Raw genomic sequence first — 57671 nt, 5'->3', positions numbered from 1 at the left:
AATATCTGCTTGAACGGTTCCCCTTACAACAGCAATCGTCTCTTCCTTTATCTGTTGATATTCTGCTTCAGTTGGCTCTCTTTCCTGTTCCTGCTTAAATTTTTCCACCTGTTGGTCAATTGCAGTATTAAAATACATTGCCAAAATGATCGGGGCAGGTCCATTAATGGTCATGGAAACAGAGGCTAATGGACTTGATAAATCAAACCCCGCATACAGCTTTTTCATATCATCCAATGTACAAATATTCACTCCACTTTCTCCTACTTTCCCATAAATATCAGGGCGATGTGCAGGGTCTTCACCATAAAGGGTAACCGAGTCAAAAGCTGTCGAAAGTCGCTTTGCTTCCTCATTTTTCGATAAATAATGAAACCTTCTATTTGTCCGTTCTGGTGTTCCCTCACCAGCAAATTGCCTTGTCGGATCTTCTCCCTTTCTCTTAAACGGAAAAACGCCTGCTGTAAATGGGAAAGACCCAGGAACGTTTTCCTTCATGAGCCAATACAGCCGCTCCCCCCAGTCCTGAAATTTTGGGAAAGCCACTTTTGGTATTTGTAATCCTGACAGGGATTCGGAGACAATATCCATTTCTATTTCTTTATCTCTTACCTTAAAGCTCATCTTTTCTTGACTATAATCCGTCTTCATTTCTTCCCAGGAGTCAAGTAGGCGCTGTGACCTATTATCCAGTTGGCTTTCATAGTGGTCGATTAACTGTTGCAAGCTTGCTTTAGCAGACTCTTCCTCCACCATTTCAATGGCTGCTTGTAATTGATACACCTTCCTCGCGGCATCACTTTGCTTTTCTGCATGTTGATGATAGTGGCGAACATGTGAAACAATTTCTCTTAAATAATGCCTGCGTTCATTTGTAATAATCATGTTTTGTTTTTCTGCAATGACATGACGATTAAAGTCAGCCTTGTCTCCCCAGTCATATTTCTCGTTTAGCGTGTCAATAAGGGAGGCGAATAAAGCATTGGTTCCAGCATCATTAAACTGGCTGGCGATTGTCCCATAGACAGGGAACTTTGTTTTATCTTCATGAAAAAGCATATGACTACGCTCATACTGTTTGCGAACCTGGTTAAGTGCATCTTCAGAGCCTTTTTGTTCAAACTTATTGATGACAATAAAGTCAGCAAAATCAATCATATCTATTTTTTCTAACTGAGTAGGTGCACCGAATTCTGCGGTCATGACATACATGGAAAGGTCTGTCACATCGGTGATGGCAGCATCCCCCTGTCCAATTCCGCTTGTCTCCACAATAATAAAGTCATACCCTGAGGCACGTACTACATCGATGACATCCTGAATTGATTTCGACAATTCACTATGAGAATCACGTGTTGCCAATGAACGCATATAAACTCGATTTGAGAAAATAGCATTCATGCGAATTCGATCACCAAGCAAGGCACCACCTGTTTTTCTTTTCGTTGGATCAATCGAGATAATGGCAATTTTCTTATCCGGAATTTCATGGATAAATCGACGGATTAGTTCATCGGTCAACGAGCTTTTCCCCGCACCACCAGTACCTGTAATACCTAAGACCGGGGTATTCGATCTGCTCTTTTCCCTTAGTGATTGTAAAACTGCCTGCTTCTCCTCTGCATTTACATCCACGTTTTCCATATAAGTAATAAACCTGGCAATTGCTTGTCGCTCACCACTCACCAGTGCATCTTGGTCCTTCACTGTGTCGATTGGTGGTAGGGAATCACACTCTTTCAGCATTAAATTAATCATGCCCTGTAGACCTAGTTCACGACCATCCTCTGGAGAAAATACACGTGCCACTCCATAAGCATGTAGTTCTTTTATTTCACGAGGAATGATTACCCCACCGCCACCACCATAAACCTTTATATGCGCTGCACCGAGCTCTTTCAATAAATCCACCATATATTTGAAGTATTCTACATGCCCACCCTGATAGGAAGAAATCGCAATCCCTTGAACATCTTCCTGAATGGCTGCATGTACCACTTCTTCTACTGATCGGTTGTGTCCAAGGTGGATGACTTCAGCCCCACTCGCCTGGAGGATCCGACGCATTATGTTTATGGATGCATCATGACCATCAAATAAACTGGACGCGGTTACAAAACGAATTGAATTTGATGGCTTATAAATGGTTTGTTCCATATAGCTACTCCTCTCCTTTTCTAGGTGCTCCTATCGACAAGGAGCGTAATATAAATGCAGTCTGACGCTCAATATACTCTTCCATCGTAAATTGTCGATGTAACATCCAGCGACGAAAGCTCCACATTTGCCCCTGAATAAAAATGTTATTTGCCATAAGCATCGCATCTTTAGACGTAATACTATCGTCTGGCATACACGTTATAATCACCTTTTCTAACATTTGAACCATCTCTCGTTCCTTTTGTAACACATACTCCTTGGTGTTCTTTTTCAAAGATTTCACTTCTTGATACATTATGACGATCTCTTCCTGCATTTCATCCATTAAATAAAAGTATGCCTTAATCACTGACACAAGCTTTTCAAGTGGAGAACCGTCCACATTAACAACCTTCTCTAGTCGTACTTGAACTTGGTCATAAATCGAATCACAGACTAGAAACAGAACATCTTCCTTTGTTCGGATATATTCATAAAGCGTACCGATACTAAATCCTGATTCTTTGGCAATTTCACGGGTTGTGGTACGGTGGAACCCTTTTTCTTTAAAAAGAGTAAGGGCACCACGAATCATTTGCTTTCGTCTTTTTTCCACTAACCCTTTATCCTTTATCGCTGAAAAAACCTGTTCCTCCGCCACCCGAGCATTCCCCCTTCAGTTTTCCAAAAAAGATATTAATCTTTTGTCAGCATACGCCCGATAACAAGTCGCTGTATTTCATTCGTTCCCTCATAAATTTGGGTGATCTTAGCATCTCGCATATATCTTTCCACAGGATAATCTTTCGTGTAACCATATCCACCAAATACTTGGACAGCCTCTACCGTGATTCGCATCGCCGCATCTCCTGCAAATAGCTTCGACATGGCGGATGCTTTACCGTACGGAAGTCCCTGTGACTCTAACCAAGCAGCCTGATAGGTTAATAGTCTGGAAGCTTCGACCTCTGTCGCCATATCTGCCAGCTTGAAGGAGATTCCCTGATTCGTTGCTATTGGCTTACCAAACTGCTCTCTTTCCTTTGCATAGCCAACAGCGGCATCTAGTGCTCCCTGCGCAATACCAAGAGCTTGTGCCGCAATTCCATTTCGCCCGCCATCCAGCGTTGTCATGGCAATCTTAAAGCCATCTCCTTCAGCACCTAGCATGTTCTCTTTTGGAATACGACAATTTTCAAAAATAAGCTCTGTAGTCGGTGAGGATCGGATCCCCAGCTTTTTCTCTTTCTTTCCAAAGGTGAAACCATCCGTTCCTTTTTCTACGATGAAAGCACTGATTCCCTTATGCTTTGCATCATTGTCAGTTTTGGCAAAAACAATATAAATATCTGCCACACCGCCATTTGTAATCCATACCTTGCTGCCATTTAGAACATAAGCATCTCCATCTTCCTTAGCTGTTGTTTTCATGGAAACAACGTCACTTCCTGCACCAGGCTCAGACAATGCATAAGCTCCTAGCGCTTCCCCTGTAGCAAGACGTGTTAGAAAGTTTGTTTTCTGCTCTTCATTGCCGTATGTAAAAATTGGCCAGCTTGCTAAAGAGAGATGAGCAGAAAGTGTTACCCCAGTGGACGCACATACTCGTGATAATTCCTCTACCGCAATACAATAGCTGACATAATCCGCACCAATCCCACCATATTCCTCAGGCCATGGGATACCCGTAAGGCCTAACTCTGCCATTTTGTTAAATATCTCTCTGTCAAACCGTTCCTCTTCATCTCGTTGGGCAGCGGTTGGTTCTACCTCTTTTTCCGCAAAATTTCGAACCATTTTTCTTAGCATTTCTTGTTCTTCTGTTAATTGAAAATTCATTGTTATTTCCCCCAATCATTTCCTTAAAAGTTCTTTGGCTATAACCATGTGTTGAATTTCATTTGTTCCCTCATAAATTTCGGTTACTTTCGCATCCCGAAAAAGCCGCTCAGCAGGGTAATCCTCTGTATACCCATATCCACCAAGCACCTGCACAGCCTCAATCGCATTGTTCACAGCTGTTTTCGAGGCAAACATCTTCGCCATGGAAACTTGCTTTGAGCAAGATATGCCTTGCTGCACCAAAGAAGCAGCTTGGTAGGTTAAGAGATTAGCCGCTTCTGCAGCTGTTGCCATATCCGCTAGTTTAAATGAGATACCTTGATTTGCTGCAATCGGCTTATTAAACTGCTGACGCTCTTTCGCATAACCTGTCGCAAGTTCGACCGCTGCTTCTGCAACCCCTAATGCTTGGGCTGCAATTCCAATCCGACCAACATGAAGGTTTTTCATGGCAATTTTATAGCCATCCCCTTCATTTCCTAACATTTGTGTCTTGGATACCCGACACTGGTCTAATGTTAGTGGTACTGTACTGGATCCATTAAGTCCCATTTTCTTTTCTTCCTTGCCAATGTCGAGGCCTGGCGTATTCCGTTCTAAAATAAAGGCACTTAACCCTTTAGAGCCTTCACCTGTTCGAACAAAAGTAATAAAGGTATCTGCATGGCCACCATTTGTAATAAACACTTTAGAACCATTTAAAATATAATGATCGCCATCTCTCTCAGCCCTTGTTTTTATACTAGAAGCATCTGAACCAGCACCAGGCTCTGTTAGTGCAAAGGCACCTAGGAGCTTTCCGCTAGCCAACTTCGGCAAATAATATTGCTTCTGCTCATCAGTCCCAAAATAAAGGATGGGGTTCGTTCCAACAGATGTATGGACAGAAAGAATCACGCCTAAGGAAGCGCTTACTTTTGAAAGCTCATGAATTGTTCTAACATAGGAAATAAAGTCCATGCCACTTCCACCATATTCTTCTGGAATTGGTATGCCCATTAGTCCAAGCTCTGCCATCTCACCAATGAGTTCCTTAGGAAAACGATGCTCTCTTTCCATTCGCTCCACTTCTGGCGCAACGCGTTCTTTTGCAAAATCCCGAACCATTTTTTGTAGCATATTTTGCTCTTCCGTAAAATGAAAGTCCATGTTTACTCCCCCAGTCTATGCTGTTGTTTATTCATATTGATAAAAGCCACGTCCAGACTTTTTACCGAGCCAGCCAGCTTGGACGTACTGCTTTAAAAGAGGACAAGGTCTGTATTTGCTATCCGCAAACCCTTCATGTAACACTTCCATAATGTATAGACATGTGTCCAGACCAATGAAGTCTGCCAATGTTAGAGGTCCCATTGGGTGATTCATCCCCAGCTTCATCGATGTATCGACATCCTCTACAGTTGCTACTCCTTCATAGACCGTAAAAATAGCCTCATTAATCATGGGCATTAAGATTCGATTGGAAACAAAGCCTGGATAATCTTCAGCCGACACTGGTACTTTTCCGAGCTTTTTAGTAAGCTCTTCAATTTGGTTATAGGTTTCATCATTTGTTTGCAGGCCACGTATTATTTCTACCAATTTCATTACAGGAACCGGATTCATGAAATGCATTCCGATTACTTGGTTTGGACGATTTGTCGCTGCTGCAATTTCTGTTATGGCTAGAGAAGAGGTGTTTGTAGCAAGAATAGTATGCTTTGGGGTGATCGCATCCAATTCTCGGAATACCGCTTTTTTGACTTCCATTTTTTCTACGACTGCTTCTATAACGAGATCACAGTTTTCTGCGTCCTGTAAAGAAATTGAAGGTGCCAGTCGGTCTTGAATGGATATTTTCTCCTCCTTAGATACTCGTCCCTTTTCTATTGCTCGGCTAAGTAGCTTTTCAATGGACTGAAGTCCTTTTTGTACGGCTTCTTCTCTTTGGTCATGTAATAAAACAGACAATCCTGTCTGGGCACAAACCTGGGCAATTCCAGCTCCCATTTGCCCTGCCCCTACTACAAGTACTTTTTTAATCATGCCGTTCCTCCTCTTTCTATATCGAAAATTGGGAAAACTCACTTTAAAGAAAAGAGCGACGACGTTGCCCCAGGACGGGGCGTTCTTAGTCGGCCTTCCTTATTACGTGTGCTCTCCGCTTTTGTTTATTATTTTGGTACTTCGATTAGTACTGCGTCTCCTTGGCCGCCGCCACTGCAAATTGCAGCAATGCCTAAACCGCCGCCACGACGTTTTAATTCATGAATTAATGTTAGAATAATTCTGGCACCACTAGCACCAATTGGATGTCCTAGTGCTACTGCACCACCATTCACATTCACCTTTTCTGGGTCAATTCCGGCAATTTTTCCGCTTGCTAAGGATACAGCAGCGAAAGCCTCATTAATTTCATATAAATTGATATCGTCTTGAGAGAAGCCCGTTTTCTCTAAAAGCTTATTAATGACAAGTCCTGGTGTTTCAGGAAAGTCCTTTGCTTCAACTGCTACTTCTGCATGGCCAAGCACATAAGCCATTGGGTCTTTCCCGGTATCTAATGCCTTTTCCTCAGACATAACAACAAACGCACATGCACCATCATTAACACCTGGTGCATTACCAGCTGTGATTGTACCGTCTTTATCAAAAGCTGGGCGTAAGCCTGCAAGCTTTTCAACGGTTGTATCCCTTCTAGGTGCTTCATCTGTATCGACGACTACAGGTTCACCCTTCCGTTGTGGTACCTCTACGCTAACAATTTCCTCAGCAAACTTTCCATTATCGATTGCTTCGGTAGCACGCTGATGACTGCGGTAAGACCACTCATCCTGAGCTTCACGGGTCAATTCATGCTTTGTAGCTGTAGAATTACCGTAATTCCCCATATGTACCCCTTCAAATGAGCAGGATAGTCCGTCATGTATCATCATATCCTTCACTTGCTTATCTCCCATTCTATTTCCCCAACGGGCGTCTGGAAGAAAGTATGGTGCATTACTCATGCTCTCCATCCCACCAGCAACGATGACTTCTTCATCGCCCAGCCGAATGAGTTGATCAGCAAGTGTCACACTGCGTAAACCTGAAGCACACACCTTATTTATCGTTTCGGTTTTCACATCCCATGGTATGCCAGCTTCTCTTGCTGCCTGGCGTGACGGAATCTGTCCTTGACCACCTTGGAGCACTGTGCCCATAATTACTTCGTCAATCTCTGAACCTTTCATTCCTGCTCGTTCTAATGCAGCGTGGATAGCCTTTCCACCTAGTTGAGATGCGGTAAATCCTTTTAGTGCACCACCAAACTTCCCAAATGGTGTTCTTGCGCCAGATACAATAACAGATTTTCTCATTTTTCTCCCACCTTTTTCTATATTTAAAATCGATATCATTACTACTGTCCTTCACTGGAAAACCAGTGAAAATGATTGAACGCTCGCTCAGATTTTGTGCCTAAAAGAAGAAGGACACTATTCCTTCTTCTTTTCTGTCATTTTATCATAGTTCTACCTAACATTATGCTGTTTTACTTTCCGTCTCTGTAAATACGGACAGTGCCAAAATTTCTGCCACATCCATTGTGCTGATATCCTCCTCAACATCCTTCGCTTTTGTACCATCACTAAGCATTGTTAAGCAATACGGACAAGCACTGGAGATCATCGTTGGTTTCACGGCAATTGCTTGCTCGGTTCTAGCTACATTGATTCGGTTTCCAGTCGTTTCCTCTGTCCACATCAGTCCACCACCAGCACCACAGCACATACCATTTTCTTTACTGCGTGCCATCTCGACTAGTTCAAGACCTGGTATAGATTTTAAAATCTCTCTCGGTGGATCATACACCCCATTATACCTTCCAAGGTAGCAGGAGTCATGATAGGTAAGCCTCTGATTTATTTCCCCGTTTGGTGCTAGCTTCCCTTCCATTACCAAATCATAAAGCATTTGTGTATGGTGATAAACCTCTGCTTCAAAACCAAAGTCAGGGTACTCATTTTTAAAAATATTGTATGCATGTGGGTCAATGGTTACGATTTTAGTGACCCCATTTTTCTCAAACTCTTTTATATTTTTTTCAGCGATTTCCTGGAATAAAAATTCATTTCCAATTCGTCTTGCCGTATCGCCAGAGTTCGCCTCTTTGTTACCTAAAATCGCAAACCGAATTCCCGCCTTGTTCATAAGTTTGGCAAATGCAACTGCAATTTTTTGACTGCGGCTATCATAGGCACCCATTGAGCTAACCCAGAACAAATAATCGAATTCCTTTTCTTCCTTTTTTAATTCTTTAATGGTAGGAATGTATGCACTCTCATCAAGTTCACGCCATTTTACTCGATCTTTTTTCGATAGGCCCCACGGATTCCCTTGACGCTCAATATTCATCACAGCACGCTGTACATCCTGATCCATTTTTCCTTCTGTCATCACTAGATAACGTCGTAAATCTATAATCGTCCCAACATGCTCATTATTTACAGGGCAGGCATCCTCACAGTTACGACAGGTCGTACAGCCAGATAGCTCTTCTTCTGTAATGATATCTCCAATGAGACTGGCATGCTGCACCGTAGCTGCTGCCTCTTGATTAGATGTCGCTTGATTTCCCTGTGTTCCTGCAAATGCATATGCTGGAACCCACGGAGATTTCCCTGTAATAGCAGCACCTTTTTCTGTTAGGTGGTCCCTTAGCTTAATCATAATATCCATCGGAGACAGCATTTTCCCTGTACCAGAGGCAGGGCATACATCTGTACAACGCCCACACTCTACACACGCATAAAAATCTAGCATTTGATGCTGTTGAAAGTCTTCTACCTTTCCAACACCAAATGATATTTCTTCTTCGCTCTCCTCTGCGTCCTCATCCATTTCAAAATCTATTTTCTCCAGCTTACCTGGAACTCTTTTACTTATAAAAACATTAATTGGTGCAGCGATTAGATGAGCATGCTTGGATTGTGGTACGTAAACAAGAAAGGCTAGTAATGTAACAGTGTGAATCCACCAAGCAATAAAGAATACAATCATTGCGGCAGTTGGGGAGATCCAACTAAATGCGCCACCTATTAAACTGGCAATTGGCTCTGTCCATGTCATCTCATGTCCATGCCAGATTAACGCCATCCCGTTTCCTACTAGAACGGAAACCATTAACGTTCCAATGAAAATAAGAACTAGTCCTGCTTTAAACCCACGCTTTAAGCGGACAAGCTTTTCCATATAACGACGGTAAAAAGCCCATACCACCGCTACAAGAATCATTAGGGTTACAAGCTCCTGGAAAAATACAAAACCAGGATAGAAAATACCAAACGGCAAATGATTATCAGGTGATATTCCTCTTACTATGAAATCTATTGCTCCAAACTGCACGAGAATAAAACCATAAAACATCATCACATGGATGATACCTGACTTCTTATCTTTTAATAACTTGGACTGACCAAATACAATTTTCCCTACTCTGCGAAACCTCTCTTTAAATTGTTTGTCAAACTCTGACTTCTTTCCTAGTCGAATGTACGCTATCCTGGTCGCTACTACTTTAGCGAATAAATACAGGCCATATACTGTGATGGCTGCAAAGGCTATTCCGTTTACTAGCAAAAATGTCTCCATTATCCGCTCCCCCTCTGTCATTTCCTGCATGTCTTCTATCCGTATTTTTTGTTAGCGATTTCATTTTTACGAATAGTTGAAAATAAACAACATCTACCTCTACTTTAAACGATGAATGATCATTCAGTCAACTTAAATCCAGAAAATATTAAGCTACGGACAAAGGAAATGTTTCAGCACTTTGTGGCAATTCTGCTGTACCAGTCACTGCTATCCAAGCGGATAACACACCTTCTGAAAATCCTACCTTAAATATAAGCGCTATATTCACATATGTCTTGTCTTTTTCGAAAATGTTCTGGATATTTATGTTAAAATATATAAATTATGAACTCGTGAATTAAGGCGTTTTTATTAAGGGGGGGAATTGGTGAAGAGATTGTTTCGTTATACATGTCTTGCTTGTATAATTTTCTTATTCGGATGTAGCGACAATAGTTTATCAGATTATGATAACGACGATATAGTAGCGATTGTACGTGGAGAGGAAATAACAGTTGGAGATTTACGTTTTCTATACCCCGATGACAAAGCACTTGAAAATCTCCCTGGTACGGTTAAAGCAAAATTAGCCGAGCAGGAAGTAAAGAGAATGAACCTTGATATCTCACATGAGCTGCAAGAGATTCAGGATACAAAAAAGGTAATGGGTAACTATCCTCCAGAAGAAGACGATTCAGAAATTGCAAATGGAACGCGTGAATTTGCAGATGCCCAGTCTGCCAAATTTGGAATGACCCCTGAAGAATACTATGAGAAATACTTCGAGAAAAGTCAGGAAATGAGTATTTATGTAATAGCATTTATAGAAGAAATACTAGGTGAGCCAGATGGGAGCGGGGAAGAATATACTAAAAAAGCTAATGCGTTATTAGATGATCTAGTAGATGATAATGAAGATGAAATTCGAATACTTATCAAATAGGTAATGAAAACAAACAAAAAATCTCAGTCCAGTGAACTGAGATTTTTTAGATAAGAAGCAGTTACTTTACATTTTTTCTGGAGCGGTAACCGCGATTAGCTTCAATGCATTTTGTAATACAGTTTTCACTGCTTCCATAAGTGCAATACGCGCGTGTGTTAGTTCTTTATTGGATTCATCTAGAACTTTTTCAGCGTTATAAAAGCTGTGCAACAATGTTGCTAGGTCATACACATACTGTGTAACTTTATGCGGTGTTTGCTTTTCGGCAGCATCTGCAACAGTCTTCGGAAATTCACCGAGTTTTTTCAGTAAATCGACTTCCTTCTCTGCAGTTAACAAGCTCGCATCATAGCTAGCTTCAACTTCAAATCCTTTACTCTCAGCTTGCTTCAGCATCGTACAAATCCGTGCATGAGCGTACTGTACATAGAATACTGGATTATCATTGGATTGGGAACGGGCCAAATCCATATCAAAGTCAAGCTGTGAATCATTTGAACGCGTCACAAAATAATAACGAACAGCGTCTACCCCAACTTCTTCCATTAATTCTCTTAGAGCAACAGCTTTTCCTGTACGCTTACTCATGCGAAGCTTTTCTCCGTTTTCAAACAGGTTTACCATTTGAATAATTTCTACATCAAATTTTTCTACCGGATAGCCCAATGCCTGAATAGCTGCACGCATTCTCGGAATATAGCCATGATGGTCTGCACCCCATACGTTAATAATCTTATTAAAGCCCCGGTCTAATTTATTTTTATGGTAGGCAATATCCGGTGTCAGATACGTGTAGCTGCCATCCTGTTTTTTTAGTACACGGTCTTTATCATCACCGAAGTCTGTGGTACGGAACCACGTGGCGCCATCCTTCTCATACACATGATCGCCATTTTTCAATACTTCGAGTGCTTCGGTAATTTTATCATCCTGGTACAAAGAACGTTCAGAGAACCAGTTATCGAAATGCACACGGAACTCAGCTAAATCTTCTTCAATTTTACCAAGCTCATATTTCAAACCATATTCCTTAAAGAAAGCTAGACGCTCAGACTGATCCTTCTCAGCCCAACTATCGCCATGCTCTTCTACCAGTTTTTCGCCGATTTTAATAATATCTTCCCCGTGGTACCCATCTTCAGGCATGGCAACATCCTTGCCTAGCGCCTGGAAATAGCGTGCATCAACTGACAATGCTAGGTTATCAATTTGGTTTCCTGCATCGTTGATATAATATTCACGTTCTACTAGGTAGCCTGCAGCATCTAGCACATTACAAAGCACGTCGCCAAATGCAGCGCCACGAGCATGACCTAAATGGAGATCACCAGTCGGGTTAACAGATACAAATTCTACTTGAACCTTTTCCCCTTGGCCGGCATTCGTACGCCCGTATGATGCTTGGTCATTTAAAATAGTGGGAATGATTTCACCGAGAAAATCATTTTTCATGAAAAAGTTAATAAATCCAGGTCCAGCAATTTCCACCTTTTCTATGGAACCTTTGGTTTTATCAAGGTTAGCAGTAATGTCTTCCGCTATTTGTCTAGGAGCCTTTTTGGCAATTCTAGCAAGTTGCATCGCAATATTTGTTGCGAAATCACCATGGGCTTTATCTTTTGGTTTCTCTAAAACAATGGAAGGAAGCTCCTCTTCTGTCGCTAGTTCTGCCTGTATAACAGCTGCTGCAATTGCTTGTTTTAATGTTTCTTCCGTTTGGGCCAACACGTTCATTTGGCACCCTCCTCTATAATTGTAAGTTTGATCTCATGGCTGCGTTCATCCTGGCCATTTAGTTTAACCGTGTACTCTATCGTTAAGCACCCTTCAGACTTGATTGTAGGTGCATCGTAGCTAATTGTTTGGGTAGATGTTTCCATATGCATGCTGCCATAAGGATGCTTGAGCATATTTTCCGTTATCTGCCCCTGCTGAAATTGCTGGTTCATACTAACATTGCCAGTTCGCTTAATACTTACTTTTTCTGGCTGTATCGTGATCAGGTTTTTTGTAGAGAAGCCATCCTCCCCCTGCTCTTCATAGCGTAGTACATCCAGTTTTCCTTTTTGGAAAAATTCACCTGAATGCTGCATGTGGCTCTTTTCAACAGTTCCATTATCCTCAATAGAACTCGAAAGCTCAATCATGACTGGTCGTCCTTGTTTTGTCATCAAATCTCCTCAATCGTAAAAAATCATATAATGACCTATTATATCGTTAATCAGGGGGGAAATGCCAGAACTACCTTTAAAATTCCTGAATTTGCATCCTGCTATGAACTGCAAATGGTGTACATTTCTCATCAAACTGACGTTCATACACAAGCATTATAAAAAGCCTCCACCAAAGGGAGAGGCTTTACAATCATTTCACCCAACCAAGCAGCATTTCACGAACGAATTTGCTTGCTGCAATAGCTGTCTTTTCTGAATGGTCATAGGCTGGGGCAACTTCTACGAGGTCTGCTCCGATAACCTCCACCTTAGACTCGGCAATGAGCTGAATTGCTTTTAGCAATTCTTTGGATGTGATTCCACCAGCTTCAGCTGTACCAGTACCTGGTGCGAATGCTGGATCTAATACATCAATATCGATGGTGACATATACCTTTCTTCCTGCAAGCTCTGGCAATGCTTTTTCTAACGGTGCAGCTACATCATATTTCGTCATATGCATGCCGCTTTCCTTAGCAAACTGAAATTCTTCTCGCATCCCAGAACGAATACCAAATGAATAGACGTTCTCTGCACCAAGCAAGTCACAAATTTTTCGAACAGGTGTCGAATGGGATAATGCCTCACCTTCATATTCTTCACGCAAATCAGCATGGGCATCAATGTGAATAAGCGCCATATCAGGATATACCTCGTGCATTGCCTGAATGACCGGCCATGTAACTAAATGCTCTCCACCCAAACCAAGTGGAAACTTTCCATCTGCGGCAAGCTTTGTTACATAGTTGCGAATCTCGTCCAAACTGCGCTGGGGATTGCCAAATGGTAGAGGAATATCTCCTGCATCAAAATAGGAAATCTCCTCTAAATGCTTGTCCATGTATGGACTGTACTCTTCCAGCCCGATTGAGGCTTCGCGAATACGGCCAGGGCCAAAACGTGAACCAGGACGAAAACTTACTGTCCAGTCCATTGGCATACCATAAATGACAGCCTGTGCTTTTTCGTAATCATTTCCTGACATGATAAACACTTTTCCTGAGTACGCCTCATCAAATCGCATGGAGACCCTCCTCTATTTCAATAAATCTGACACAAACCTCGGCAACGCAAAGGAAGCTGAATGCAGTTCTGGTGTGTAATATTTTGTTTCGATTTCATGAAAACGTTCTGGCTTCACTTTTAACGGATCATGTATTTTACTACCCATTGTAAATGTCCATAGCCCACTTGGGTAGGTAGGGATATTAGCAGTATATAGTTTTGTAACAGGAAAAATTTTCTTTACATCATGATACACCTGGTGAATGAGGTCCGCTTTAAACCATGGGTTGTCCGTCTGTGCAACGAAGATACCATCATCTTTTAAGGCATCTTTTATCCCGCTGTAAAACCCTTCTGTAAAGAGGTTAACTGCTGGACCTACAGGCTCTGTGGAATCCACCATGATAACATCGAATTCACGTTTGCTGTTTGCAATGTAAAGAAACCCATCATCGACTTTTACTTCTACTCGCGGGTCATCCAATGTTCCCGCAATCGACGGTAGAAATTTTTTCGAGTACTCAATTACCTGTCCATCGATTTCGACAAGAACCGCCTTTTCGACAGATGGATGTTTAAGCACTTCTCGAATAACTCCACCATCTCCTCCACCCACAACTAGAACATGTTTCGGTTTAGGATGGGTAAATAACGGAACATGTGCAACCATCTCATGGTAGACAAATTCGTCTCTCTCTGTTGTCATAACCATATCATCTAGAACGAGCATATTTCCCCATTCTTCTGTTTCTATCATTTGTAGCTCCTGGAAGTCAGTTTTCACAGTAGCTAGTGTTTGTTTTATTTTTGCAGTAATGCCAAAATTGGCTGTTTGATTTTCAGTAAACCACATGCTCATTTTCTTCACTCCTTCATCTATCAAGACAATAAAATTATAGAGAATTTCCACAAAAAGACAAGCTTTTTTCCACAATTTGTTTAGATCTTTTTATCTTTTCCCATACTGATAGAAATGCACACATACTGGAGATACGAATCATGGGAAAAGGAAAGTATAACTTGGGGTCAAAACTCCTATTAAAATTAATCGTGTGGCTGGTGGCAGTTGTCCTACTTGGAGCGGGTTCCATTTACCTTACTAGTTTCCTGCTTGGTCCACCAGATTTGCAAATGGATCAGAATACCACGCTTTATAGTAGCAATGAAGAAGTGATTGGAGAAGAACGTGGGCCGGAATATCGTCAATGGGTTGAACTTAGCGATATGTCTGAGGAAATCATTGCGGCCACTCTACTTACCGAAGATCAGAACTTTCACAATCACCATGGCTTTGACCTGAAACGTATCATGGGAGCAATTGTGAAGGATATTCAAACATGGTCCCTCAAAGAAGGTGCCAGCACATTAACCCAGCAATATGCAAGGAATCTTTATTTAACCCATGAAAAAAGCCTCACCCGGAAGATCAAAGAAGCATTTTATACAGTTCGGCTTGAAATGTTTTACTCCAAAGAAGACATTCTCGAAGGCTACTTAAATACTATTTACTACGGTCATGGAGCATATGGAATTGAAGCTGCAAGTAACTATTTTTATAATAAATCAGCTACAGATTTAACGATTGCTGAAGCAGCGATGCTAGCGGGCATTCCTAAGGGACCAACTTATTACTCGCCTCTTAACGATGAAGAAAGGGCGCAAAATCGTCAAAAACAAATATTGACCAACTTACATAATGAAGGGTACATCGATCAAAAATCATTTGATTCGGCATTGCGACAGGAATTAATCTATGCAGAAAACAGTCCGAATAACCAGGAGAAAATCGCCCACCATTTTCAAGATACAGTCATCAAGGAAGCCGCTGAGCTACTGGATAGGAAACAGAAAGAAGTCCGGGCAGGCGGTTATTCTATCTATACAACACTTAACACCACACAGCAAAAGCTACTTGAGCAACAAGTAGAGAAGACAGTGCAGCCTGAAACAGAACTGGAGATAGGTGCTTTAGCAGTTGATCCTAGAACAGGTGGTATTACTGCCATGCTTGGTGGAAGAGACTATAAACAGAGTCCATTTAACCGGACCACATCGGCAAAGCGAATGCCTGGTTCTTCGTTTAAGCCTTTTCTATATTATGCTGCACTTGAAAATGGGTATACGCCCAATACTATGTTGATGAGCAAGCCAACTAGCTTCGAGTTAGCAGATGGTAACGTATACCAGCCAAGTAATTTTAACGGCTATTATGCAAATAAGCCCATTACACTAGCACAAGCTATTGCTTTGTCTGACAACATATATGCTGTAAAAACAAATATGTATCTTGGGCCAGAGAGGCTTGTAGATGCTGCAAGGGAGTTTGGCATAACAAGTAAGCTTCCTGCCGTACCTTCCCTAGCACTCGGGACAGCAACTGTAAATGTAAAAGAAATGGTCACAGCCTATGGCATGCTTGCAAATGGGGGGCATGAACTTCAAGGTCATACCATCGAAAAAATTGTCGACCGTAATGGTAAAACCGTTTATGAACATAATACGAAAAAAGGAAAGCAGAAACTCGACTCAAAGACAGCTTTTCTCCTTACCCATCTCTTAACTGGCATATTTGACAGGGAATTGGATGGCTACATGTCTGTAACAGGATCATCAATCTCAGACCAACTCTCCAGAATCTATGCCGGAAAGTCCGGTACAACCAATTCCGACAGTTGGATGATAGGTTATAGTCCATCACTTGTGACAGGGGTTTGGGCTGGCTATGATGATAATCGACCAATGGAGAAGGTCGCAGAATCTGCTTATACCAAGCAAATCTGGGCAGGGTTTATGGAAGCTGCACATGAAGAGCTTCCAGTAGAAAATTTTACTGCACCAAGCGGTCTTGTGGGCATCCCTATCGATCCTATAACAGGACTGCGAGCAACACCATATTGCGATTCAAGTCGTGTCATGTATTTTGAAAAAGGAACAGAGCCTGAAGGGCATTGCACCGAACATTACCAACAAGAGGATAAAGACAAGGAAAAAAGCATGGTAGAACAATTATTTGATTTGTTTCGGTAAAAGATTTCGTAACTGTAGTCTTGTTAAAGCCAAATTGATAAAAAAAGACAAAAAGAAGCTGATTCCTCCTATCCAGTTGGAATCAGCTTCTTTTCGTCCTAGTAATACATGAGTTACCCATGTATACACATTTTACAAATTTATAATCAAAAGAGCAAGCGCCCGCATTATAGAGCGCTGACTAGGATAGACCTGCGCCGGGTCAACGTTCACTTAACCCGAATCCCCTTCATCCAATTACAAGTTGTACGCAATTTTTTTATAATGTGTCACAAAATAGTCACTTTTTCCGTTACTATTCTGGGAGTACTTCTTTTAACTCGTCTGAAGAATTTGCCCACATATCTGCATCAAATTCTACTAGAAAATCCTTTAAAAGCTTTTTGGACTCCTCATCCATGTGCTCTAAAATTATTTTTCCTTTTAGGGATTTATCCATATGGGTTACGTGCTCTGGCATAGATTTATATGCTCGTTTAATTGGACGGTCCACCCTCACTTCACTACCAGCCACACCAGCATAATAAGTTCCGTTTTCGTTGCGTTCCACGTTTACCCAGACGATCCAATACAGCAAACCGTTCGGGACTTCATCCTTGTTCGGCAGGAATTTCACACGACGCTCGATATCACTACGCCCGTGCATGGCACCCATGTCCACATAGGCTCTTTTCTCATTTGGGTCTACAATAACTGGTGACATGTTTTCCAAACTGATCGTACCGGCTCCATAACCACCATGTCCGTCTGTTGAATCATCTTTTATAATTGTAAATGCATTTGTTGTTTTCTTCTTATTTGAAGAGTTATCAGAACTCATTTCTGGAATCCTCCTTCATTACTGTTGAACCCCATTTTAGCACAGCACAAGTCTTGTTTCATCTTAACTGTTTTCTTTACTTACAGCTGCGATGAACGAAATAGCCTCTTGTATCTCATCATCAGTATATTTTTGCTTCGGTTTTACGGCATGCACTTTTTGAATATTTTCTTCCAGTGGCAAGTCATCAAAATAAAGCATTGTTGCAACAAGCTCTAAGAAGCGTGAACTTTTACCTTTTAGCATTTCTACCTTCGTTCCCAAATCAGGCATATCCATGGCAAATTGATCCAAAAAGGACTGGCCATCTTCTGTTATGGAATAACGATATTGGTGATAATTGCTCTTATCTTCTTTTTCCTCATTGATAAAATGCAGATTACATAACTCTTCCACACGTAATGTTAGTTCTTCAGAATATGGACCATAAAAATGAAATTGGAATTTCTCTTCGAATGGCAGCTTACTCTTCTGCAGGATGTAAATCATTTTCTGAAGTTTTTTACGTCCAGTTACCTCGTTTGCCACAGAGAAAAACTGCATTAATTTAGCGTGATTCGTTAGCATCTATTAACTCCCCTTGCCCATATAAAATTTCCTTAATCCGTGCTTTCTTCTTCCCGTTAGGAAGGCTTTCCAGTAAATCCTTCGGGAAATACAATTTATGATCGGTTCTTTTTTTACCTGAAATGGATTCCACAATATCTGAATGTCTCGACAGTTCCTTCAAATCACCATTTGGCATGAGTAAATGGATAGGCAGTCGTTCTTCCTCTTCGCCTGGACGGTAGAAATCATATGGTAAATCAGATGAAGAATCAACAACAAGATAGTATTCTGGATCAATTCCCGCATCAGAAAATAGCCTGTAGAGCTCCATCCATTCGGCCATTTGTAGGTTCGGGTTGAACTCAACATACTTAAATAATCTTCTGTTCATAAATCGCTCACAAAGGTCACGTAATATCTCGTCATCTTCTTCCTGCCAAAGCTGGAAATAATAAGAAACAATACCCTCATCAAGCCTTAGGTACTCATCTAATTTCACGTCCCCAGTGAAAAAGGAAATAAAGTGAGTCGGCTTCAGTTTGAATTCAAATTCCTTTGTTTCATAAAGATATTTGGCACGGTGAAGAATCTTCGTCAGGATTACCTCAGCACTTCTCGTCACAGGATGGAAGTAAACCTGCCAGTACATTTGGTATCTGCTCATAATGTAATCTTCTACCGCATGCATTCCTGTAGCTTTAATTACAACCTGATCTTCAATCGGCCTCATTACTCTTAAAATACGTTCCATATCAAAGTGACCATAACTTACACCCGTGAAATAGGCATCCCGCTGCAAATAATCCATTCTGTCTGCATCAATCTGACTTGAGATTAGGCTAACGACAAGTTTATTTTGATACGTTTTAGCAATGACATCTGCCACTTTCTGAGCAAAGCCTTCCTCGGCCTGTTCAAGAATTTCATGAACCTTTGTTTCTCCCAGAATGATCTTTTGTGTATATTCCTCATGATCAAGCTTGAATACTTTTTCAAAGGAATGAGAAAATGGACCGTGTCCTAAATCATGAAGTAAGGCTGCACACAGACAAAGTAATCGCTCGTCGTTATTCCAATGCTCTCTCCCTTGGAAGTTATAAATAATTCTCCGTACAATCTCATAAACACCAAGAGAATGATTGAAGCGACTGTGTTCAGCGCCATGAAAAGTATAATTTGTTGTTCCGAGTTGCTTGATCCTTCGCAGTCTTTGAAACTCAGGTGCTGCAATCAAGTCCCAAATCACCCGGTCCTTCACATGGACATATCTATGTACAGGGTCTTTAAACACTTTTTCTTCTACTAATTGTTCATCTTTATAAGCCATTTATTTTCCAACCCGTTTCTGTTCAAACATATAATAGTATTATTATATAATAGATAAGCATGATAAAAAAGAGATGTTTATGATTCTTAAAGAAAGCCTCTAAACAATAAAATGTAACTTCATTTGGTAGTAGGTTTCCAACCTCCCCAGCAAATGTTAGTTGGCAAAATGGATCTTTACTGGCATGTTGATTCCATTTAGGGAGTACTACTGGCAGCTAAGGCAGGATAAAGGAGTAATTATGAAAAATTGGAAAGACATTATTCGACATCAAACATTTCGTTATATTGACCATTCAGCAATGCCTACCTTTCATGGGAAAGACTACACTGCAATGACATCATTCGCTGTAGATGATGCACTAGCATTATCTGTAAGTGATGAACAATCTCCGCCTGTAGTTCGTTTATGGGTACATGGGGAAACGATTGTATTAGGAATTCCTGACGGCAAGCTTCCCTATATTGACGAGGGTGTGGCCCACCTGAAGCAGGCTGGAAAGCACGTAGTCATACGTAATTCAGGAGGACTTGCTGTCGCTTTAGATAAAGGGGTATTAAACATTTCGTTGATTCTCCCTGGTGTAAAGCACATATCCATCCATGATTGTTACGAAGCAATGGTAAGCTTTATACAATATATGCTTCGTGATGTAACAGACGCTATTGAAGCTTATGAAATTGTGCAATCCTATTGTCCTGGAGATTATGACCTAAGCATAAACGGCAGGAAATTTGCTGGTATATCCCAACGTCGTGTTAAGGACGGTGCAGCCATTCAAATCTATTTAGATGTGGAAGGTAATAGCAAAGAACGTGCCCAGCTCATTCGCGAATTTTATGACATTGGAAAGAAGGATGAGGAGACCGCATTCTCTTACCCGACTGTTGATCCCCAAGTGATGGGATCCCTATCAGAATTGATCGGAATTGATTTAACCGTAAAGGATATGAAAGAACGCGTCTCTGTAGCACTAGCCGAATTCACGGAAACCGTTATTGAAATGGATTTCACCGACCAAGAGCTTGTTCATTTTGAAAAAAGGTTGAAGCAAATGGAAAAGCGGAATGAGAAAATTTAATAGTACACTTGCTCTTAGCCTTCCTTTCTTAGGGAGGCTTTTTTACATAACTCTTAATTTCCCAATTAAAGCCAAATTTGATTCTTCCTATGTTACACTATACAAAAGATTTCGAATGCTCTCATTCTTAAAAGGGGGGAAGAAACAATGACTGGTATTTCTATATTTGTGGCCGTTGTTTTGCTAGCAACACAGCTGGTGAATTTTTTACTGCGGCGAAAATACAATATTTTAGAAGAAAGCCAACCCATTAACCACAAACAAAAAATTGTGAAACATGTATTCACATCCCTTTTCATCGTAGTTATTATTCTTTTAACCATCTATTCTTCTTTGCAATTAATGATGTTAACAGCAGCAGGCCTTACCATCCTTTATACCGGGTATCAATTTTTCATTGAATACAAAGGCGCATATGAGGAAAAACAATATGTCTTTCATTTAGTACGTATGATAGGCACTGTCATAGTTTTTATCGGCATTCTTTATATTACTCAGAGAACGGTTCCTTTGGAAAAAGTTGTACAAGAAGAAGGGCACTTTAATCCTGGAGAGGTTGAACGATTGGAAATTGACAACTATACCTGGAAAGAAGAAAGAACGGACGACCGCTCGGTTACAATAGAAGATCCCGAGTTGATCAATCGTTTGTTTGACATGCTATATAAACTGGAGCTTCGCAAATGGGTAGAAGATACATCAGAATGGGATGAAATTTATAGAATGGAAATTAGATATCAACCTATCCAGGATATTGATGTCAGCGAGAAGTTGATAAACATCAACTACACTACCTATGAAATCGTCGGAGACAACCCTTTTTATGAGTTCCTTGAGGAAATGGATTTAGAGTGGGAAGAAGAGGAAGGAATATGATTCTCGACTCTCACAAAATTATGAAAGGAGCTAAGTAGCATGATCGGGTATTTCTTATCTGTTTTCATCATCACTATCCTTGTACACTTTTTTATACGTTCTCCTTACAAAAAAAGCAGAACAAGTTCGAAGCATTCCTCGAACTTGTTCTGCCTTATTTATTTAGCAATTACTCAGCTGCTTGTGCAGCAGTAATCAATGCTAGCTTGTATACGTCTTCTGCACTACAACCACGGGATAGGTCATTCACAGGTTTGTTCAGTCCTTGAAGGATTGGTCCAACTGCTTCCATTCCACCAATACGCTGAGCGATTTTGTAGCCAATGTTTCCTGCTTCCAGGCTAGGGAATACAAATACATTTGCATCACCTTGGATGTCTGCATTAGGGGCTTTTTTGCTTGCGACACTTGGAACAAACGCTGCATCAAATTGGAATTCTCCATCGATAACAAGTGATGGATTTTTCTCTTTTGCTACTTGTAATGCTTCGACAACTTTTTCTGTCTCTGGTGATTTTGCAGAACCTTTTGTCGAGAAACTAAGCATTGCTACACGAGGATCTACATCAAATAACTTAGCAGTTTCCGCACTTTCTACCGCAATCTCAGCAAGGTCTTGACTGTCTGGTGTAATGTTTATGGCACAGTCAGCAAATACATACTTTTCTTCGTCGCGAACCATAACGAACACACCGGACGTCTTTTTGATGCCTTCCTTCGTTTTGATGATTTGAAGTGCTGGACGTACCGTATCTGCTGTTGAATGTGCAGCACCACTAACAAGGCCATCTGCTTGGTTCATATAAACAAGCATGGTGCCGAAATAGTTTTCATCAAGAAGAATTTTTTGTGCATCTTCTTTCGTAGCTTTCCCTTTACGTCTTTCCACAAAGGTATCTACCATTAAATCAAATTCCGGAAACTCACTCGGGTCGATGATTGTGCATGTAGACACGTCTACTCCAGCTTCCTCAGCTTTTTGTTTCACTGCAACTCGCTCACCAATTAGGATTGGCTTCAATATTCCAGATGCACCCAACTGACTAGCAGCAGTAAGAATACGTTCATCTGTACCTTCTGGGAAAACGATGCTGGAGTTTTTTGAAGCGACTCTTTCTTTTAACTGATCAAATAAATTACTCATATTACCTAACCTCCTGATTGCTTGTAGTTAAATTCTAGATGATTCATATAGGAAATCAAAGAAATTGCTCCTATTCGTAGCGCTTTTTTTGACAGACCTATGACAATATATCAAATTTCATGTGAATTCGTCATCTCATACACAACCTGTATCATGAATATCTTTCCCTAATTATGCTATAGTAAAAACATACGACATAACAATTATGAAATAAGGAGAGATAAATATGGTAGAAGCAGTAGAGACCATGGATGGTTGGTACAGTTTGCATGATTTGCGCTCCATTGACTGGAATGCATGGAAGCTTGCCACTGAAGAAGAACGTAAGCAAGCAATCGACAGTCTTCACACATTACTTGATAAATGGGAAGCTGTAGAAGAGGCAAAAGAAGGCAGTCAGGTTCTATACAAAGTTCTTGGACAAAAAGCTGACCTACTATTTATGTTCCTTCGCCCTACTACGGACGAGCTTTCAGATATGGAAACAGAGCTTAATAAATCAAAGTTTGGTGAGTTTTTATTACCAGCCCATTCCTATGTATCTGTTGTAGAACTTTCTAAATATCGTGAGTCTAAAGACGGCGTAGACCCTGAAACATTACCTGAAACACAAGCACGCTTAAAGCCGATCCTACCTAAATGGGAGTATATTTGTTTTTATCCAATGGATAGAAGACGCCAAGGTGACGAAAACTGGTACACATTAGAAAAAAATGTCCGCGGTAAAATGCTTTATGAACATAGCAAAACAGGACGTAAATATGCAGGAAAAGTGAAGCAGATCATTACCGGTTCCATCGGGCTTGATGACTGGGAGTGGGGTGTAACCTTATTTGCACATGAACCGCTTCAGTTTAAGAAAATCGTGTATGAAATGCGCTTTGATGAAGTGAGCTCAAAATACGGTGAATTTGGTGAGTTCTTCGTTGGAAATCAACTACCTAGAGAAAACATCAGTACCTTTCTTTCCTTATAAGAGTTCACATCTTCCATTTTAAGGGGCTGCCTAGACGTCGTTATGACATCTAGGCAGCCTTTTTGAAATCTTATCCTGTTTATTTTGCATATCTCCCCATCTCAATACATACCTATTAATAGTGAGTTTTGCATCTAAGATCTTACAGAAATGAGGAATGCCTATCGTAAAATAACTAACTGTCCAACCCTAGCGGTTAGAAGGAACACAGGACGCTTTAAGGCACATCCGTAACGTTGAACAATAATCTTATAGAGGTGGCCTTGAGATAGAAGCGATTATTAGGAGGGATTTGCATGAGCGAAAATCAAGAGAATCAACAAGCCCAGCAAGAAAATCAATACCAGAGTAGTTATCCGTATTACTATTACCCTACTGCCTCCCCAGCATATTATCCTGTTTACAACACACGCCAACAGACTCCCCAACAAATGCAGCAATTTCAGCAACAAACGGGATCAGGAACAGACCAAGGCATGTTGCCAATCCAAGAATCATATATAGAGAATATACTACGCTTAAATCGTGGCAAGCAAGCTACCGTTTATATGACTTTTGAAGGAAATAGTCAGTGGAATGCCAAAGTCTTCAGAGGGCTTATCGAAGCAGCAGGAAGAGACCATATTATTTTAAGTGACCCTCAAACTGGTAAACGATTCTTATTACTTATGGTTTATCTTGATTATGTAACCTTTGATGAAGAGATCAATTATTCTTATCCGTACGGTAATAACCCATCCATGGCCTCTTTTCCACCAAGATAACAATATACACGTGAAGAAGAATGGCGGTTTTTAAGGGCTTTTTGCATTCAATAAAAGGATGACCGGGAAGCTGCATCCCTAGGTCATCCTTTTTCCACATCAAATTCCAAATGCCAGGCAAAGGGGTGATCAAATGCGGCATCCGTTAGAAAAAGTTATCCGCATCGAATTGCTAAGCTTAGCTCTTGCCTTGGTAATTGGCCTTATATCCATTATTCAAGGGAATTTATTTCTCATAATAGGTAGCATCTATTTTATCGTCATAAGCTTTTGTTGTACGGCCATACTAGAATGGCAAACCCACCAGACCGAACAGGGAGCCAAGCATGCATTGCGTGCTTTTCTTCTATTCCTTATCGCAACCTATCTACTCTTTAAACTATAAGAGGTTTTTCTATATATATTTCACAATGGCTGTACCAATCAGCACCCAACCTATTAGAAAAGCTACGCCCCCAATAGGTGTAATCATCGCAAATGTTTTTATGGAAGTGATGGAATAAACGTAAAGACTTCCAGAGAATAAAATAATCCCTGCAAAAAACATGGAACCTGCCCACACAAGGCCACCACTTGTGAATTTCGCCATTAGCAGTCCTGTAACAAGCAATGCCATCGTATGAAACATTTGATAAGTGACAGCTTTTTCCCATGTCGCTATCGCTTTCTCCGAAATTCTACCTTCCAGCCCATGTGCCCCAAACGCGCCAAGAGCTACTGCTAAAAATCCATTTATTACACCTAATAGTAAAAATAACTTCATCTCTAGAACCCCTCTCTATTTAAAAATCAAAAATGGAATCCCCATTTGCATCTTCTTCCTTAAGTACGCTATGTTGGTTCATCACTTTTTTTGGTTGCGTTTCTATAACTTCTTTCCCCATCATTGCCTTTAATTCCTCTGTGGAAATACCATCTACATCGGTTGTTGCTTCAGACTGACTAGATTTTTCATCTTCCAAAAATAAATCGCATAATAATTGAACATTACGTACATGCTGTTGCACGATCCGATCATCATGCTTACTTGTCTTCGCTTGCTGTAATTCTTTCATCATTTTTTGAATGATGGTTTCATTTGCAACCGCCATCACCATCGCTCCTTCATTGGGTTCATTCGTGCGTTCATTATAACATGAGCTTACTTGTCGAGAGAACTAATGTGAAAAAGAGCCACCTGCTCCTTTTAACAAATTGACCTTAAAAGGTAAATTTGCAAATTAAAAAAACCTTGGATTACCAAGGTCTCATGTAAAACAAAGTTAATTGTTTATAATCTCTTCTTGTTCTGCCGAATAGCGTTCATATACCCATTGCAAAAACAGTTCTTCTTTCTCCTCGAGCTGTCTGCCCAAACTGTTGGTAGTATTTTCACAAATTTGCAAAAAGCTCTCCATTCCGCTACGTTCCCCCCAAGCGATGAAGCAATTGTTCTTGAAGTTATTGTAACCCGATTTCCTTGTATTGGCAACATGTAAATTGTAAATTTGCTGAATTTACAGAAAAATACCGATTTTGACATTTTCATTCGCTTCATTGCGACAATCTTTTTTTATTTGCGACGCTTTAAATAGAATGGCAAAGTCATCTTATTATATATGCTATAACAGGTACGGAAGATAAACGATACCTATAATAAACACCCACACGATGTCAACAAAATGCCAGTAATAAGCAAAAATGCTTAGCTTCTCTGTGAAGAGTGTCAACGGGATTCTTCGGAAATATTGAACGAACAACACGCCCATCCAGCCAACTCCAAAAGCAACGTGTGCAGCATGAAGTCCCACCAACGCATAGTAGGAGGACATGAACACACTTGCACTCATTCCATACCCTTCTTTTACAAAGCTAGCAAACTCATATACTTCAAAACCTAGAAAGATAATGGCAAATAACTTGGTAATCCCTAGACCAATTAGGAAGAATGCTTGCTTTTTCTTCTTTAAAGCCCGCTCCCCTAACCACAGGGTTCCACTGCTTGATAAAAGAAAAAAGGAGGAAAGAATGACGATTTTCGCTTCAAACACTTCAGACGGATGAGGCCCCTGAGTTGCTGGAGTAAAAATTAAGTATGTCGCAAAAAGTACAGCAAACATAACAACCTCTACACCTAGATAGATAAAAAATCCCATTTTTTTATCCTTGAAGAGGGCCATTTCTTCACGATTCATCTTTCTCCCTCCTTCCATAGAATCCTTCACGTTCATCTCGTAATGCACGGATAACTAGCAATCCAAACAATAACAAGGCAGATAGGATCGACATCCAATACCAAGCAAAAGTAAGACCCCAAGATAGGAAGAAAAATGTCATACTCATTAGAAATGGTAAGATGGACTTCACCTCAATCGGGCTCGCTCTTACCTTGTCTGTAACAGGCATCTTCTCTCCAGCAGCTTTTGCGAACCAGAAAGCATCTATTTCTTTTACAACAGGCATTGGGTCAAACGTATGATCTGGGACCGGGGAAGCCACACTCCATTCGAGTGTTCGACCATCCCAGGGATCATCCCCAACCTTTCTACCCTCTTTATATGTCTTATACACATTCCAAATAACAAATAGCATGCTGATTCCCATTAAAAATGCACCAATTGTACTTGTGAAATTGAGTCCAGTAACTCCGTCAGATTCCGCATAGGTATAAACACGACGTGGCATTCCTTCTAATCCTGTAATATGCATCGGGAAGAAAGTTAAATGGAAACCAATTAAGAATGTCCAAAAGTGCCATTTTCCTAATTTATCATCCAGTACGTAACCAGTTATCTTTGGGTACCAATAATACAAACCAGCAAAGATCCCAAGAATAGTAGAAGCAATGATTACATAATGGAAGTGTGCTACTACAAAATGTGTATCATGGAATTGGAAATTTGCAGCTGAAACGGAAAGCATCACCCCTGTAACTCCGCCCATTACAAAAGAAGGAATGAAGCCCAGAGCAAAAAGCATCGGGGTCGTAAACCGAATAACGCCTAGTCGCATGGTAAATAACCAGTTGAACACTTTAATTCCCGTAGGTACAGCAATTAACATGGTCGTTATGGCAAAGAAGGTATTCGCCATTGGACCAAGCCCTACTGTGAACATGTGATGAGCCCATACCATAAATCCTAAAAAACCAATCAGCATAACTGATAATACCATGATGGGATAACCGAATATCCTTTTTTTCGAGAAGGTTGATATAACATCTGAAAAGATACCGAATGCTGGTAATGCTAGAATATAAACTTCTGGATGACCAAATATCCAAAATAAATGCTGCCAATAGATTGGATTTCCTTCTGTGCCGGAGAAGAATCCTGCACCAAACATCCTATCAAACATAAGAAGATAAAGGGCAATTGCCAGAACGGTAAAGGCAATTAGAATTAAGAAGGAGGTGACTAAAGATGTCCACGTGAAAAGTGGCATTCTCGTCATTTTCATACCAGGTGCCCTATGCCGAACAATGGTCACAATTAAGTTTAAAGCCGTAAATATCGTTCCGAGGCCTGAAATCTGCAAGCCGAACACATAAAAGTCAGTGCCGGCCCCTGGTGTAAATTGTTCTGTGGACAATGGTGCATAGCCTGTCCAACCAATTTCTGGTGTCATGTTAAGGAAGAAAGAAATATTAAAAAATAATGACCCTGAAAAAAACAACCAAAAACCAAGTGCGTTTAAAAAAGGGAAGGCAAGATCTCGTGCACCAATCTGTAAAGGGACAACTGTATTCATCAGTCCTAACAAAAGAGGCATCGCAACAAAGAAAATCATCATTGTGCCGTGTGTTGTAAACACTTCATTGTATTTTTCCCCTTGAAACACCCAGAAGTCATTGTTAGGAAAAGCAAGTTGTGTACGAATAAATAACGCATCTAATCCTGCTCGAAAAAAGTAAATAATGCCAAACAACATATATAGAATACCGATTTTACGGTGATTCGTCGTTATCATATATTCCCATAAAAGCCCCAGACGCCTCTTTTTCAAAATTAGAAAGCCTACAATCCCCCCAAGTATGAGACTGAAAACCCATGCAGCTAAAACGTCTGAAGGCATCATGAAAGTATTACCGAATAGTGTAATCTCCACGCTTACCACCCCTGTATTGCAATTTACCTATCATTTAAATATCTGTCATATTCTTCTGCTGTCACAACTTCCACTTCAAAAACCATACTCGTATGCTCTATTCCACAGTACTCTGCACATTTTCCATCATACGTACCAACCTGCGGATTTTTAATTTCATATACTAATTCTCTGTCTGGCATCACATCTACTTTACCACCTAGTCTTGGAACCCAAAATGAATGGATAATATCCTCTGAGGACAAATGGAAAATGATGGATCCTCCTTCTGGAATAACGAGCCGGTTATTTTCGGTCTTCCCATTTTCATGTTCAAACGTCCAGTTAAATTGCCGTGCTGTTACGTAAACTGGTACTCCGTCCTTTTCAGATTCTGATGAAAGTACGGGAGATTGGTCATATGTCATCATAATGGTGGGAACAGCTAATACTGCAAGCAATAGAAGTGGACCAATTATCCAAGCTGTTTCTAGCCATTTATTCCCCTTTACATCTGGTGGAATATCGTGTTTCTTTTCATCTGTGTATCGATACTTAAATACAAACCATACAAATAATACGCAGACTACCAAGACAACAAGCAACATTAAAGCAAAACTAAAAAGTATTAAAAATGCTTGATCTTCCGCAGTGTCACTCCGGGAATCCAATACCGCTATATTGCAGCCTGTTAATAGAAAAAACAAAGGCATTATTAAAAGCCTTCTCATACCCTTCCCACCCTTTTTAAATTGCTGGTACAAACACGTGCATAGAGCACATATACTTACATACTCATACATAAAAAACGAGCTGTTAATTTTCTAATAATCACAATCGCTTAAACGCTAACCTTTTCCCTATTTAACCCCCTCCAAAACAAAAAGGACGGAGCTATTATTTTTGCAAATAAAAAGGCCGAACGCATTCACTTATTGAATACACGTTCGGCCATTGTCTTATGGGAAGATCGGGTTTTATAGTTCGCTATTTTGCCCTAGCTTTGTTTCGAGTTCTGTAATCCTAGCTCGAAGTTCATTAATGTCTTCCTTCGTAGCTAACCCAAGATCTTTTGCCATCTTTTGAGTTTGTTCGTACTGCTTAGCGCTCCACTCGTCTTTCTTCATTTCTCCCTTGTTCATGTATGTTTGCATGACAGACCTTGCTTCATCCTGGGAGAGTTCATTTTTATCCACTAGTGAGCGCAATCTCTGGTCTAGCTTTTCTTTGCTCGTTACTGCTGCTCCTAGACCTAGTAGAAACCCTTTTTTCAATACTTCATTCACTTGCAACACCCCCTTACTTTTCTGACCGCAAGAATAGGTAATGACGTATCATAATTAATCCTGTACCCGCAAAGCAGGTGACAGAACTCCAAAATAAAACTATACCAGCTGTTGATTCAAGGCTTAAACCAAGTAGGCTTACACCACCACTTATTACACCCAAAGTGAATAACATAACCTCCAGCACAACAAAAAAATGATGCTTTAACCTAATTTGTTCTTTCTTCTTGTCCCATTGCCTATCTTTTTCCCCACTTTCCAGCCAATTTAACATCGCTTTAGGAAAAGAAAAGACAGGCTCTATTGTATCCTTAGCATACTGCATATAAATCGACTCAATAAGCCGCTTTCCACCAAACCACTTTTTAACCTTTCGATTTCCCCACTTTTCCAAATCAACATCTGGATATATTGCAAGTAAAATTCCAAGGACAATAGACATGGCTCTTCCAAGGTAAGCATATTCCGCTGAAAGTTGAATCGGCTGATCTTTTATAAAGATCCGAATGTCTGCCTTTAACTGTTCCATTGTATGTGCATCCAATGTTTTAAATGATCCATTTTTGTACATTTCTACCGTGTGCTTAATCATTTGTTTTAACTTAGTGCGATTTGCGTTCGGCAAAATAAAATTCATCTCATCTAGGACATCTATAACTCGATCATAATTATCCATGATTACAAATTGGATAATTTGCTTAAAATAATGGATGTCTTGTTTACGTACTGTACCGACCATTCCGAAGTCAATGATGGATAGAGTGCCATCTCTTTGCAAGAGAATATTCCCACCATGTGGGTCTGCATGAAAGTTTCCCTCATTAAGGAACTGGTCAGCATAGAATTCGAACAATCGCTTTGCTGTTTGTTCTACCGAAATAAGGTTACGATTCATGAAACCGATATCTGTTACTTTTGCACCGTCGACCCATTCCATTACAAGTACCTTCTTTGTGCAAAGATGGCTATAATAATTAGGTATGTGAATGTATGGATAATCTTTAAAGCGGGTTTGAAAATAGAGCGCATTATCTAGCTCTTGGTGGAAATTTAGCTCTTGGTCCATCACTGTAATTAATTCTGTGTACAATGATTTAAGGTCTGCTTTTCTACCAAATGAGGTGAATACAGAAAGGATCCAAAAGACGATGCGAAGTGCAATAAAATCCATATGAAAGATTTTCTCTATTTGATAGCGTTGCACTTTAATGGCTACCTTCTCGCCATTTTCTTTTAACGTAGCAGCGTAGACCTCTCCAATTGAAGCAGAGGCGATCGATTCTTCTTCCATATAATCGACCACTTGATCAATTTCGTTCCCCCATTCTTCCTCCAGTAACTTTTTAGCGTAGGAATAGGGCATGGGTGGGACTTTATCGACAAGACCACTTAACTCGTTAATAAACACCTGTGGCATAATATCGGTTCTTGTACTAAGGAACTGTCCTACTTTTATGAGCACACCACCTAGTTGCACAGCGCGTTTCCGATACTCTTTAGCCTGTCTCATTAACAGCCTGTCCCATTTCTTCCTCGTCCGCTCATCCCAAATACTATGTATAAAATGGAAAGCGTATATTTGAACAAGGAACTTACAGGCCATCCAGACTAATATACTGCATCGGTAAATAAGATTATAATTTCTTTTATTTCGCAACGTAAACACCTCTGTTACCAATACCCTCCATTCCCCTTTAATAAAACAAGTTTTGGCTATTAGAAAAAAGGCTATCTATAAAGTGAAACTTCAATCAGTGGGAGTTTTCATTCTTCCCCCACTGATTGGTAGTTGAACGAATCGGGGTGTTAGCGTCCGTATACTCCCACTAAAAACTAACGATTTCACTTCTTTTTTTGAAGTGGGAGTCTTACGGACGGTTGCTCCGGGACAAAATTTCCAATCAATTAACCTATAACTTAACTGCCTCAAGTTAAAAAAACAACTAATAAAAGTATTAGTCGCTTTTTTTGAATCCAGAAGATATTACAGAGATATAGATGAATCTCAGTTGATCATTTGTTTTCTTAAATTCCTTCAACCCTTTAAACTTTTCTTATTTGCCATAAACATTATCATGGTTGCTAATAATTTCGCTAAGTTCCTAACTTTAAAAAATAGTTGAAGGAATAATCATTGCTCCTTCAACTAATACTTCCCTTAATTAGTCCACCAATCTATGAGTAATTATCTAAGTAAATTATGGTTTGGTGTATTATAACTATAATGGAAAATGATTTAGCAGCGAGCTACATGTGAATTATTCTATTTTACTCCACACAATTTCCTCATATTTCTCCGCTTTATTTCCATATGTAAACCTTTCATCTTCGCCAGCGACTATAATATAAAGCGAGTAATAGTCATAAAGTTTCCCATAATAATCATCATTTGGTCCTTTTATCCCCTGCGTGCTGCTCACACGCTCACTTAAAAGTTTAGCAAATTTTTCCCCTAACTCTTTTTTCTCCTCATGATCTATACCATTAACTAACACATTTAAGTAAATCATTTCTTCTTCCTTAGTAACTGCACATTTAATAGCTGCATCATATTGTTCCTCACATACATTTGCAACATCTTCCATAACTTCTTTCGAAACCTCTATTTCTTTTTCACATCCAAACAAAATTACAATGAGAACAACCAATAAAAATAATGTCTTCTTCACTTTTTCTCTCCTATATGAATAACTTTAAGAACAAATTGAACTAATATACTTCTTTATGTAACTATTTATAACTTTTCCACCCTGTATGTTTTACTATTTCGTGACCAACTGTCCCTGCACGCTACGTACTCACTTATAATTTTTATCAACTAGTTTTTGTTTCTTCCCATCATTACTGACTGCTAAATTACAGATAATGAATCTCTTTATTTTCTTACATTTCGTTATTATTATCGAAACCTATACTTTTTAAATAATTCGCTTTTGTTTTAGGATATACCTTCTTGTATAAAAGAGTGAATATCCAAGTAGTTAGAATAGATGGAATTACAACAAGCAGGCCAATCGGAGCAACTGTCAGCCCTACAATAATTAAATACAAAATTGATAGATACATACAAGAAAATACGAATAGGAACATATAAGACATGGTGATAAATGGATATAAATTCAAATTTGAACCTGAATCCTTTGATGTCTTAAGAAGCTCTTTGTCTTTTTTAATCTCCTGGAGAACAATCCTGAATGGATACAATAAAAAGTTCTTCATTTTTTGCCTTCACCCGACACTTCCTGTAACCTTTTTTGTAATACTAATTCACCTTCCGATTCTAACCCTTTAAAGATAACTTCTTTTATATGGTCATCATTAAAGAAAATATTACTCTCATAAGATAAATGTCCTTGTGGAAAAGGACAAGCCACGTAATCCCAGACTTCTTTGTTATCCCCTTGCTCTTGCTTACTGCCATAAATCATAATTTGTTATACTAATTGTCACTTATGTCGATCTTGCTATACAGTGAAACTTCAATCAGTGGAGGTTCTTCCCCCACTGATTATTAGTTGAACGAATTGGGGTGTTAGCGTCCGTTTTTCCCACTTAAACATCACTGTTTCACTTCATGTTTTGAAGTGGGAGTATTACGGACGGTTGCTCCGGGATAAATCACCTATTAGTTTTCTACTTTAAATCTTGGATACTTAATCTGCTTTATTCTTTCATCATATTCTTTCTGGAATACTTCTTCTTGTTCGTCCACATAGCCTTTAAAATAAACCTCTGCGACATTTTCAGCATTGAAAAAATATACTTGTTCTTCTATTTTCCCAGCTGGATAAACACATGCTGAATAATCGAAATAGCCAATTACACCATCCTGATTATAAAGAGGGGCTCTATTTAGAATCATCAGTTTTAAATCTCCATTTTCCAGTCGCACAACACTTCCTATTGGTAATATTTCCATCTGTTATCAGCTCCCATTAGTATCGTATTACTTTCTCCTACTATATAACTTAATTCTTGCAATAGATAAACGCTTTAAACTTAAACAAAAAATAAAGAAAAGAAATACTGAAAATACGAAAAGTATTAAGGTCATTAAAATAAAATATAAAATAGTTAGTAGGACAAAAATGATAAAACTAATTATAGCTAACCATATCTCTAATTTATATACTGTTTTACCATCATCTATGTAATCCTCAATCATGGAGTCTGTTAGATAAACCTCTTTAACTTCCTCATAAAACATATACTTATAAACAAGACGACTTATATAATATGTCAGCCCTAACGCTGCGCTAAATATAAGTATATTAGGTAAAAGGGTAAGTGGAATTTTAAAACTTTGTATACCTCGCATAATGGCTAGCACAGCAAATAAACCGATCCAATAGACCCATTGATTACTTTCCTTATGAAAGGCTTTGTAGGATCGATTTAATTCTTGGTCCAAAAAAATCGTGTGGCTTTGTCGATTTTTTTTATTTTCTGTATAAATTGGGATAATTTTCATTCTTATCATTCCTTCTGTGCTTATTCCCTTTTCTAACCAAACACGCTTCCTAAACCATTAAATAACCCCTTGGCAGCATCTCCAATAGCACCACCTACTTCTTTGGCGGTGTTGACCGCTCCATCAGCGAAGTCTTTCACACCACTTATAATGGCATCTTTATTATCATAGACAAAGTCAAATAACATGGACCCACCGACACCAACAGCAAACCCTACAGCAGTTCCAAGGACTGGTACTGGAATAGCTGAACCTATCGCGGCACCCGCAAGACCAGCACCAAGGTGGCCAGCCGTTTTGATCGCTGCATCCGTGGCATCTTCTCCATTATAAACTTGTATTCCAAAATCAATGGCTGATCCGACTATCGGCGCGCCGTATCTTGCCCCAGTACGTATAGCTGAAGTTAGAGCAGATGGTGGGGCACCATTTGTTACAACAGCTCCTCCAACGGTCTGAAAGGCCAAAGCTGGATCCACAAATTGCCACGTATTACGCTGTGCCCACGAGACAACCGATGAAGCCACTCTCTCTGACACTTCATTCGTTACCTTAGATGACAGCGCATTTTTAACAAAAGCTGCCCCAGAATTGATTACACCCGATACAATTGAATCATACACGGATTTTTCAAGTTCACCATTCTCATAATCTTCTTTTGCTTGATCATAAACGATTTTGGCATCTTCATCCAAATTCTCAATTTTCTCTGCGGTGACCTGTCGATTGGTTTGATTATAACTCTTTAATTCTGTTAATCCAATTGCCGTGTTATTCCCTTGATAGTCTGTAAATCTAGCGCTCCCTTTAACCGCTCCGGCGTTATCTAACGTTATTTTAATATGATGCAAAACTTCTTCGGCACCCGATGTTTGCTGTTTACCTGTAGCCGTGAAAGAATTAAGGTTATCTTCAAGGTCAGTAATGGAGCTGCCCATCTTTTCTTTATCCATACTCACTGAATGGAATGATGGGTTTGTAGCACTCGAAATATCAGAAACATTGTTAATAATACTAGTCACTTCATTTTTAACTTCATTTAGCTTCTCAAATGCATCCTGAATATCTCCATCAATATCCATTAGATAATTGGATGTTACAATTGATTCCTTACTTTCATCTACCTGTGAGCGAAACGACTCGATATGTTTTTTTAAATTTTGATCTAGATCATGAAAAAGTCCATCAAAAGCTTCCAATACAGTTATATGTAAATGACTGAAATACATTTTAGCCTGATCAGCCGTTTTTCCTGTAAAAGAGTTCATACTCATTAGTTCTTCAATGTCCTGCTTTATTTGACTAATGCTGTTGTTAATTTGTTCACTTTTTAATTTTACTTCATCTGAAAACTCTATTACCTCGCTGATGTCTACTTTATTACTCATGGTATGTTCCTCCTCTTATTGGTGAGCTTTTGATTAAGTAATACATCCAACTCTAATCCTTTTCCATAATCGTTCGTCTATTTGAGAGAGTCAGTAACTTCTTCTTTCATACACATCTCTTGTTTTCCAATTTTTATATGAGCCCCAATGCTTAAAGCGAACCTTATACATTTAGTTTGCTGTACCCCACACAATTTCCTCATATTTCTTTGCTTTATCCCCGATAGAAATCCTATCATTTTCTCCTGAAACTATAATTCGAAGCGAGTAGTAGTCATAGAGTTTTCCATAATAATCATCCTCTGGCCATTTAATCTCCTGAGCGATGCTCACTCGCTTTTTCCCCTAACTCTTCTTGCTCCTCAAGCTCTATATCTTGAACTGACATATCTCAATAAATCATTTCTTCTTCAATAGTAACTGCACAGTTAGAAGCTGCCTCATATAGTTCTTTACATTTCATTTTCACATATTCCATAATTTCTTTCGACACTTCTATTTCCTTCCCACATCCACACAAAATCACAATGAGTACAATCGATATAAATAAAAGCTTTTTAAGCTCACTCTCTTTCTTCTGCCGTTGCTTCTAATCTACTCTCTTATACTCCATTCTGCTAAACTCCTACACTCATTTCTACATAGATTTTCCCAGATCTTGTTTTCTTATATTCAATAAATACAGGAGTACGTTGCTCTAGTTCATTACGATTAAGATAACTAAATAATTCCCAATATTTCTCTTGTGATTGTTCATTAAAGTTTTTCGTTACTCTTGTCATAACCATTGGAGTAACAGAAAAATAACTTCGAAACAATATTTTCTCATCCGAATTTGGTTTAAATCTATCTTCTTTGATAGGTACAAAAATTTCTATTATCATTTCATCTGCTGTCGGATCACTTAAAATAGAAAAAAACATATCTCCAGTTGGATGATAATGATCTTTCTCTAAAATTGAAGTGAAATCTTCTAGAGCTGTTTCTAAATCTTCCGGCTTGAACCGATAATATTTTGAAGCCACATTTCTATGGGCAATTTGATGACCTATTATCATGTTATATCTCCTCTGTTTCGTACAGGTATGTATAGGTCGATAACAATATCTCCATAAACCTCCAATAGCACACAATAAAATGTCTCATTAAGTTGTATTTTATTTTGCTTTGCATATACTTCTATCTTCTCTTTTGCGGCATAGAAGTCCAATGCCAGATCTGCTTGCCTCATCACCAATGCTTCTTCTACATAAAAATCTCTCTCAAAATGAAAATCTGGTTCGTTTTCAAGTTTTACAGCCCCATTTATTGGCATATAATAAGTGAATTGGCCAAATTTTTTCTCGCCAGCTGCAGGATTTACTGAGAAAAAAATGGGGCCGTTTTGATATATTCCCTCAACTAAAGATACATCCTCCAGTACATTCAATCCATCTTGCCAATTTTCGCGCAGTTGAGTAGTTTTATAAACTAACAAATGGTCGAATTGTACCGCTCTTGTTTCCACTTTCATTACTTATCACTCCAAACCTCAATTTGTTTTTTGTTTAAAGTATGATTCTAATTTTTCTTCGGGTATCCCTTTTCCATGTTCGTCTTTTACTTGCTTGAGTCTGCCGTTAAGTTCATAGTTAAAACTTTCAAAACGAAATTTACAATAAAGAATGACTAGCTGCTCCGGCAGGACAAATAACATTACATAAAAAATTATAATCAATAAAGTCGACACCATAATTGTATCTATGCCTAATAAATTGTAATTTCTAACTAAATATTGAATAAGAAATGTAATTCCTATCCCTATAGGGATTACAATTGGTAGTAAGGATTTTGTTTCTAATTTATTTCTTTGGACATCTTTCTTTGACCCTTTTCTATACCGCCCTCTGTTTAATAAAAAATAAAATCGAATACATGTGATGATAAAAACAATAACTCCTATAAATAATGCTATTGTTGTAAATCTTTGAAGTGAAATTGTATTAGTGGAAATCTCTGCACTTATTGCAATTATTGCAAGCAACATAGCTGATACTCCGAATAGATTTTGTGAAACTAAGATGCTCAAAAAATATTGTACCTTTTGGGAACGCATATATACCCATGGTACAGCATAAACAAGAGTTAATATCATTAATAAAATTGAAAATATTAAGTGTATTTTAATTATATTGTCTATATTTGGGTAAATGGAATATTCGCTTACAAAGTGTTCAATAAACAACAATAAACATTGTAAAAATATAATTAATATAAAAAGACTTCCTAAAGACTTTGGGCTTTGTCTCTTTGACTCAAGAGGCTTTCTTAATGCTAAAAAGTCTTCTTCTCTTAGTTTTCTAAACATATTTCCCCTCCAGTTACTTATTCTTCTCTGTTAGTTATCTTTATCCGTAAGAATACCTATAAAAAAAGGCATTTGGCTTATTATTAGGAAAGACAACTTTTTAAAAATAGCTGATATATTAGTGGAACCAGCCTTTAACTTTATCCATAATAGACTTACCCTCTTTTTTGTCGTCCCCTCCCCACTTTTTATTTAAGAACCAGTTTGCTGCAATCCCTAATCCAGCTCCAACTATTGTACCCACACCGGGAATGGGGATCGCTGCTGTTCCTGCAGCAGTAAATGCAGTCTGCACTGCTCCCCCTACAGCTGTATCAATTGCAGTGTCTTGGGTTGCTCTTAAATTAGCTTCGGTACCACTTAAACCATCCTCTACAGCATCATTATAGTTGCTGTAATAGTTTAATCCCATACCAGCTGCACCCATGGATTTAGATAGAAAACTCAAACCACCTATTTTTGTTTTAAAAGTATCTTTTACATTGACAGTATCTTTTAACAAAGTTGCTGGATCTTTAAATCCACTTACAAGTCCTGTTCCAAATCCCTTTGCAGTTGAGGAACCAACGTGTTTTAGGTCTATCTCGTCTTTCCAATATTTTATTTCAGGGTGCATATCTAACGCTCTTTGCCCTGTAGTAGTCCAATTTGTTTTTCCCTGTTTGTCTGCGGCTCTTAATATTGCTTGATTATTATAAGCTCGTTCATAGTGAGCGTCGTTCCAAGCTTTTCCGCCCTTAGGTAATCGATGATTCAACTGGCTCCTTGCTTGGTAGCCAGGTTCAACACCCAATGCCTCTAGAGCTTCCTTATTGGCTTTTACTCGATATGAAGTCGTATTCCTTCTATGGTCCACAGCTTTTTCAGTAGTCAAGATTCCATTATTATTTGCATTTCTGACTTTTCCACCTGAATAAAGAGTTCGACTCTGCCCCAAAGTATTGAATCCAGTGGATATAGCTAGAGTATTATTTAGCACAAATTTTGATATTTGTAATTCTCCTTCTGCGGATTGATTTTTAGAATCGTTTAATAAGGAATTAATGTTAGATAGTAAATCTCCAATACTGTTAATTCGATCTTTTCCAGTGGATACAAAGCTTGTTAAATCACTATCCAAGTCAATTATAGTTTTAGCTACTTGTGCTTTTTCATCTACTGCATCAGAAAAACTCGGTGGTGTTACACTACTAATGTCACTTACTCCATTAATAGTCTGTTTGACTTCCGATGATAGGCGAGAAAAATTCATAAATTCTTCTTGAATAAGATCATCCTGTTCATCTAAATAATTGCTTTTAATAATAGCATCCTCACTACTATCTACCTCTGCCAAAAATTCACTTATATGGTTATCCACATTATCAAGTAGGTCTATCATTAAGTTTTCAAAGTTTCCTAACATCTCGATGTGGAAAGAATTCAAACATTCTTTTGCTTTATCAGCTGATTCACCTTTAAAAGAGTCCATGTTAATAACTGAATTGATTTTCAATTTTACATTATTAAGTTGATCCAACAATCGATTGACATATACATAATAATCATCTGCAAATTCGATTACTTCTGAAAGATCCACTCTATGTCCCATTAAATGTTCCTCACTTTCCTTAGCTTAATGGTCTCGGACCAGAAGAAGGATGATTTACGGCAGCTAACTCCTCATCCTTTTCTCTCATTTTCTCACCTGTCTGCTCTAATGTTGTTATGTCTGTTTCTAATATTTTCTTGTATCTTTCCAACAGTTCGATTGCTTCTATTACGTTCTCTAGATCCTTTGTAAAAGGCTCTATATTTGTCTTACTAAGTGTACTTGTTGGTTGTTTTATTTCTATATTTGTGACAGAGGATTTTAACTTGGATATATTCGAACGAAAAACGCCCATATTTATCGAAACTTCTTTAGACATTTAATCCATCTCCTTCTCAGCCTGAGTTATTTGTCTATCCAAAGAATGAAGAGTACTCTGCAAACTATCTATTCTTGCTAGGTAAGTGGCTTTCTCCGTTTCATAATTCTGGATTTCACTATCAATTGTTTCTTTTACATCTTCTACTTTTGATAAATATGTCTTAACACTTTCTTTATAAGCATCATACTTGTCTTCAAATTTATCTTCTTCGTCCCCACGCCAGCTGTTCAAATCAATAGAAAGACTGTTAATAGTACTCTTTACAGATTGTAAATCAGATAAGCTGGATGATATCTCGTTTAATGCTTGCTTTAAACGCTCTATCTTTTCCTCTGTACTTGTTGCTAAAGATCGATTGGTTTGAATTTGGCTTTGTACGGTGCTTTTTCTGCTACGTAATTGACTTAACGAACTCATTTATTCCTCCTCCTATCGGGGTACTTTTATTTTGATATGTTGGTGGTCACGTGCGTAATAGGCTTCAAATTCTTGCGGATATGTTTCCTTGCGGATGAAAGGTTGACTGAAGATATCCTGATCACCCAGACGCATGCTGACTAAACCTACATTAGATAATTTCCGAACCGTTTTGGCTGGTTTTTCGAAGCTTGTGTTGATATAGCCAGAATTTCCACAAACTATAAAGTGTACATCTACTTTAGGTCCCTGTTCAAATAGAACTGATACATCTTCTTCCAGTAGAAGGCTTCTTTCAGCAAAATCCTTTAAATCCCTTATCAATATTATCCATTTCACACCATTATGATCACCTTTTGTGCGCGTGTTGATCTCTGTAATGATATTTCGCTTAACGGCGCTGATGTCATCGTTGTCAGAAATATAAGCATTCATTGTTGTACCGATTTCTGATAATCCTTGGTCAGCTGTATCAATTACCATCGTCTGGAAAGGCTCCTCAAGCAATGTCATACTTTTCATCATTGCATTGGTCATTTTATCTAAACCATCTTTTCGATCACTGACAACGGTTAGGAATCCGTCTCTTTCTGGATCAAAACCGAGTGGTTCTACTTCTTCAAAGTCCAATCCAAGTGGTAACTGATTTTGCTTCACGAGATTCTTTGTTTTCTTTTTCTGTTTAAATGCTTCAAATTCAATCGCACCCTCAGGCATCATCGGAATTTCTTCTGGCAGATCTCCTTGCCAATATTCATTCATATCTTGTGCAATTTGGCTTATTCCCTCGATGATCTCTAAAGGCTCTTCCCCTTCTGCAGGCAGTACTGTTTGGAATAACGCAGGTTCATCCAATTTCAAGATGCCTCGGCCCTCAATCTCTTCTACTTCTAGCTCTGTTTTCCCTACAATGGTGCGGATTTCCACTTGATCTATTAGATATAGGGAAATTTGCCGCTTGATATTAGACACTATTGGCATTCTTAATGCGCTTTGACGTCCGGCACTAATCACTAGGTGAACACCTATACTTGCTCCTTCTCGTGCAATCTGCGTAATTAGCTTGTTAAACTCATCACCAAAATCAGCATCTTTCACTGAATCAAAGTTATCAATCATTACAAGCATATTCGGAATTGTCTCCCCGCTAGCTTTCTCATACATTTCCATATCTGCAACACCATAACGACTCAATTTCCGCTTCCGCTCGGAAATACTATTTGTTAACAGACGAATCCATTTTTCCACCTTCTCTGTGTCATCTAATAAGATCGTATCCGCTACTTGCGGCAGATCTTTTAATGGCAGTAACCCATTCGTTCCAAAGTCTAATAAATAGACATGTAAATGTTCCGGATTATGCTGTTGAACAAGATCTATTAACAGACTTTGCAGGAAGGTAGACTTTCCATACCCTGGGCTTGAATACACGGCAATATGACCATCTTTCGTAAGATTAATAGATAACGGCTTTTGCTCTTGTAATTCGGGCTGATCTAACATGCCAATTGTTGCTTCCAAAGGCCTCTTAGGTAGATTCCAAGTCTCTTTAAAATCAACTTCATGCAATTCACTGGCATAAATTCGTTCAGGCAATGGTGGTAACCACGGCCTTGGTAAAGGTTCAATCTGCTGTGTTTCCGTGTAATCATTGATATAATCGATGACCGCATCCAATTCAGTTGGAACACTAGTCACTTCTTCCTTCTTATCCAGACCACTCAAATCTTCTGTTAAAATGTCATATTGTCCTAATTCATTAATAGCATAAATGGTTGTGTCTACATGTTCCTGGTCATCTTTATCTGCAATATAATCTGCACCGCTCCAGGCACTCTGGAACAATTCATAAATTTCATTGTTTCCAACCTGCAAATATGCTCGACCTGGCAGCGTAATTTCAGCTGCGTCAGAGGTTTTTAACACTTCATTTGAGTCACTCGCATTCTGCACTTTTAACGCCAGTTTAAATTTAGAGTTAGACCAGATTTGATCATCCACCACACCACTAGGCTTTTGTGTTGCTAAGATTAAATGAATTCCTAGTGAACGGCCAATTCGGGCAGTGGAAACAAGTTCTTTCATAAAGTCTGGCTGTTCTGCTTTTAACTCGGCAAACTCATCAGAAATCAGAAACAGATGGGGCATTGCCTCACTTGCTTTTCCTTGCTTATATAACTTCTGATACTGATTAATGTGATTGACATTATGTTCACCAAATAGTCGCTGACGTTTCTGTAATTCTGCTTTTATAGAAGCTAAAGCCCTCATAGATTGTGTGCGATCAAGATTGGTGATGGTTCCAAGTAAATGCGGCATATTCCTAAATAAATTCGCCATCCCTCCACCTTTATAATCAATCAACAGGAAGGCTACTTCATAAGGATGAAAATTAACCGCTAGTGAGAGAATGTAGGACTGGATAATTTCTGACTTACCAGACCCAGTTGTACCAGCAACTAAACCATGAGGGCCATGTGCTTTTTCGTGTAAGTTAAGCTGAACAAGATCATTAATTCCTCGTAACCCTAATGGAACTGCCATTGTTTTGTATGTCTCATTCAATGCCCAGCGTTCTCGGATATTTAATTCCTCTACTTTTTCAACACCATACATTTCAAGGAATGTTACACTTTCCGGTATTGAATTCTTTAGGCTTTGCAGATGGTTTAATGGTGCCAGGCCGCGTGATACTTCCTCTTTATTAAAGCCGTTTGGAAAATGGTCTGGTACAAAATGTTTGTTAACCAGTTCGCCTTCTTCTAACAAAATATTCCCGGTATTCATGTCCCGTATATCGATGACGGTTTTGACATGTTCTGGCAAGGACTGCATCACATCCTGCACAAATATGAGAGATACACCAAGCTCACTTGGATCTTCATTGAAAAATTCCATTATAATATGATCTAAAATTAGTTTCTCATCTGTAATAAAGATAATGTAATGCGGGCTGAATATGGTTTTCTCCTGTGAATTCCCTTTTTCTTCTATCAATTGCTTGCGTTCTTTTAATACTTGATACATAGAATGCAACACTTGATCTCTGGATCGTTCATGATATATAAACCCTCGTACATTCAGATCCTGCAAACTTGCATGTGGCAACCAGCGCATCCAGTCCCATTGGTTTTTTTCCTCTTCGGGAAAGACATTGATAAACTGAATATCATGATAACTGTGAAACATGGAAAGCTGGATGACTAACAACTGCAATTGCTCTAAAACAAGCTCACGTTGGCCAATATAACCGACAGGTCCTTTCGTCAACGACGTTACGACCGGGACTTGGGATAATCCTTGAAATTTGGAGCGTAAAGCTTTTGCTTCGTCCACTAGTTCATCTTTATCTTGGGTAAACTCTTCTTCACGAAATTCAATTTCAAAGCTTGTATCCACATCTCCTAACCCAGTTCGAAAATGAAGGTAATCATGATGGTACATTGTTTTTTCATATATGCGTGCATTGACGTCTAAGACTAAATAACGAATTTCCTCTACGTCTGGGTAGTGGTAGGTTAAAGCGTGACGCTGTTCTTCTGTAGTAAAATAGAGCTCTTTTGTTTTCCGTTCAAGATATTCATGATAGGTTTTATCTCGATGTTTCATGTCTGCTTTATATTTCTTAACATTTTTGATATAGGACGTAATCGCAAAAATAATTGTTGTAACAGTCATTGCCAGCATAACAATAATAAAAATACCTCTAGGCTGAAAAATGGAAACAGCAACTAGCGCAATAATCATGACGAGCGGGGGAACGATTGTACGAGCTAACTGCTCACTTGGTTTCCCTGGTTTATTAGAAGGCTTTGCAATGGTTTTCTTCTCTTCTGGTTCTCGGTAAATAATACGGGGTGAACGGTGATAGTCAGGGTAGTCAGGACTAAACTGATCATCCTTATTCGATAGTGGGATGAGTTTAGAGGTTATTTTTTTTCTTGAGGGAAATACCTCAATATCTTCATAACGAACAATCATGGTTACCCCGTCAAAGAAAAGTTGGTCACCAGTCTCTAAGTAGGCATTTCCTTCTGTATAAGAGAAATTATGAAAGACTTCCCCTGCATGAACCTCTAAGCGAAATCCTTCTTGCTCACGGAAAAGAAAAACCTCAGCCTCCATGTCTTTTATGCTTACATCATCATATTCATTTTTACTAACAGTAATATGTTGCTTTGCTGCAATGTCAAACAGGTATCGTTCTTCTAAATCAGTTAAGTAAAACTGAATCATTTTTCCATTCGGAAGAGATAGCTGTCTTTTTTGGCTCAGCGGTTGATTATCCAGATAGCAAGATTCACCATCCCACTCCACGGTTATGGGATGATCGAGGGTCAAAAAGGTCAATGTATCTGACCAATTATTCCCTACGATTATCTTCTTAGGCGTTCCTTCAAGTAAGTCTGTTTTATGAAGTTGATCACCATAATTTACTACAAGTGTTTTCTGTACCATCTATTTCTTCCTCTCTTCACCAATTACCTGCCAATTACGTAACCCTGTATCTCAGCTATTTTCATCTGCTAGCCTAGTTATCACAAACTTTGCCATTATGAATGATTACTCTTCTTCTGTAGCTGGTTCTTCATTTTCTTCTGTTTCCTCTTCGAATTGATCCTCTTCATCACTTAAACCAAGTTCATCTTCATATTGGCGCAGGTCGTCTTGTAACTTACTAACTGTTTCATCCCGTTCTGCTCCGCTTAAATCAGGATCGTTTCTCGCCTGCTCAATCTGTTTTATCAGTCCATACATTATCAATTGGGGATCATCTAGATATTTTGCTTTATCCATTGCCGAATCAAAGTCGCCACGACCATTATAAATCCAATAAAGCAAATAATCCTTATCACTATTTAAACTAATGTTTTTCATAATCGATGCTTTATCATTTTCCGATAACTGTTCTGTTGTTAGATAAGAATGAGCAAGAATGTATTTAGTTGCCTTTGGAAAATCTTCGGCTTCTTTTCCGTTTAATGTGGTTATTACGTCACCATAATTTGATGCGAGATACTCTTCATGGGCGTCCAGTAAACTCTGTTGATGCGGAATGCTTATGACACCAATGTAAATGAGTGGTATCGCTAATAAAACAGCAATGATAATAAAAGAAATCGCCAATCGTTTAAACAAACTGAATTTCCCCGCAGGAACAAGCTTCATTGTTTTGTCCGTCTTTTCTTGTTCCTCATGATACGTTGTATGTAAATACTGGATAAATTGATCCAAGTCTTCTTTTTGATGAACTTGCTTTTCAAATTCGGTATCTTTCGCCATCTCTAAAGTGCCGTTGTAAAGCTGTTCAAACGTATATTTACTAGAAAGAAGCGCGATACTGAAACATTTTAATTGTTTTATAAGTTCCTGCTCGTTCAGTTCAAAAGGCGGGATTATATTACGCACACCACGGTAAATCAGTAGGGGGTCGAGATTATCATTAAATAGAACATTATCCGGGTGAATAAAAAAAGTTAAACGAGATGAAAGAAACTTTCTCAAATGGGAAAGGTTGCAAAGTAAACGTAATTTTTCATGGCGGTGTAGCTGCTGTATGTCTTTCCAATGTTTTTTTCTTGGATCAACAAAAAAGGAAAAAGTGAAAGCATCTCCTTCCTCTTTCACTTCTAATGGGACAAATGATTCCTCTGTGGCATCCGTTAACATCCGAATTTGCTGGGGATCTTTTACACGTGTTTGTGATTTAGCTAAGCGCAGTTCCCATTTATCATCGGAAATAGTAAATGGCAAAGTCAGTTTATTGAATTCCATTGTTTTTTCTCTCATTTTTCTTGCTCCTTTTTCGATCTTGTCGCATCGTCACAAAGCACCGTGATAATGTCACCGCTCGTTACAGGATAATCTATTAACATATCATCATCGGCTAGTAATAGCTCTTTCGTCTTCACTTTTAAGGCAGACTTGGATATACCTAACTGACCCATTTTTAATGTTTGCATGAGATCCCATAACAATTGCTTCACTGTTATTTGAACAGGAATACGCAGATCGTAACTGCTCCCTATTCCACATTCGCTAAAATCTATCGTTACATCTATATGGCTATTATCCATAGCTTCACACCCCTAGTCAGCCAATCTCTGATACATAATATATACGCCGCCACAAATTAATAAACCAAGCATGGCAAAACCTGCTATCAACAAGGAGGAACTCCCATTACGTTCTTCTTCTTCTGCTGTGTTGGCCGCTACTGGCGCCACATAATCATCTGTAAACAATGTTTGTTTTATATCATCAACCATTGTATTCGCCTCTATTTCTGTGGCGAACAGGTCTTGTTGGAGTTGTGTCATTGACTGTTGTTCTTCTTTTTTCACCTTTGAAATAGCTTCATAGGTTGCTTCTTTAAATAAATCAGGGAACCTTTTTTCTAGTTCTGTTTCCCGATTATTTCTTTCACCTTCTGATTCTTTCTCGATAATTCGATCAATCTTCCAGTTCATTTTTCCTTTACTTTCTTTTTCATTATCTTCTGCTGACACGGATATTGGTGTCAGCAGAAGGAATAAACAATACAAAATTACTAGGATGCAGCAATTTTTCTTAAGCAGCATTCTCATCATCCTCAGTTGTCTCACTAGATCTTTTGGTAATAACGAAAAGATTAGCAACAAGAGCGATTATCGCAATAGCAATCAGACCTAACACAATAAAGCTATAATCAGACGAACCAAGCACCACTCTGTTCAGCAGTCTTTCGACATATTGTAATGGAGAATAATCTCGCCAGGTTGCCACACCAGACAAACTGTTGGTTAATGCATTGGTGAAAAACAAATACATGCTTAGTACACCTAGTAAAATAAACATACCTAGCATTTTCAATTGTCTTAATAAATAGGTTGCTACAAGGACAAGGGTAACCATAATTAAAATCATTAACCCAATCCAAAGTATAAGTTTTCCGCCACCCAAATCGAGTAAGTATGCAGATACGGAGCCTAACACTAGCCCTTCCAATACACCGATAGAAGCAACAATACCTGTAATTAATCCATTTTTTCCGATAATAGATCTTTCTTCTTCAAAATGGTTTTCTGCTATCCGTTTCTGATTGAAAGTAGAAATACCATAGCTGGTAAACAAGGCAACAAGGAAACAAATCAATACAAGGAAATAAGCAGTAAAGTTTTCAGCACTCTCTGTTAGGACTCCTTCATTTTTTGTTTCAACAGGGTTGGCTAAGAATTCATACAAATCTTCATTTTGCCTGTCACCAATTCGGCTGTTTGCCATTACATTGGTAAAGTTCTCCACAAAATCTTGATCACTTACTAATTTATTTGTCATCGTATTAGCGAGAGTCTCTGCTCCTTGAACTAAATCTGTTCCGCTCTGTTGAATGGAATCAGCTTGTTTTTCAATTTGATCAAATGATTGATAAACTGCTTCTGCTTCATTGTTATTATTGGATGCTTGTTCTGCAAGAGCTTGACTTTGGCTCAATACTGGACGAAAGCCTTCACTAAGAGACATGAGCATTGTCTGCTCTGATTCGTTCGTATTCTGAATTTCTGACTGGCTATCAACTAGGCTTATGCTTTGATCTCGCCATTCGGTGATATTCTCTACGGCAGACTGTAGGTTTTCATTTAAGATACGAGCAGTTTCTCTCGTATTTACTACGGTAGCTGCTAATTCCTCTGCTTGCCTCATAGTTTCATTAGTATAATTTTGATAACCTAAAAGTTGATTTTCATAATCTGCTAACGGTTGTCTAATTTCATTCGCCACATCTTGAATGACTTGATTCGCAATATAATCTGTCATCAATTCTCCTATATCTTTATTAAACAGGGCGTGTAATGATTGATTAGAAGCCAACTCAGCTAAGCTTTTGTCATTGCTTACACTTCCACAATTCTTTGAATCTACATTTTTGCATGTTAAATCCAGTCCAAAATATATTTCATATGAAGATTGCAACTGTTGATATGGTGCAATTGTATTTTCCACTGCGTGAATTAAGTTTTCTGTTGCCTCATCAATTACAGGTGTCTTAACAGAATGACGAATATAATGATGATCAATTTCAACTATTTCAATTTCCTTTTGATCTTCATCCTTATCATCTGGGATCTCTTCTTCGTGATTGCTATCTTCTTCTCCGCCATTCGGCTCGTCTCCATCTGCTGGTTCTTCGTCACTTCCCTCACCCGGTGCACCGTCTTCACCCGGACTCTCCTCGTCTTCATTCGACTCAGCATTTTCCTCTTCCGTATCTTCATTTGAATTATCTTGCCCGTTTTCGTTCTCAGTAGTATCGTCTTGGTTATTGTCCTGATCATTTGTATCATTATTTTCATCGTCTGATTCAGTAACAGGTTCTTCCTCGTTATTTGTATCCTCGTTATTCGTAACATTTATGATCCCGAGATCATTTTTGGTTTTATCAGATTTAGATCTTGAAACTAATGGGTCGGGATTTTTTACTTTTGGCTCTTCTTCCACTGCCTCATCTGGATTCGATTGATCAGCATCTGCTTTATCTACTTGATATAACTCCCATTTCCATTGCTTTATATCGTACACATCAAGCGGTTTAGCTAAATACTCATCCTTTAACCGAAGGGTCAAAGTAACCGTAAATTTTCCACTTTGATATGTAGGCAACTCAATGACATCATTTTCTTTGTACCGATAAAATGTCTGCTCTTCTCCACCTTCAAGCTGCAAAGATAATTTGCTAACAGTAAATCCATCTGGAATGTCAGTTACTTTGAATTCTCTAAGTGGCTTTTCCGATTCTGGCAATTGGACTGTTTCAGTTAATGTTACGCCTTGGCGATTTAAGTTTTCTTTTAATGCTTGAATATGTTCCGGTAATATTAGGTCTCGATTTGTCGAATGAACATTCTTCCATTCATCATTGTATTTCTTTGTCACTTTCATTACATTTTGTATTTCCCGAATCATTTCTGGAGAAAGATCACTTCCCTCCAAAGCACCTTCATCTAATGAAGGGAGTTGCGAAATCTGTTTTTCAATTTCATCTAATAACCTATCCTCTTGGATCACTAACAATGCTGTCATTTGGTCATTTCCATCAAACGCGTCACTAATATTGGCAGCTAACTGTTCTCTTACTTTATTATTAACCGTTTCTATATCAAAACTCTCTTGCTCCATCTCGATCTCGCCTAACAGATTAAGAAGGCGATTTTGCAAGCCTCTTGTATGAAAGGCAATATTGTCGATCAAATCTCCCTCATTTTCTTTATTTAAACGAAATTGAGCATTAATAAAATCATTTGAATCTTGAAGGCTTTGAAGCTGGCTATTCATATCTCCACTGTTTAAGCTATTCTGAAAGCTACTTAACTGGTCTGCAAAATCGTTTACGAGGACACTATTACTCTGCTTTGTGTCTGCCACATCCTCAATATTAGATTGGTAATTTTCAAATCCATTCAATTGCTCTACAAGATTTTCTTCATAAGAACCTAATGTATTTTCAAAACCGTTAAAGTATGTTTTCGACATTTCTGTATTATCTTTAACCATGCTGAATTGGTCAGTATAACCTGAAAGAGGAGCATGTACGTTATGGTTATATGTATATGTCAATTTCTCATATTCCTCTACAAATTCTGCCACATCATCTTGGGCATTCTGCAAATTACCAATAACACTAGCAAAATAGACATCTATTATCCTGCGGTTAAAATCATTTAAAATATTACTAGCTGTTTCCTCTGCATTTGCCCGAATCAGTTCACTGTCAGAGGCATTTATTTTATAATTTAGCACGACGTGTTCTGGTGACTCTGAATCAATGGATAATGCTTTTTCAGAGAAATCTTGTGGAATTACAATCATCATGTCATAGGTGTTACGTTCTAATCCACTTTCTGCAACCCCTCGACTAACAACATACCAATCATGGTTATTTTGATTAATACTTTTAACAAAAGTATCGCCAAAATCTAACCCCACTCCATCAAAAGTTGTGCCGTTATCTTCATTAACTAGGGCAATAGACATTCTTTCCTCTTTAGTATCTTCTTCCTGTGTAGTATTTCGGTCTAATGAGATAAAGGACAAACCGAATACTAATGTTAAAATGAGTAACAAAAAAAAGGACAGCTGAAGGATACTTTTTTTCATGTTTTACATCTCCTACCTTATATCGAAATTACAGGGTATATATTCAAAACGTTTATATTAAAAAGGTAATAATTGCTTAAGGGATTGTTAGAAAAATGCGCAGAAAAAGTCCGAGCTACACATTGGCTTTCACGTGTAGCTCATAACTTCTATACCTATACTCTAAATGTATCAGGTTACCTGAAGATTTATCTTAGACCGAAGTTTTGAGAAAGCGCAACATCTTGATCTTGAACTGCCTGAGCAGTCTTCTTCAATTGTGTCTGGATCTCTAATAAAAGCTGTGAGAAGTCCTGCACTTTATGAGAAAGCTCAATAAATTGATCATCAAAGCGTTCAAAGGCGCGACCTTCCCATTCGCCTCTTAATTGATCCTGCACGTTACTCAACTTATTTAAAACTTCATTGATCTGATCTGAACCTTGACCATACACCTCTGCACGTGACTTTAGTTCCTCTGGACTCATACGAATTTGTCCTGCCATTATTCTTCATCTCCCTTTTCTAAAGTATGAATAGCTGAAAGTTAGGCACTTTCTAACTACAAGATTAGAAGATATTAACATTTAAATCAACGATATATACTAGGATTAAGTGAAAATAAAACGATATACCTAAAAAATGAAGAAATTAATAAATCCTTCCTACATTTGTTCATATAATGCGTTTTTTGACAAACTTCGACTTTTTACGACATGTTATATCCCTATTTTTTTCCGCTTATTGGAGATTTGTAGGTTAATCGGTTCATAATATCTTAAATTCAAGATAATTTAACTAAACCATTATACCTATATACCCCACGTTTTTTTACTTATAAATTAATTATAGTGGAATATATATTTATCCATGAGGACAAAATCCTCACAGATTTAACCATTAAGAAATAAAGTGTAACTTATATTCTTCCCCACTGAATGTTAGTTGAACGAATCGGGGTGTTAGCATCCTTTTTCCCCCACTAAAAACTAACTGTTTCTCTTCATGTTTTTGAAGTGGGAGTCTTACGTATGGTTGCTCCGGGATAAAAAGGATACAACTGCTTTTAAATAGTAGCTGAACCCTCTTTTCAATATACAATTCATACTGGCTACTATTACTTTTTAATTACTATTTTAGGAGATTACTTGTTATCAGCTAATGCCTTCTTCTGAAACAGGTTTTATATATTTAGGAAAAAGGAATAAAGAGGTGAAACAATATTCCTTTAGCTATATCACTATAAATGTAGAAAGGATTGGTATAAAAAAACATTTAAATGCATAAATATTTGGCGTATAATAGCTAAGTAGCTTATAATACGAAAGGGTATTTCTCTGGTAGGATCGCTCCGAAAAGTCTTAAGTCAATACCAGTCAGATTTTGTATAGTCTCTTACTACAACAAAATATAGTAAAGGCTATAACGACTGCATAACTGTAACAGACTACACGAGGAACCCAAGAAGAAATCTAATGTTACCTAGGTGGTATTTATATGAAAAAAAATCAATACAGAATTAGTGATCATATTAAGTTTATAATCCCTTCTTTAATCGGGGTATTTCTATTCATGTTCCCTCTCAACACAGAGGATGGGGTCACCATCCCGATTGCATTGTTGGCAGGAATGGTACAAGACGCTCTTGCTGGCCGTCTTTCTGCTATCATGATGATCATCATCGTGATCACTGCAGTCATGACCTTAATTGCAAAGATTGCCGGAAAAGAGGCTTTACAAAAAACGCCATTTTTTCAACAGCTTTTTTACGTAAGTCTTTTCTGGACAATTACCCGTGTCATTGCAGCGATATTTGCTGTAATGGTTTATTTCGAGCTTGGTCCTGCATTTATACATGGTGCAGACACCGGTAAAATGCTACTTGACGACCTACTTCATGTACTATTTGCCGTGTTCTTATTTGCCGGATTATTCCTCCCCCTTTTAATGAACTTTGGCTTACTTGAACTAGTTGGTACGTTAATGACAAAAATAATGCGTCCATTATTCCGATTACCAGGAAGAGCTTCTATTGACTCTCTCGCTTCTTGGATTGGCGATGGGACGATCGGTATTTTACTAACAAGTAAACAATATGAGGAAGGTAATTACTCGAAAAGAGAAGCAGCTGTAATTGGTACCACATTTTCAATAGTGTCCATCACCTTCTCTCTAGTCATAATCGGTGAGGTAGGACTTCAACATATGTTTGTTCCTTTTTACTTAACGGTCTTATTTGCTGGCTTTATTGCTGCTCTCATTATGCCACGCATCCCGCCACTATCTAGAAAAGCTGATGATTATATCGATTCAAACTCAGATGGAATTAGTGAAGAGATACCAGAAGGCTATAATGTAATCACTTATGGTTATAAAAAGGCAATAGATAGAGGAAAAAAGGAAACGAGCCTATATAGATTTGTAAAAGAAGGCTTGCAAAATATTCTTGACATGTGGATGGGTGTAGCCCCTGTCGTAATGGCATTTGGATTGACCGCCTTAATTATTGCAGAGAACACGCCACTCTTTTCATGGCTCGGTGTACCATTTATCCCATTCCTGGAATGGATGCAGGTACCGTCTGCCACAGCAGCTTCTGAAACAATCTTAATTGGTTTTGCAGATATGTTTTTACCAGCAATATTAGCATCAGGAATTGAGGAAGAAATAACGCGATTTATCATCGCAGCATTATCCGTTACCCAGTTAATTTACATGTCAGAGGTCGGAGGATTGTTATTGGGGTCAAAGGTACCTGTATCGTTCAAGGACCTTGTCATAATATTCTTGCTCCGTACTATTATTACCTTACCGATTATCATTTTAATTGCACATTTAATCTTTTAAACAGCAAAACAGACGGCCACGGATGGCCGTCTGTTTTTATATAAAAAAGGGGGTATCATATAATACGTTTTAATAAAGAATTTGTTTCGTTCATTTGACCAAAATGACTTACACTTTGCTCAAATGAGTCATTTTTCCTATGAAGACGATTCTGTTTTTAATTGACGTTTTAAAATGGTCGCCTTCCCTTCAATCACTGGCTGCCACATCCCGAGAATTGGTCTACTTGATAGTAAAAAGACAAGTCCTAGAGACAATGCTGCCAATCCAAGAAAGTCATATAAACCATTTATCTGAAAGACATCCGCTTGGCGGAAATACTGAATGAAAAACCCGTGTAATAGATATACGTAGAGTGTCCGAGCGCCTAATTTCGTCCAGTTATAATGAGCTTTCGGTATCCATGCCAGTACAGCAATAACCATGATAGCAGCTGTAAAGTAGACTAACAAGCGAGCAAGACCTCCAAATTCCGCCATCCCTAGATCGCCATATGACTTGGAAGCAAGCAACCAGCCTGAGTTAAACTCTGGCATGAAATAGATACTTACAAACACAGCACTCATAATGACAAGAGAAGCAATTTTGACACTTTTACGCTTTACAAGCATGAGTTGTTTCTCAGTAAGAAAATAGCCAATCAAGAAAAATGGGAAGAACACAAAGGTCCTTGATAGACTAAAGGTATGGCCTATCTCGCCAAAGTACCCGATAATTAATCCAATTTGTAAAGCAATTGCGATGCTTAATAGTGCTGGCATTTTTTTAAACCAATATAACAAAAGATGCCAACAGAATAAGCTAAACAAAAACCATAATGCCCAATGTGGGTTAAATAGATCTGTCTGCCACCCTGATTTCCCAATGAAGAAATAATAGCCGGAATACAAGACCTGAAAAATAAGGTATGGTACGAGCAGCTTCTTAACTAAATTTATAATAGAACGAAAATCCCCTGCACCTTTAGCAAAGAAACCAGCCATTAAAATAAAGGCAGGCATGTGAAAGGTGTAGATCCAAGAATATAATGTACTCATTCCTCTTGATCCATCAACAAATGGTTGAATCATGTGACCAAATACTACGAAGAAAATTAACACTACCTTCGCATTATCAAAAAAAGCATTTCTTTCCATCTCTCTCATCCTTTAATAGTTGATTATCTAAGGTTGCATATTCACTTTACCTCTTTTGCGAAAAAAATATATAGGTTGGCCAACGATTTCATATAGATGTTAGGTGTGTGTAAAAAACTTGCAAAAAAGCAGTTGAAATGTAACGTTCTTGGTGCAATTTGCCATATTGAAAGCTCGCTTAGCAAAACACACCTTTCACAATTATGAGGATGAGAAATAAGAAAATTAAAAAAGAAAAAATCAGACGCTCAAACGAAGTATTGTATAAAAACTTCGGATAGCCCCCACCTATTTTATTACCGCTACGGAAAACACTACGCTAAAGTGTGATTAAGATATCTTCTTATTTTATTGTCGCATTTTAAAAAGGGCCAGGACGTCATGTCCAAGCCCTTGCTTCATTCACGTATAAGTCGCATGCTTTATGCTTACGTTGCTGTTTTCTTTTTGGTTGTGCTCTTTACTTTTTTAGTCGGTTGCTTTGGTTTCGGTTTATCTTGTTTTGCTCGCTCTAATGATGCTTGGAGTGCGTCCATTAGGTTCGCTGCGCCTTCTTTAGCAGGTTTATCCTTGTCTGTAGCGACCGGGGTCGTGGTTTCTTGATTATTTTTCTTTTGTTCAATAAGCTCTAAAAGGGCAGTTCTGTAATCATCTGTATACTTCTCAGGCTCAAAGGTAGTGGTTAACTGCTCAATAAGCATTTTGGCAGTATCCAACTCCTTTTCAGAAGTAGTTGTTGCTTCTGGAACATTCGGTACATCCGCTACATTTCTAACTTCATCTGGATAGTGAATGGTCTCTGCGACCAACGTATCCTGGTAGACACGAATTACTGCAAGCTGTTCCTTCGAACGAATAATCATTTTTGCAATCCCTATTTTACCGGTTTCTTCTAAAGCATTTCGTAAAAGACTATATGCCTTGGTTCCCCCTTCATTTGGGGAAAGGTAATAACTTTTTTCAAAATAAATAGGATCTATTTCTTCTAACTTTACAAAATCCACGATTTCTACCGCTTTATCTTCTTGCTCTTTTTGCAATGCAGTTATGTCTTCTTCATCAAGAACGACAAATTTATTTTTTGCATATTCATAGGCCTTAACTATTTCCTCTTGCTCAATAGGCTTATCACATATGGGACATACTTTTTCATACTTAATTGGTGATTGGCATTCCTTATGCAGTTGCCGGAGTTTAATATCCTTATTTTCTGTGGCTGCATGCATCTTTACCGGTATATTAACGAGTCCGAAGCTTATGGTTCCTTTCCACATTGTGTGCACACGAATTCCTCCTTTTTCACTAGTTTGCCGGAAGCCTCCTTGTTTTATGCCAGCTGTATGTTTTTTTAGCTTAAAACAAAACCTATGACAAAAGCTTACATAATTTAAGGTGGTGTTGAGGACCATGGCTGTAATGAAGCCAATAGCAAGCTCAGAAATACCAAAAGGTGAAGATTGGCTATATGAAGTAAAATATGATGGTTTTCGTTGTGTCTTACATTGGGACACAGGCAAGATTCGACTTACTAGTAAAAACGGGAAAACCTTGACGGAAAACTTTCCTGAGATTGTAGAATTCTGTTTAGAGCATGCGTCAGCAGTTGCCAAATTTCTCCCTCTTACTTTAGACGGAGAACTTGCTGTTTTAAATACAGCTTACCAAGCAAACTTTGCACTACTGCAACAAAGGGGACGACTAAAAGATCCGTCAAGGATACGTCAAGCTGCTGAGCGACGTCCTGCCAGCTTTCTTGCATTTGATGTAATCGGCCTACAAGGGATTTCGACAGAAAAGGAGCCTTTATCCAAACGTAAAGAAATACTTCAATCGGTTTTTATGCAGCTGGGCGATAGAAAGATCCTCTCCATTGTGCCTGCACACTCTGATTATAAGCAGCTATGGTCTATTCTTTTTGCACATAAAGGGGAAGGAATTATTGCTAAAAGAAAAAATAGCTTCTACCAATCCGGGAACACCCATCGCGATTGGTATAAGATTAAAAATTGGCGTAAGCTTCATGGTTTCCTAACCGCCTATGACTCACAAAACAATTACTTTTCTTGCAGTATTTATGATCAAGACAAAGTCTCGGAGATCGGAAAATGTGCACACGGCTTATCTGAAACAGATTTTCACACATTAAAAGAACTATTTCTTACAAAAGGAGAAAAAAAGGGAGGTCAATTCCATCTTCCACCTGCGATTTGTGCACAGATTAACAGTTTAGATTTATACAAAAATGAACTTCGTGAACCAGCTTTCTCCTCCCTTCTCCCACATGAACAACCTTCTAGTATGACAAGGAGACGGCTGGAACTGGATATGGCGATGCTGCCTGAGACTATCGATCTTACAAATACAGAAAAAACATTTTGGCCAAAACCTGGTTATACAAAAGGGGATTTGCTTACTTATATAAGAGAAATCTCCCCTTACATGCTCCCATTTTTAAAGGAACGAGCTCTAACAATCATTCGGTCCCCTGATGGTGTAGAAGAGGATTTCTTTTACCAAAAACACCTTCCAGAATACGCACCTGATTTTATAGAGAGAATACCCGCTGGCGATAATGAATTTCTTTTATCTTGCGAAGATCTTGATTCACTCATGTGGTATGCCAATCATGGCACGATAGAGTACCATATCCCTTTTCAAAAGCGTGGTGCAGAATATCCTGATGAAATTGTGTTTGATTTGGATCCACCAGATCGAAATAGTTTTCCGCTTGCCATTGAAGCAGCTAGCTTACTAAAAGAATTACTTGATCAGTTAAGCTTAATATCGTTTGTTAAAACGTCTGGAAACAAGGGGATTCAGATTTACATTCCGCTTCCTGAGAAAAGTATGTCTTATGAACAGACTGCCCTTTTTACTCAAGCAATGGCCTGGACGATTGAAAAGGCCCAACCTAAAAGCTTTACTACCGAGAGAATGAAGAAAAATCGTGGGGGTCGTCTATACATTGATTATGTTCAGCATGGAAAAGATAAAACAATTATTGCACCATACTCTACCCGCAAAACAGCGGAGGCGACCGTCGCCACCCCCCTCTTCTGGAATGAGATCAAAGATGGGCTATCACCTGAGCAATTTACGATAACCAATGTTCCGGACCGAGTAAAAGAGCTTGGTTGCCCTTTTTCCGATTATCAACTTGCCAAGCAAAGACAACAAATTGAACCCATTCTTACATTGATAACATAAAAATAATTAAAGCCGAAAGACCATTCGAGTAATACTACGAATGATCTTTCGGCTTTCACTTCACCTATTTATTTAATAGTAATTAAATGTTGTAATTTTACAATGATGTGTTTTCTTCAATTGCTGTTTTATCATTGTACGTTTTAAGATTTAAGGTTTTCATGATTCGTGAAGTAATTG

Annotated in this window: 54 protein-coding genes (2 of these 54 cut by a window edge); 9 read left to right on the top strand and 45 right to left on the bottom strand. The window is 38.7% G+C overall.

Annotated elements, in window-relative coordinates; translation table 11 throughout:
- The 7 genes from icmF to BN985_RS04615 form a co-directional block, all read right to left on the bottom strand.
- Positions 1-2157 carry the 5' portion of a fused isobutyryl-CoA mutase/GTPase IcmF gene (icmF, locus tag BN985_RS04645; protein WP_042221393.1) on the bottom strand. The gene continues 1083 nt to the left of window position 1, outside the view, so 2157 of the gene's 3240 nt are visible here — the first part of the coding sequence; the start codon lies at positions 2155-2157; the stop codon falls past the left edge of the window.
- A 4-nt stretch (positions 2158-2161) separates the two neighbouring features.
- Positions 2162-2800: a TetR/AcrR family transcriptional regulator gene (locus BN985_RS04640; RefSeq protein WP_042221392.1), complete on the bottom strand. Its 639-nt coding sequence runs from the start codon at positions 2798-2800 to the stop codon at positions 2162-2164.
- Between the two features lie 35 nt (positions 2801-2835).
- Positions 2836-3978, bottom strand: coding sequence for an acyl-CoA dehydrogenase (locus BN985_RS04635; protein WP_042221391.1), 1143 nt, complete (start codon positions 3976-3978; stop codon positions 2836-2838).
- 15 nt (positions 3979-3993) lie between these two features.
- Positions 3994-5130, bottom strand: coding sequence for an acyl-CoA dehydrogenase (locus BN985_RS04630; protein WP_042221389.1), 1137 nt, complete (start codon positions 5128-5130; stop codon positions 3994-3996).
- Between the two features lie 27 nt (positions 5131-5157).
- Positions 5158-6006, bottom strand: coding sequence for a 3-hydroxybutyryl-CoA dehydrogenase (locus BN985_RS04625; protein WP_042221388.1), 849 nt, complete (start codon positions 6004-6006; stop codon positions 5158-5160).
- A 128-nt stretch (positions 6007-6134) separates the two neighbouring features.
- Positions 6135-7319 (bottom strand): acetyl-CoA C-acetyltransferase, encoded by a 1185-nt coding sequence (locus BN985_RS04620; protein ID WP_042221387.1) that lies wholly within the window; start codon positions 7317-7319, stop codon positions 6135-6137.
- A gap of 163 nt (positions 7320-7482) precedes the next feature.
- Complete coding sequence (locus BN985_RS04615; RefSeq protein ID WP_042221386.1) at positions 7483-9591, bottom strand: heterodisulfide reductase-related iron-sulfur binding cluster; 2109 nt, start codon at positions 9589-9591, stop codon at positions 7483-7485.
- Between the two features lie 370 nt (positions 9592-9961).
- Between BN985_RS04615 and BN985_RS04610 the strand changes: the two genes are divergently transcribed.
- The gene (locus tag BN985_RS04610) at positions 9962-10516 is read left to right on the top strand and encodes a hypothetical protein (RefSeq protein WP_042221384.1); all 555 of its coding nucleotides are present in this window, start codon (positions 9962-9964) and stop codon (positions 10514-10516) included.
- A 66-nt stretch (positions 10517-10582) separates the two neighbouring features.
- On the opposite strand, the gene argS is transcribed toward BN985_RS04610, so the two are convergent.
- From argS to speE, 4 genes are all read right to left on the bottom strand, one after another.
- On the bottom strand, positions 10583-12253 hold the full coding sequence (argS, locus tag BN985_RS04605) for an arginine--tRNA ligase (protein WP_042221383.1): 1671 nt from the start codon (positions 12251-12253) through the stop codon (positions 10583-10585).
- A complete protein-coding gene (locus BN985_RS04600; RefSeq protein WP_042221382.1) occupies positions 12250-12690 on the bottom strand; it encodes a DUF1934 domain-containing protein in 441 nt (146 codons plus the stop codon). The genes argS and BN985_RS04600 overlap by 4 nt, the downstream gene beginning before the upstream one ends.
- A 193-nt stretch (positions 12691-12883) precedes the next feature.
- Positions 12884-13756: an agmatinase gene (gene speB / locus BN985_RS04595; RefSeq protein ID WP_042221381.1), complete on the bottom strand. Its 873-nt coding sequence runs from the start codon at positions 13754-13756 to the stop codon at positions 12884-12886.
- A gap of 12 nt (positions 13757-13768) precedes the next feature.
- The gene (gene speE / locus BN985_RS04590) at positions 13769-14596 is read right to left on the bottom strand and encodes a polyamine aminopropyltransferase (RefSeq protein WP_042221380.1); all 828 of its coding nucleotides are present in this window, start codon (positions 14594-14596) and stop codon (positions 13769-13771) included.
- A gap of 140 nt (positions 14597-14736) precedes the next feature.
- Between speE and BN985_RS04585 the strand changes: the two genes are divergently transcribed.
- On the top strand, positions 14737-16764 hold the full coding sequence (locus BN985_RS04585) for a transglycosylase domain-containing protein (protein WP_042221378.1): 2028 nt from the start codon (positions 14737-14739) through the stop codon (positions 16762-16764).
- Between the two features lie 295 nt (positions 16765-17059).
- On the opposite strand, the gene BN985_RS04580 is transcribed toward BN985_RS04585, so the two are convergent.
- The 3 genes from BN985_RS04580 to BN985_RS04570 all read right to left on the bottom strand — a co-directional run bounded on the left by BN985_RS04580 (position 17060) and on the right by BN985_RS04570 (position 19460).
- A complete protein-coding gene (locus BN985_RS04580; RefSeq protein WP_042221377.1) occupies positions 17060-17584 on the bottom strand; it encodes a YwhD family protein in 525 nt (174 codons plus the stop codon).
- 63 nt (positions 17585-17647) lie between these two features.
- On the bottom strand, positions 17648-18151 hold the full coding sequence (locus BN985_RS04575) for a YwgA family protein (RefSeq protein ID WP_042221376.1): 504 nt from the start codon (positions 18149-18151) through the stop codon (positions 17648-17650).
- Positions 18132-19460 (bottom strand): HD domain-containing protein, encoded by a 1329-nt coding sequence (locus tag BN985_RS04570; protein WP_042221375.1) that lies wholly within the window; start codon positions 19458-19460, stop codon positions 18132-18134. The genes BN985_RS04575 and BN985_RS04570 overlap by 20 nt, the downstream gene beginning before the upstream one ends.
- Before the next feature lie 241 nt (positions 19461-19701).
- Between BN985_RS04570 and BN985_RS04565 the strand changes: the two genes are divergently transcribed.
- A complete protein-coding gene (locus BN985_RS04565; protein ID WP_042221374.1) occupies positions 19702-20541 on the top strand; it encodes a lipoate--protein ligase family protein in 840 nt (279 codons plus the stop codon).
- A gap of 147 nt (positions 20542-20688) precedes the next feature.
- Entirely contained in the window at positions 20689-21417 is a 729-nt protein-coding gene (locus BN985_RS04560) for a DUF4181 domain-containing protein (protein WP_042221372.1), read from the top strand.
- A gap of 169 nt (positions 21418-21586) precedes the next feature.
- On the opposite strand, the gene pta is transcribed toward BN985_RS04560, so the two are convergent.
- A complete protein-coding gene (gene pta / locus BN985_RS04555) occupies positions 21587-22561 on the bottom strand; it encodes a phosphate acetyltransferase (protein WP_042221371.1) in 975 nt (324 codons plus the stop codon).
- 226 nt (positions 22562-22787) lie between these two features.
- Here pta and hemQ point away from each other — a divergent pair, with 226 nt between their 5' ends.
- The 3 genes from hemQ to BN985_RS04540 all read left to right on the top strand — a co-directional run bounded on the left by hemQ (position 22788) and on the right by BN985_RS04540 (position 24686).
- The gene (gene hemQ, locus BN985_RS04550) at positions 22788-23537 is read left to right on the top strand and encodes a hydrogen peroxide-dependent heme synthase (RefSeq protein WP_042221370.1); all 750 of its coding nucleotides are present in this window, start codon (positions 22788-22790) and stop codon (positions 23535-23537) included.
- Positions 23538-23833: 296 nt separating this feature from the next.
- The gene (gerQ, locus tag BN985_RS04545) at positions 23834-24301 is read left to right on the top strand and encodes a spore coat protein GerQ (protein ID WP_042221369.1); all 468 of its coding nucleotides are present in this window, start codon (positions 23834-23836) and stop codon (positions 24299-24301) included.
- A 133-nt stretch (positions 24302-24434) separates the two neighbouring features.
- Positions 24435-24686, top strand: coding sequence for a hypothetical protein (locus tag BN985_RS04540; RefSeq protein ID WP_042221368.1), 252 nt, complete (start codon positions 24435-24437; stop codon positions 24684-24686).
- A gap of 9 nt (positions 24687-24695) precedes the next feature.
- On the opposite strand, the gene BN985_RS04535 is transcribed toward BN985_RS04540, so the two are convergent.
- The 27 genes from BN985_RS04535 to BN985_RS04415 all read right to left on the bottom strand — a co-directional run bounded on the left by BN985_RS04535 (position 24696) and on the right by BN985_RS04415 (position 50807).
- Positions 24696-25064: a DUF423 domain-containing protein gene (locus BN985_RS04535; protein WP_042221366.1), complete on the bottom strand. Its 369-nt coding sequence runs from the start codon at positions 25062-25064 to the stop codon at positions 24696-24698.
- A 19-nt stretch (positions 25065-25083) separates the two neighbouring features.
- The gene (locus BN985_RS04530; RefSeq protein ID WP_042221365.1) at positions 25084-25392 is read right to left on the bottom strand and encodes a YwdI family protein; all 309 of its coding nucleotides are present in this window, start codon (positions 25390-25392) and stop codon (positions 25084-25086) included.
- Between the two features lie 171 nt (positions 25393-25563).
- Entirely contained in the window at positions 25564-25698 is a 135-nt protein-coding gene (locus BN985_RS19465) for a hypothetical protein (protein ID WP_269635260.1), read from the bottom strand.
- 204 nt (positions 25699-25902) lie between these two features.
- Positions 25903-26475 carry a cytochrome c oxidase subunit 3 gene (locus BN985_RS04525; RefSeq protein ID WP_052360608.1) on the bottom strand — a complete coding sequence of 191 codons (573 nt, stop codon included), beginning with the start codon at positions 26473-26475 and terminating at the stop codon, positions 25903-25905.
- Entirely contained in the window at positions 26465-28387 is a 1923-nt protein-coding gene (locus BN985_RS04520) for a cytochrome c oxidase subunit I (RefSeq protein ID WP_156960074.1), read from the bottom strand. Before BN985_RS04520 ends, BN985_RS04525 begins: the two co-directional genes overlap by 11 nt.
- Positions 28388-28410: 23 nt before the next feature.
- Complete coding sequence (coxB, locus tag BN985_RS04515) at positions 28411-29097, bottom strand: cytochrome c oxidase subunit II (protein WP_198029966.1); 687 nt, start codon at positions 29095-29097, stop codon at positions 28411-28413.
- A 246-nt stretch (positions 29098-29343) separates the two neighbouring features.
- Positions 29344-29652, bottom strand: a complete 309-nt coding sequence (locus BN985_RS04510; protein WP_042221362.1) for a phasin family protein — start codon at positions 29650-29652, stop codon at positions 29344-29346.
- 13 nt (positions 29653-29665) lie between these two features.
- Positions 29666-31318 carry an ABC1 kinase family protein gene (locus BN985_RS04505; protein ID WP_232225570.1) on the bottom strand — a complete coding sequence of 551 codons (1653 nt, stop codon included), beginning with the start codon at positions 31316-31318 and terminating at the stop codon, positions 29666-29668.
- A gap of 592 nt (positions 31319-31910) precedes the next feature.
- Positions 31911-32321: a hypothetical protein gene (locus tag BN985_RS04500; protein WP_042221361.1), complete on the bottom strand. Its 411-nt coding sequence runs from the start codon at positions 32319-32321 to the stop codon at positions 31911-31913.
- 214 nt (positions 32322-32535) lie between these two features.
- Entirely contained in the window at positions 32536-32871 is a 336-nt protein-coding gene (locus BN985_RS04495) for a hypothetical protein (RefSeq protein ID WP_042221359.1), read from the bottom strand.
- Positions 32868-33080 carry a DUF4176 domain-containing protein gene (locus BN985_RS04490; RefSeq protein WP_042221356.1) on the bottom strand — a complete coding sequence of 71 codons (213 nt, stop codon included), beginning with the start codon at positions 33078-33080 and terminating at the stop codon, positions 32868-32870. Before BN985_RS04490 ends, BN985_RS04495 begins: the two co-directional genes overlap by 4 nt.
- A gap of 197 nt (positions 33081-33277) precedes the next feature.
- Positions 33278-33571, bottom strand: a complete 294-nt coding sequence (locus BN985_RS04485) for a DUF4176 domain-containing protein (protein WP_042221355.1) — start codon at positions 33569-33571, stop codon at positions 33278-33280.
- 27 nt (positions 33572-33598) lie between these two features.
- Complete coding sequence (locus BN985_RS04480) at positions 33599-34123, bottom strand: hypothetical protein (RefSeq protein ID WP_042221354.1); 525 nt, start codon at positions 34121-34123, stop codon at positions 33599-33601.
- Between the two features lie 32 nt (positions 34124-34155).
- A complete protein-coding gene (locus BN985_RS04475; RefSeq protein ID WP_052360605.1) occupies positions 34156-35511 on the bottom strand; it encodes a T7SS effector LXG polymorphic toxin in 1356 nt (451 codons plus the stop codon).
- A 171-nt stretch (positions 35512-35682) separates the two neighbouring features.
- A complete protein-coding gene (locus BN985_RS18940; RefSeq protein ID WP_156960073.1) occupies positions 35683-35844 on the bottom strand; it encodes a hypothetical protein in 162 nt (53 codons plus the stop codon).
- A gap of 284 nt (positions 35845-36128) precedes the next feature.
- The gene (locus tag BN985_RS04470; protein WP_042221352.1) at positions 36129-36569 is read right to left on the bottom strand and encodes a DUF5085 family protein; all 441 of its coding nucleotides are present in this window, start codon (positions 36567-36569) and stop codon (positions 36129-36131) included.
- Positions 36566-37024 (bottom strand): DUF5085 family protein, encoded by a 459-nt coding sequence (locus BN985_RS04465; protein WP_042221351.1) that lies wholly within the window; start codon positions 37022-37024, stop codon positions 36566-36568. The genes BN985_RS04470 and BN985_RS04465 overlap by 4 nt, the downstream gene beginning before the upstream one ends.
- An 18-nt stretch (positions 37025-37042) precedes the next feature.
- Complete coding sequence (locus BN985_RS04460) at positions 37043-37858, bottom strand: hypothetical protein (protein WP_042221350.1); 816 nt, start codon at positions 37856-37858, stop codon at positions 37043-37045.
- A gap of 118 nt (positions 37859-37976) precedes the next feature.
- Entirely contained in the window at positions 37977-39449 is a 1473-nt protein-coding gene (locus BN985_RS04455) for a T7SS effector LXG polymorphic toxin (protein ID WP_084157447.1), read from the bottom strand.
- Between the two features lie 19 nt (positions 39450-39468).
- Positions 39469-39768, bottom strand: a complete 300-nt coding sequence (locus BN985_RS04450; protein WP_042221349.1) for a TIGR04197 family type VII secretion effector — start codon at positions 39766-39768, stop codon at positions 39469-39471.
- Positions 39769-40188, bottom strand: coding sequence for a YwqH-like family protein (locus BN985_RS04445; protein ID WP_042221348.1), 420 nt, complete (start codon positions 40186-40188; stop codon positions 39769-39771). It abuts the gene before it with no gap.
- 12 nt (positions 40189-40200) lie between these two features.
- Positions 40201-44646, bottom strand: coding sequence for a type VII secretion protein EssC (gene essC, locus BN985_RS04440; RefSeq protein WP_042221347.1), 4446 nt, complete (start codon positions 44644-44646; stop codon positions 40201-40203).
- A gap of 105 nt (positions 44647-44751) precedes the next feature.
- Positions 44752-45978, bottom strand: a complete 1227-nt coding sequence (essB, locus tag BN985_RS04435) for a type VII secretion protein EssB (RefSeq protein WP_042221346.1) — start codon at positions 45976-45978, stop codon at positions 44752-44754.
- Positions 45975-46265 carry an EsaB/YukD family protein gene (locus BN985_RS04430; protein WP_042221344.1) on the bottom strand — a complete coding sequence of 97 codons (291 nt, stop codon included), beginning with the start codon at positions 46263-46265 and terminating at the stop codon, positions 45975-45977. Before BN985_RS04430 ends, essB begins: the two co-directional genes overlap by 4 nt.
- A 12-nt stretch (positions 46266-46277) precedes the next feature.
- A complete protein-coding gene (gene essA / locus BN985_RS04425) occupies positions 46278-46769 on the bottom strand; it encodes a type VII secretion protein EssA (protein WP_042221343.1) in 492 nt (163 codons plus the stop codon).
- Positions 46759-50322, bottom strand: a complete 3564-nt coding sequence (gene esaA / locus BN985_RS04420; protein ID WP_042221342.1) for a type VII secretion protein EsaA — start codon at positions 50320-50322, stop codon at positions 46759-46761. Before esaA ends, essA begins: the two co-directional genes overlap by 11 nt.
- Before the next feature lie 188 nt (positions 50323-50510).
- The gene (locus BN985_RS04415) at positions 50511-50807 is read right to left on the bottom strand and encodes a WXG100 family type VII secretion target (RefSeq protein WP_042221341.1); all 297 of its coding nucleotides are present in this window, start codon (positions 50805-50807) and stop codon (positions 50511-50513) included.
- Between the two features lie 991 nt (positions 50808-51798).
- Between BN985_RS04415 and BN985_RS04410 the strand changes: the two genes are divergently transcribed.
- Positions 51799-53148 (top strand): YjiH family protein, encoded by a 1350-nt coding sequence (locus tag BN985_RS04410; RefSeq protein WP_042221340.1) that lies wholly within the window; start codon positions 51799-51801, stop codon positions 53146-53148.
- Between the two features lie 137 nt (positions 53149-53285).
- On the opposite strand, the gene BN985_RS04405 is transcribed toward BN985_RS04410, so the two are convergent.
- Together BN985_RS04405 and ku are read right to left on the bottom strand one after the other, a co-directional pair.
- Positions 53286-54284, bottom strand: a complete 999-nt coding sequence (locus BN985_RS04405; protein ID WP_042221339.1) for an acyltransferase family protein — start codon at positions 54282-54284, stop codon at positions 53286-53288.
- Positions 54285-54712: 428 nt separating this feature from the next.
- Positions 54713-55567 carry a non-homologous end joining protein Ku gene (gene ku / locus BN985_RS04400; protein ID WP_042221338.1) on the bottom strand — a complete coding sequence of 285 codons (855 nt, stop codon included), beginning with the start codon at positions 55565-55567 and terminating at the stop codon, positions 54713-54715.
- Positions 55568-55691: 124 nt separating this feature from the next.
- Here ku and BN985_RS04395 point away from each other — a divergent pair, with 124 nt between their 5' ends.
- Positions 55692-57491 carry a DNA ligase D gene (locus BN985_RS04395; protein WP_042221337.1) on the top strand — a complete coding sequence of 600 codons (1800 nt, stop codon included), beginning with the start codon at positions 55692-55694 and terminating at the stop codon, positions 57489-57491.
- Positions 57492-57588: 97 nt separating this feature from the next.
- Here the strand turns inward: BN985_RS04395 and BN985_RS04390 are convergent, their stop codons facing one another.
- Positions 57589-57671, bottom strand: partial view of an L-cystine transporter gene (locus BN985_RS04390; RefSeq protein ID WP_042221336.1) — the final stretch only. Its footprint extends 1312 nt past the window's final position; only the last 83 of its 1395 coding nucleotides appear in the window; its start codon lies off the right edge, out of view — the gene reads right to left on this strand; the stop codon is at positions 57589-57591.

Origin of the sequence: Oceanobacillus manasiensis (assembly GCF_000724085.1) — a bacterium.
GTDB classification, from domain to species: domain Bacteria; phylum Bacillota; class Bacilli; order Bacillales; family Amphibacillaceae; genus Oceanobacillus_B; species Oceanobacillus_B manasiensis.
Note: the sequence above shows the minus strand (reverse complement) of the source record. Positions and strands in the feature narration are given on the sequence as shown.

Coding starts and splice junctions, on each gene's coding strand:
- BN985_RS04635 (WP_042221391.1), bottom strand. CDS start 3,978: ATGAATTTTCAATTAACAGAAGAACAAGAAATGCTAAGAAAAATGGTT.
- BN985_RS04630 (WP_042221389.1), bottom strand. CDS start 5,130: ATGGACTTTCATTTTACGGAAGAGCAAAATATGCTACAAAAAATGGTT.
- BN985_RS04625 (WP_042221388.1), bottom strand. CDS start 6,006: ATGATTAAAAAAGTACTTGTAGTAGGGGCAGGGCAAATGGGAGCTGGA.
- BN985_RS04620 (WP_042221387.1), bottom strand. CDS start 7,319: ATGAGAAAATCTGTTATTGTATCTGGCGCAAGAACACCATTTGGGAAG.
- BN985_RS04615 (WP_042221386.1), bottom strand. CDS start 9,591: ATGGAGACATTTTTGCTAGTAAACGGAATAGCCTTTGCAGCCATCACA.
- argS (WP_042221383.1), bottom strand. CDS start 12,253: ATGAACGTGTTGGCCCAAACGGAAGAAACATTAAAACAAGCAATTGCA.
- BN985_RS04600 (WP_042221382.1), bottom strand. CDS start 12,690: ATGACAAAACAAGGACGACCAGTCATGATTGAGCTTTCGAGTTCTATT.
- speB (WP_042221381.1), bottom strand. CDS start 13,756: ATGCGATTTGATGAGGCGTACTCAGGAAAAGTGTTTATCATGTCAGGA.
- speE (WP_042221380.1), bottom strand. CDS start 14,596: ATGAGCATGTGGTTTACTGAAAATCAAACAGCCAATTTTGGCATTACT.
- BN985_RS04585 (WP_042221378.1), top strand. CDS start 14,737: ATGGGAAAAGGAAAGTATAACTTGGGGTCAAAACTCCTATTAAAATTA.
- BN985_RS04580 (WP_042221377.1), bottom strand. CDS start 17,584: ATGAGTTCTGATAACTCTTCAAATAAGAAGAAAACAACAAATGCATTT.
- BN985_RS04575 (WP_042221376.1), bottom strand. CDS start 18,151: ATGCTAACGAATCACGCTAAATTAATGCAGTTTTTCTCTGTGGCAAAC.
- BN985_RS04570 (WP_042221375.1), bottom strand. CDS start 19,460: ATGGCTTATAAAGATGAACAATTAGTAGAAGAAAAAGTGTTTAAAGAC.
- BN985_RS04565 (WP_042221374.1), top strand. CDS start 19,702: ATGAAAAATTGGAAAGACATTATTCGACATCAAACATTTCGTTATATT.
- BN985_RS04560 (WP_042221372.1), top strand. CDS start 20,689: ATGACTGGTATTTCTATATTTGTGGCCGTTGTTTTGCTAGCAACACAG.
- pta (WP_042221371.1), bottom strand. CDS start 22,561: ATGAGTAATTTATTTGATCAGTTAAAAGAAAGAGTCGCTTCAAAAAAC.
- hemQ (WP_042221370.1), top strand. CDS start 22,788: ATGGTAGAAGCAGTAGAGACCATGGATGGTTGGTACAGTTTGCATGAT.
- gerQ (WP_042221369.1), top strand. CDS start 23,834: ATGAGCGAAAATCAAGAGAATCAACAAGCCCAGCAAGAAAATCAATAC.
- BN985_RS04540 (WP_042221368.1), top strand. CDS start 24,435: ATGCGGCATCCGTTAGAAAAAGTTATCCGCATCGAATTGCTAAGCTTA.
- BN985_RS04535 (WP_042221366.1), bottom strand. CDS start 25,064: ATGAAGTTATTTTTACTATTAGGTGTAATAAATGGATTTTTAGCAGTA.
- BN985_RS04530 (WP_042221365.1), bottom strand. CDS start 25,392: ATGGCGGTTGCAAATGAAACCATCATTCAAAAAATGATGAAAGAATTA.
- BN985_RS19465 (WP_269635260.1), bottom strand. CDS start 25,698: ATGGAGAGCTTTTTGCAAATTTGTGAAAATACTACCAACAGTTTGGGC.
- BN985_RS04525 (WP_052360608.1), bottom strand. CDS start 26,475: ATGAATCGTGAAGAAATGGCCCTCTTCAAGGATAAAAAAATGGGATTT.
- coxB (WP_198029966.1), bottom strand. CDS start 29,097: ATGAGAAGGCTTTTAATAATGCCTTTGTTTTTTCTATTAACAGGCTGC.
- BN985_RS04495 (WP_042221359.1), bottom strand. CDS start 32,871: ATGAAGAACTTTTTATTGTATCCATTCAGGATTGTTCTCCAGGAGATT.
- BN985_RS04490 (WP_042221356.1), bottom strand. CDS start 33,080: ATGATTTATGGCAGTAAGCAAGAGCAAGGGGATAACAAAGAAGTCTGG.
- BN985_RS04485 (WP_042221355.1), bottom strand. CDS start 33,571: ATGGAAATATTACCAATAGGAAGTGTTGTGCGACTGGAAAATGGAGAT.
- BN985_RS04480 (WP_042221354.1), bottom strand. CDS start 34,123: ATGAAAATTATCCCAATTTATACAGAAAATAAAAAAAATCGACAAAGC.
- BN985_RS04475 (WP_052360605.1), bottom strand. CDS start 35,511: ATGAGTAATAAAGTAGACATCAGCGAGGTAATAGAGTTTTCAGATGAA.
- BN985_RS04470 (WP_042221352.1), bottom strand. CDS start 36,569: ATGATAATAGGTCATCAAATTGCCCATAGAAATGTGGCTTCAAAATAT.
- BN985_RS04465 (WP_042221351.1), bottom strand. CDS start 37,024: ATGAAAGTGGAAACAAGAGCGGTACAATTCGACCATTTGTTAGTTTAT.
- BN985_RS04460 (WP_042221350.1), bottom strand. CDS start 37,858: ATGTTTAGAAAACTAAGAGAAGAAGACTTTTTAGCATTAAGAAAGCCT.
- BN985_RS04455 (WP_084157447.1), bottom strand. CDS start 39,449: ATGGGACATAGAGTGGATCTTTCAGAAGTAATCGAATTTGCAGATGAT.
- BN985_RS04450 (WP_042221349.1), bottom strand. CDS start 39,768: ATGTCTAAAGAAGTTTCGATAAATATGGGCGTTTTTCGTTCGAATATA.
- BN985_RS04445 (WP_042221348.1), bottom strand. CDS start 40,188: ATGAGTTCGTTAAGTCAATTACGTAGCAGAAAAAGCACCGTACAAAGC.
- essC (WP_042221347.1), bottom strand. CDS start 44,646: ATGGTACAGAAAACACTTGTAGTAAATTATGGTGATCAACTTCATAAA.
- essB (WP_042221346.1), bottom strand. CDS start 45,978: ATGAGAGAAAAAACAATGGAATTCAATAAACTGACTTTGCCATTTACT.
- BN985_RS04430 (WP_042221344.1), bottom strand. CDS start 46,265: ATGGATAATAGCCATATAGATGTAACGATAGATTTTAGCGAATGTGGA.
- essA (WP_042221343.1), bottom strand. CDS start 46,769: ATGCTGCTTAAGAAAAATTGCTGCATCCTAGTAATTTTGTATTGTTTA.
- esaA (WP_042221342.1), bottom strand. CDS start 50,322: ATGAAAAAAAGTATCCTTCAGCTGTCCTTTTTTTTGTTACTCATTTTA.
- BN985_RS04415 (WP_042221341.1), bottom strand. CDS start 50,807: ATGGCAGGACAAATTCGTATGAGTCCAGAGGAACTAAAGTCACGTGCA.
- BN985_RS04410 (WP_042221340.1), top strand. CDS start 51,799: ATGAAAAAAAATCAATACAGAATTAGTGATCATATTAAGTTTATAATC.
- BN985_RS04405 (WP_042221339.1), bottom strand. CDS start 54,284: ATGGAAAGAAATGCTTTTTTTGATAATGCGAAGGTAGTGTTAATTTTC.
- BN985_RS04395 (WP_042221337.1), top strand. CDS start 55,692: ATGGCTGTAATGAAGCCAATAGCAAGCTCAGAAATACCAAAAGGTGAA.